This window comes from Streptomyces sp. NPDC037410 (genome assembly GCF_055602235.1).
The window spans coordinates 38,140-95,810 of sequence record NZ_JBVJWR010000005.1; the positions used below are offsets into that span (position 1 = coordinate 38,140).

At 74.2% G+C, this 57,671-nt stretch carries 33 protein-coding genes (1 of these 33 running past the window's edge); 22 read left to right on the forward strand and 11 right to left on the reverse strand.

Going from position 1 to position 57,671, the window contains the following annotated elements:
- The first annotated feature begins 100 nt into the window (after positions 1-100).
- Positions 101-1,192 (forward strand): glycosyltransferase family 4 protein, encoded by a 1,092-nt coding sequence (locus tag ACZ7HT_RS09790; RefSeq protein WP_471162267.1) that lies wholly within the window; start codon positions 101-103, stop codon positions 1,190-1,192.
- Here the strand turns inward: ACZ7HT_RS09790 and ACZ7HT_RS09795 are convergent.
- The 4 genes from ACZ7HT_RS09795 to ACZ7HT_RS09810 all read right to left on the reverse strand — a co-directional run bounded on the left by ACZ7HT_RS09795 (position 1,187) and on the right by ACZ7HT_RS09810 (position 8,094).
- Positions 1,187-1,966, reverse strand: a complete 780-nt coding sequence (locus ACZ7HT_RS09795; protein WP_471162270.1) for a class I SAM-dependent methyltransferase — start codon at positions 1,964-1,966, stop codon at positions 1,187-1,189. The two genes, ACZ7HT_RS09790 and ACZ7HT_RS09795, sit on opposite strands and share 6 nt — an antisense overlap.
- Positions 1,966-6,474 (reverse strand): aminotransferase class I/II-fold pyridoxal phosphate-dependent enzyme, encoded by a 4,509-nt coding sequence (locus ACZ7HT_RS09800; RefSeq protein WP_471162272.1) that lies wholly within the window; start codon positions 6,472-6,474, stop codon positions 1,966-1,968. Before ACZ7HT_RS09800 ends, ACZ7HT_RS09795 begins: the two co-directional genes overlap by 1 nt.
- Before the next feature lie 161 nt (positions 6,475-6,635).
- A complete protein-coding gene (locus ACZ7HT_RS09805) occupies positions 6,636-7,670 on the reverse strand; it encodes a LacI family DNA-binding transcriptional regulator (protein ID WP_471162275.1) in 1,035 nt (344 codons plus the stop codon).
- A gap of 94 nt (positions 7,671-7,764) precedes the next feature.
- Positions 7,765-8,094: a putative quinol monooxygenase gene (locus tag ACZ7HT_RS09810; protein WP_471162278.1), complete on the reverse strand. Its 330-nt coding sequence runs from the start codon at positions 8,092-8,094 to the stop codon at positions 7,765-7,767.
- Positions 8,095-8,500: 406 nt separating this feature from the next.
- On the opposite strand from ACZ7HT_RS09810, the gene ACZ7HT_RS09815 reads away from it, so the two are divergent.
- Entirely contained in the window at positions 8,501-10,279 is a 1,779-nt protein-coding gene (locus ACZ7HT_RS09815) for a VanW family protein (protein WP_471162281.1), read from the forward strand.
- Between the two features lie 104 nt (positions 10,280-10,383).
- Positions 10,384-11,427 carry a serine hydrolase domain-containing protein gene (locus ACZ7HT_RS09820; RefSeq protein ID WP_471162284.1) on the forward strand — a complete coding sequence of 348 codons (1,044 nt, stop codon included), beginning with the start codon at positions 10,384-10,386 and terminating at the stop codon, positions 11,425-11,427.
- A gap of 132 nt (positions 11,428-11,559) precedes the next feature.
- Here ACZ7HT_RS09820 and ACZ7HT_RS09825 read toward each other — a convergent pair whose 3' ends face one another.
- Positions 11,560-14,442, reverse strand: a complete 2,883-nt coding sequence (locus ACZ7HT_RS09825; RefSeq protein WP_471162287.1) for an AfsR/SARP family transcriptional regulator — start codon at positions 14,440-14,442, stop codon at positions 11,560-11,562.
- A 139-nt stretch (positions 14,443-14,581) separates the two neighbouring features.
- Here ACZ7HT_RS09825 and ACZ7HT_RS09830 point away from each other — a divergent pair, with 139 nt between their 5' ends.
- The 5 genes from ACZ7HT_RS09830 to ACZ7HT_RS09850 all read left to right on the forward strand — a co-directional run bounded on the left by ACZ7HT_RS09830 (position 14,582) and on the right by ACZ7HT_RS09850 (position 19,239).
- A complete protein-coding gene (locus ACZ7HT_RS09830; RefSeq protein WP_471162290.1) occupies positions 14,582-16,027 on the forward strand; it encodes a glyceraldehyde-3-phosphate dehydrogenase in 1,446 nt (481 codons plus the stop codon).
- A 133-nt stretch (positions 16,028-16,160) separates the two neighbouring features.
- Positions 16,161-16,976: a DUF817 domain-containing protein gene (locus tag ACZ7HT_RS09835; RefSeq protein ID WP_471162293.1), complete on the forward strand. Its 816-nt coding sequence runs from the start codon at positions 16,161-16,163 to the stop codon at positions 16,974-16,976.
- A 142-nt stretch (positions 16,977-17,118) separates the two neighbouring features.
- Entirely contained in the window at positions 17,119-17,322 is a 204-nt protein-coding gene (locus tag ACZ7HT_RS09840; protein ID WP_015031667.1) for a cold-shock protein, read from the forward strand.
- 94 nt (positions 17,323-17,416) lie between these two features.
- A complete protein-coding gene (locus tag ACZ7HT_RS09845; protein WP_471162296.1) occupies positions 17,417-18,793 on the forward strand; it encodes a DEAD/DEAH box helicase in 1,377 nt (458 codons plus the stop codon).
- Positions 18,794-18,897: 104 nt separating this feature from the next.
- Positions 18,898-19,239, forward strand: a complete 342-nt coding sequence (locus ACZ7HT_RS09850; RefSeq protein WP_471162299.1) for a MazG-like family protein — start codon at positions 18,898-18,900, stop codon at positions 19,237-19,239.
- Positions 19,240-19,285: 46 nt separating this feature from the next.
- On the opposite strand, the gene ACZ7HT_RS09855 is transcribed toward ACZ7HT_RS09850, so the two are convergent.
- A complete protein-coding gene (locus tag ACZ7HT_RS09855) occupies positions 19,286-21,754 on the reverse strand; it encodes an MFS transporter (RefSeq protein WP_471162302.1) in 2,469 nt (822 codons plus the stop codon).
- Positions 21,755-22,129: 375 nt separating this feature from the next.
- Between ACZ7HT_RS09855 and ACZ7HT_RS09860 the strand changes: the two genes are divergently transcribed.
- From ACZ7HT_RS09860 to ACZ7HT_RS09890, 7 genes are all read left to right on the forward strand, one after another.
- Entirely contained in the window at positions 22,130-25,249 is a 3,120-nt protein-coding gene (locus ACZ7HT_RS09860) for an AfsR/SARP family transcriptional regulator (protein WP_471162305.1), read from the forward strand.
- A 116-nt stretch (positions 25,250-25,365) separates the two neighbouring features.
- Positions 25,366-26,772: a hypothetical protein gene (locus ACZ7HT_RS09865; RefSeq protein WP_471162308.1), complete on the forward strand. Its 1,407-nt coding sequence runs from the start codon at positions 25,366-25,368 to the stop codon at positions 26,770-26,772.
- Positions 26,773-26,812: 40 nt separating this feature from the next.
- The gene (locus tag ACZ7HT_RS09870; protein ID WP_471162310.1) at positions 26,813-28,069 is read left to right on the forward strand and encodes an AAA family ATPase; all 1,257 of its coding nucleotides are present in this window, start codon (positions 26,813-26,815) and stop codon (positions 28,067-28,069) included.
- Complete coding sequence (locus tag ACZ7HT_RS09875; RefSeq protein WP_471162313.1) at positions 28,066-29,316, forward strand: vWA domain-containing protein; 1,251 nt, start codon at positions 28,066-28,068, stop codon at positions 29,314-29,316. The genes ACZ7HT_RS09870 and ACZ7HT_RS09875 overlap by 4 nt, the downstream gene beginning before the upstream one ends.
- Positions 29,317-29,432: 116 nt before the next feature.
- A complete protein-coding gene (locus tag ACZ7HT_RS09880) occupies positions 29,433-29,873 on the forward strand; it encodes a DUF3995 domain-containing protein (protein WP_471162316.1) in 441 nt (146 codons plus the stop codon).
- Positions 29,860-30,381 carry an RNA polymerase sigma factor gene (locus ACZ7HT_RS09885; protein WP_471162319.1) on the forward strand — a complete coding sequence of 174 codons (522 nt, stop codon included), beginning with the start codon at positions 29,860-29,862 and terminating at the stop codon, positions 30,379-30,381. Before ACZ7HT_RS09880 ends, ACZ7HT_RS09885 begins: the two co-directional genes overlap by 14 nt.
- Positions 30,378-30,839 (forward strand): hypothetical protein, encoded by a 462-nt coding sequence (locus tag ACZ7HT_RS09890; protein ID WP_471162322.1) that lies wholly within the window; start codon positions 30,378-30,380, stop codon positions 30,837-30,839. The genes ACZ7HT_RS09885 and ACZ7HT_RS09890 overlap by 4 nt, the downstream gene beginning before the upstream one ends.
- Here ACZ7HT_RS09890 and ACZ7HT_RS09895 read toward each other — a convergent pair.
- The 4 genes from ACZ7HT_RS09895 to ACZ7HT_RS09910 form a co-directional block, all read right to left on the reverse strand.
- Positions 30,836-31,261, reverse strand: coding sequence for a VOC family protein (locus ACZ7HT_RS09895; RefSeq protein WP_471162324.1), 426 nt, complete (start codon positions 31,259-31,261; stop codon positions 30,836-30,838). The genes ACZ7HT_RS09890 and ACZ7HT_RS09895 overlap by 4 nt on opposite strands.
- A gap of 125 nt (positions 31,262-31,386) precedes the next feature.
- The gene (locus ACZ7HT_RS09900; RefSeq protein ID WP_471162327.1) at positions 31,387-32,802 is read right to left on the reverse strand and encodes an amidase; all 1,416 of its coding nucleotides are present in this window, start codon (positions 32,800-32,802) and stop codon (positions 31,387-31,389) included.
- A 101-nt stretch (positions 32,803-32,903) separates the two neighbouring features.
- Complete coding sequence (locus tag ACZ7HT_RS09905; protein ID WP_471162330.1) at positions 32,904-33,992, reverse strand: chitinase; 1,089 nt, start codon at positions 33,990-33,992, stop codon at positions 32,904-32,906.
- 112 nt (positions 33,993-34,104) lie between these two features.
- A complete protein-coding gene (locus ACZ7HT_RS09910; RefSeq protein ID WP_471162333.1) occupies positions 34,105-35,016 on the reverse strand; it encodes a TIGR03620 family F420-dependent LLM class oxidoreductase in 912 nt (303 codons plus the stop codon).
- A 118-nt stretch (positions 35,017-35,134) separates the two neighbouring features.
- Between ACZ7HT_RS09910 and ACZ7HT_RS09915 the strand changes: the two genes are divergently transcribed.
- Entirely contained in the window at positions 35,135-35,722 is a 588-nt protein-coding gene (locus ACZ7HT_RS09915; protein WP_471162336.1) for a TetR/AcrR family transcriptional regulator, read from the forward strand.
- Between the two features lie 56 nt (positions 35,723-35,778).
- Positions 35,779-36,129 carry a PRC-barrel domain-containing protein gene (locus ACZ7HT_RS09920; protein WP_471162339.1) on the forward strand — a complete coding sequence of 117 codons (351 nt, stop codon included), beginning with the start codon at positions 35,779-35,781 and terminating at the stop codon, positions 36,127-36,129.
- 3 nt (positions 36,130-36,132) lie between these two features.
- Here ACZ7HT_RS09920 and ACZ7HT_RS09925 read toward each other — a convergent pair whose 3' ends face one another.
- Entirely contained in the window at positions 36,133-37,620 is a 1,488-nt protein-coding gene (locus tag ACZ7HT_RS09925) for an MFS transporter (protein WP_471163084.1), read from the reverse strand.
- A gap of 56 nt (positions 37,621-37,676) precedes the next feature.
- Here ACZ7HT_RS09925 and pdxR point away from each other — a divergent pair, with 56 nt between their 5' ends.
- The 5 genes from pdxR to ACZ7HT_RS09950 form a co-directional block, all read left to right on the forward strand.
- Positions 37,677-39,083 carry a MocR-like pyridoxine biosynthesis transcription factor PdxR gene (gene pdxR, locus ACZ7HT_RS09930; protein WP_471162341.1) on the forward strand — a complete coding sequence of 469 codons (1,407 nt, stop codon included), beginning with the start codon at positions 37,677-37,679 and terminating at the stop codon, positions 39,081-39,083.
- Positions 39,084-39,389: 306 nt separating this feature from the next.
- The gene (locus ACZ7HT_RS09935) at positions 39,390-39,986 is read left to right on the forward strand and encodes an RNA polymerase sigma factor (protein WP_471162344.1); all 597 of its coding nucleotides are present in this window, start codon (positions 39,390-39,392) and stop codon (positions 39,984-39,986) included.
- Positions 39,983-40,336 carry a hypothetical protein gene (locus tag ACZ7HT_RS09940; protein ID WP_471162346.1) on the forward strand — a complete coding sequence of 118 codons (354 nt, stop codon included), beginning with the start codon at positions 39,983-39,985 and terminating at the stop codon, positions 40,334-40,336. Before ACZ7HT_RS09935 ends, ACZ7HT_RS09940 begins: the two co-directional genes overlap by 4 nt.
- Positions 40,337-40,714: 378 nt before the next feature.
- Positions 40,715-50,089 (forward strand): type I polyketide synthase, encoded by a 9,375-nt coding sequence (locus ACZ7HT_RS09945; protein ID WP_471162349.1) that lies wholly within the window; start codon positions 40,715-40,717, stop codon positions 50,087-50,089.
- A 131-nt stretch (positions 50,090-50,220) separates the two neighbouring features.
- Positions 50,221-57,671, forward strand: partial view of an amino acid adenylation domain-containing protein gene (locus tag ACZ7HT_RS09950; protein WP_471163087.1) — the 5' portion only. 5,728 nt of this gene lie beyond the right edge of the window; only the first 7,451 of its 13,179 coding nucleotides appear in the window; it begins with the start codon at positions 50,221-50,223; the stop codon falls past the right edge of the window.

Here is a 57,671-nt window from a genome sequence, read left to right on the forward strand (position 1 = left end):
CCGCCCCCCCCCACAAACCCCCCCCCCCCAACCTCCTCCGCTTCCCCCCCCCCCCCCCCCCCCCCCCCCCCCCCGGGACCGGCCGCCGCGGAGGTGCCCGATGCGCCGCGGTGAGCGGCCCCGTGTCCTGCTCCTGACCGGCGGTCCGCTGGACGGGGCGGAGGGCGGTGCCGTACGCCTCGCCGGCGACGTCCTGGAGGCGCTGCCGAACGTGGACTTCGTGTGGTTCGCCCGGTGGCCGAACAGACACCGGGACGCTCCGGAGCGCGGGCGGCCGGTCCGCGTCCTGTCCCGGGAGGGGGTGCCGGGCGTCCCCGCGCGGGTGCAGTCCGCGCTCGCCGGGGCGCTGTTCGCCCGCCGGGTCGACCTCGTGCACGTCTTCCTGACCATCGGCCGCACCTTCCCGGTCCTGTCCCGGCTGCGCCCGCTGCTGCTCGGCGGGCGGCCCGTCGTGCACACCGTGCCCGGCGTGACGGACAACCGCTTTCTGGCCCACGGCCGTTCCCTGGGGACGACGGTCGCCCTGTCCGAGTCGATGGCCCGCCGGCTGCGGGCCGCCGACTTCGGCGACGTCCGGGTCGTCCCGCCCATGATCGGTCTCGACGCGTGGCCGTACCTGCCGCGGCCGGAGGGGTTCCCCCTGGTCCTCTTCGCCGGGCACCACGATCCGCACGGCGGGGCGGAGACCGCGATCGAGGCGGCGGCGGAGGCCCACCGGGAGGGGGCCAGGTTCCGTCTGGTGCTCGCGATGCGGGGACGACCGGGGCAGGACACCGCGACCCTCGACGAGGCACTGCGGGAGCGGGCCGGCGCGGCCGGGCTGCCGGACGTCGAGGTGCGCGGTTACGTGGAGGACATGCACGCCCTGCTCGCCTCGGTCCAGGTGCTGCTGTACCCGCCGGTCGTGCTCGGCGGGAGTCCGGACATCCCGTTCACGGTGCTCCAGGCGCTGGCCACGGGCCGGCCGTCGATCCTCAGTGACCTCCCCCAGTTCGCCGACTTCGGGCACGCCGTGCTGCGCGCCCCGGCGGGTGACGGGCGCCGCACCGGGCAGCAGCTGGCGTGGCTGCTGGACCAGCCGCGCTCCTGGGACATGCTCGCGGAGCGGGGACGGGCCCTCGTCGAGGACCACTTCGGCCCCGAGCGCTTCGCCGCCCGGTACGCGGCGCTCTACCGGGAGCTGCTGTCATGAGGGCGCGCGGGTCGGCACCTCGGCGGTGAGCAGGAGGATGCCCGTGTCCCCGTACTCGGGCAGGGTGAGGTCCTTCGGGACCCTGCCGATCCGCAGTCCGGTGGTGCGCGGGGCGAACACGGACCGCAGGGCGGTCTCGTCGACCGGGCAGGCGGGCCAGACCGGGCCGTCGCCGATGCGGTAGCTCGGCATGCGTTCCATGAAGGCGGCCAGGAGGGTGCCACCGGGGCGGACGGCGCGGACGTAGGCCTCACACAGGGCGGTGAACTCGTCGAAGTCCTCGGTGACGCTCTCGGCGACGAAGTTCATCGAGGCGAGGTCGTAGGTGCCGGGGACCAGGTCGTCGGCGGTGCCGCGGACGACCCGCACCCGGCGGAGCGCCTCCGCGCAGTCCTCGGGGAGGGCGGGGTCGAGGGAGCGGCAGAGGGCGTAGAAGGGCCGCCAGCTGTCGTCGATGCCGTGGGTGAGCTGTTCGCTCAGGTAGCGGACGCCGGCGGCGCTGGGTTCGAGGGCGTCGACGGCCCGTCCGGCGGCTCCGGCGAGCATCAGCGGGTACAGGTTGGGCCCGGCGCCGAGTTCGAGGACGCGGGCCAGGGCGCCGGGGGCGAAGCGCCGGTAGACGGCGGAGTGGTGGCGGATGACGCCGATGTCGCAGGGGTGGAGGCGGCGGTAGTTCTCGGCGAGGTAGTCGGCGACGGGCCAGTCGTCCCAGTCGGCGTCCCGGTTGCGGCGTACCCGGCCCGTCGCCGGGGGGCCCTGCGGGGTCCGGTCCATCACTGCTCCGCGGGCGGGCCGGCCGTGACGGGCCGGGGGGCCGCGGCGGGCTGCAGGGTGAACCGCCCGGCGAGCTCGGTGAGGGCGGCGCACAGCTGGTCGATCTCCTCGTCGGTGTTGGCGGCGGTGATCTGGATGCGGAAGCCGACCCGGTCGCGCGGGACGAGCGGGTAGGAGGCGAGGGTGACGTAGATGCCGCGCTCCCAGAGGAAGGTGGCGACGGCGTCGAGGTCCCCGGGGTCGCCGAGCGGGATCTCGATGATCGGCAGGCCGTCGGTGTTGGGGGTGGCGATGCCCAGGCTCCGTACGTGGGCGAGGGTGCGGGCCGTCCTGCGGTACAGGCGGCCCCTGATCTCGTCCCCGCGCTCGTCGTTGAGGTCGAGTCCGGCGAGGGCCGTGGCGAGCGAGGCGGTCGGCGAGGGCCCCGAGTACAGATAGGGGGCCGCCGCCACCTTGAGGTGGTCCTTGAGCCACCTGGGGACGGCGAGGAAGGCGAGCAGCGAGGAGAAGGCCTTGGAGAAGCCGCCGACCAGGACCAGGTTGTCGTACGTCTCTCCCAGGTGGCGCACGATGCTGTTGCCGCGCGAGCCGTACGGGCTGGTCTCGTCGGCGTGGCGCTCCCCGATGACGCCGAAGCCGTGGGCGTCGTCGATGTAGAGGAGGGCGCCGTTCTCCCGGCAGATCCGGGCCAGGACGGGCAGGTCGGGGAAGTTGCCGGTCATGCTGTTGACGCCGTCCATGCAGACGAGCCGCCCGGCGTCGGCGGGTGCGCCGCGCAGCAGGCTGGCCAGCTCGTCCGGGCGGTCGGCGTGGAAGCGGTGGATCTCGGCGCCCTGTCCCCGCGCGCCGACGCAGCCGTCGTACACGGTGCGGTGGGCCTGCGCCTCCACGAAGACCTGTCCGGTGCCGGCGAGGAGCGGGATGACGGACTGGTGGATGAGGGTGATGGTGGGCAGCAGGAGCGTGTCGGGGGCGCCGAGGAGTGCGGTGAGCCGCTCCTCGATGCGGGGGTAGATCCGGGGGCTGCCGATGAGCCGGGACCAGCTGGGGTGGGTGCCCCAGCGCCGGACCTCGGGCTCGATGGCCTCGATGATCTCGGGTTCGAGGTCGAAGCCGAGGTAGTTGCAGGAGGCGAAGTCGACGAGCCAGTCGTCGCCGACCCGGATGCGGCGGCCGTCGACCTCGTCGATGACGGCGTCGCACATGAGGCTGGTCCGCTGGAGGTGCTCCAGGTCCCGCCACCGGGATTCGCGCGGGGGCCCGGCGGCGCGGACGGCGGGGACGGTGGGGACGGCGGGGACGGGCCCCGGCGTGGGGGCGGTCTGACCGGCGGGGGGCCGGGCCGCCGGGCGGCTCGCGGCGGGCGGGGCGCGGTGCAGATAGGACTCGGCCTGGTGGGCGGTCATGGGGCGGGCGAAGAGGTAGCCCTGCCCGTACCGGCAGCCCATCCCGGCGAGCAGCGCCCGCTGTTCCTCGTGCTCGATGCCCTCGGCGACGACCTGGAGGCCGAGGACGTCGGCGATGCGCACGATGCCCTCCACCAGCGCCACCTGCTGGGGGTCGGTGGTGATGTCGTCGATGAACGACTTGTCGACCTTGAGGACGTCGATGGGGAACTCGCGGAGGTAGCTGAGCGAGGAGAATCCGGTGCCGAAGTCGTCGATGGCGATGGCGACGCCCAGTTCCTTGAGGGCGGCCATGGTGGTCCTGATCTGGACGTCCTTGCGCATGAGGACGCTCTCGGTGAGCTCCAGGACGAGCGAGCCGGGCGCGAGTCCGGAGGAGTGCAGGGCGCGCCGTACCTCTTCGAGGAAGCCGGGGTCGCGGAACTGCCGGGCGGAGACGTTCACATTGGCCCGCAGGGGCGCGCGGCCGGGGTGGGCGCGCTGCCAGCGGGCGATGTCGAGCGCCGCGTGTTCCAGGACCCAGGCGCCCAGCGGCATGATGTGGCCGCTCTCCTCGGCCAGGGTGATGAACTGGTCGGGCGGCACCATGCCCCGGCGGGCGTGCGGCCAGCGGATGAGCGCTTCGAGACCGGCGGGGGCGCCGCCGTCCACCTCGACGATCGGCTGGTAGCGCAGGGCGAAGGCGTGGTCGGCGATGGCCCGGTCCATGCCCGCCTGGAGTTCGTGGCGGGCGACGAGCCGGGAGTGGAGCTCGGGGCGGAAGAGCCGCCACCGCTTCTTGCCGGCGGCCTTGGCCGCGTACAGGGCGAGGTCGGCGTGGCCGAGGAGCTCCTCGGCGTGGGCGCTGTCGAGCACGGTCGCGATGCCGACGCTGGTCGACACGGAGACGGCGCCGTCGGTGAGGTGGAAGGGCTGGCTGAGGGTGTGCACGATCTCGGCCGCGAGGGCCTCGGCGTCGCGAGGCTCGCGCGCCCCCTCGATGAGCACGGCGAACTCGTCGCCGCCGAGCCGGGCGGCGGTGTCGGTGAGCCGCAGGACCGAGGTGAGGCGGCGGGCGACGGCGACGAGGAGCTCGTCGCCGACGGAGTGGCCCATCGTGTCGTTGACGACCTTGAAGTCGTCGAGGTCGACGAAGAGCATGCAGGTCAGGGTGGACTCGCGGCGGCCGCGGAGCAGCGCCCGCTCGATGCGTTCGAGGAGCAGGACCCGGTTGGGGAGGCCGGTGAGGGAGTCGTGGAACGCCCGGTGGGTCAGTTCGCGTTCCAGTTTCCGCTGCTCGGTCACGTCACGGAGGGTCAGGACGAGGCCGTGGACGGTGCGCTCGTCGCGCAGGTTGCTGCACCGTACCTCGGCCTCCAGCTCCCCGGAGCCGCCGCGCAGCAGCTTCCAGTCGTCCCGGGCGTCGGCGGCGCCGCGGGCACGCGCGTCGGCGACGAGGCGCAGCGCGGTGGTCGTGTCGGCGGGGACGAGGAGGTCGGACAGCGGGGTGCCGGGGAGCAGGGAGCGGCCGAACATGGACTCGGCCGAGGGGCTGGCGTACCGGATGGTGTCGTCGTCGTCGAGGATCAGGATGACGTCCGAGGTGTTGTGGACGAGGGTGCGGAAGTAGGCCTCGCTGGTGCGCCGGTTGACCTCCTCGCTGAGCCCGAAGCGTTCGAGGGCCAGGGCCGCCTGGGAGGCGAGGGACTGGGCGGGTCCCGATATCTCGGCGAGTTTGCGTTCGGAGCCCGCGAAGAGCAGCACGCCGAGCAGCGGTTCGCCTCCGGAGGGGGACTGGAGCTCCAGGGGGCAGAGCAGGACGTGGGTCTCGGGCGTGATCTCGGCGGCGATGGACGGGTCGAGCCGGGTCAGGGGGAGCAGCCGGGCGCCCTCGGCGACCAGCTCGGACCAGGAGGTGCCGCGGGGCCGGATCAGTTCGTCGGTGCGGCAGCTCCAGGGGTGCTCCGCGGTGGCCACGGCGGTGAGACCGCCGCGGCGGTCCCGGGTGAGGAGGAGGACCTGGTGGGACGTGGTGGGGCCGAAGAGGGTGGCGGCGGCCGTCTCGACCGCTCCGGCGACCTCGCGGGGGCTGAGGGCGGCGACGAGGGAGGCGGCGGCGAGCCGGAGGCTGCGCTCGCGGGCCTCGGCCTTGCCGTGGTCGCTCATCATGCCCCAGAGCCGGGCGAGGACCAGCAGGAACATGAGGGCCGAGAAGATCGCGATGACGGCGATGTCCTTGCTCTGGTTGTGGCGCAGCGACTGGAGGAGCAGCAGGGCGGGGGCGACGAGGGAGGCTCCGGCGAGCAGCGCGAGCCGCCGCTCGGCGACGCGTGGGGGCGGTTCGGGGGCGGGCTCGGTGAGGCCGGTCATGGAGGGGTGGAGGGCGGCGAGGCCCCAGGCGGTGAAGAAGACGACCCAGCCGAGGTCCAGGGGGGTGCCGACCTGCCAGGTGCCCCTGAGCTGGAGGATGCCGTAGATGACGTCGGAGGCGAGGATGCCGCAGGTGCCGAGGGTGAGGAGCTGGACGGATCTGGATCTCAGCCCGCCGGGGACGAGGAGCCGGGCGAGCATCGCGAGCATCAGGACGTCGCCGAGGGGGTACGCGATGGAGATGGCCTTCTCGGTCCAGGTCATGCCCTCGCTCCTGGCGAGCGGGGTGATGAGGTTGACCCAGCAGAGCAGCGCGAGCCCCGAGGTGAGGATCAGCGCGTCGAGGACGACGCCGAGGTCGCGGCCGACGGCCCGGTAGCGGATGAATCCGAAGAGGCCGATCGCGAAGAGCGGGTAGGTGGCCAGGTAGAGGGCGTCGGCGACGGACGGGAAGGGTCTGGTCTGGCCGAAGAAGGCCTCCAGGGCGTTGTACGCGGTGTCGCCGCTCACGAAGGTCAGGTTGGCCGCGGCGAGCACCAGCCAGGGCCAGCGCCGGGACGGCTTGTGCAGGTGGACGCCGACGAGGATCGCGATGACACCGCTGAGCCCGATGAGCGCCCACAGCGTGGTGTGGCGGGAGGGGACCTTCAGGTACGCGACGGTCAGCAGGGTCACGACGAGGACGTAGAGCAGGGTCCAGACGCGCAGCTTCCGGGATGCGATGGGCGGCCGGTTGAGCCGGCTCAGCGTCATCGTCCACCGCCCCCTTGCCGGGTCGGACGCCGCCGGGAGCGCCCTGTTCGCGGATACGGGCCCCGTGAGTGTCCATTCTCCGGGGCACCCGGGAGGGCTGCATCTCGGCGCCGGCGGGACCGGCGGGCCGCGGGCCGGTGCCGGGAGGAGGCGCGTCGGTGTCAGGAGGAGGCGCGGACCACGAGTTCGGTGGGCAGCATCCGGCGGGGCTGCTCGTCCGGGTCGCCGGGCGAGGCGATCTCCGCCAGGAGCATGCGTGCCATGGTGCGGCCCATCTCCTCGATGGGCTGGCGCACGCTGGTCAGCGGCGGGTCCATGTGCCGGGCGATCGCCGAGTCGTCGACGCCGACGAGGGCGACGTCCTCGGGGACGCGGCGGCCCGCCTCGCGCAGCACGCTCCGCGCGCCGGCCGCCATCACGTCGGAGGCGGCGAAGACGGCGTCCAGGTCGGGCCTGCGGTCCAGGAGCTCCCGCATGGCCCGGCGGCCGCCGTCCTCGGTGAAGTCGCCGTCGGCGACGAGGGTCTCGTCGGGGGTGAGCCCGGCCTCCGTCAGGCCCTCGCGGTAGCCGTCGAGGCGGCAGCGGGCCACGTACATGTCGAGGGGGCCGGTGACGGTGGCGATCCGCTGCCTGCCGCGGGCGGCGAGGTGGGCGACGGCGGCCCGGCCCGCGCCGGTGTTGTCGGAGTCGACGAAGGCGACGCGCTCGTCCTGGGTGCGCCGGCCGTTGAGGACGGCGGGCAGGCCGAGGGCACGGACCTGGTCGGGCAGGGGGTCGTCGGCGTGCACGGACACGAGGAGGACGCCGTCGACGCGCTGCGCGGCGAGGTACTGCTCGAAGCGCTGCCGCTCCTGTTCGCTGCGGATGAGGGTCAGCAGCAGCTGCTTGTCGGCGTCGGCGAGCTCGGCGCTGACCCCGCGGATGATGTCGAGGAAGTACGGCTCGGCGAAGAGCCGCGCCTCGGTCTCGGGGATCACCAGGGCGACGGCGTCGGTGCGGCTGCCGGCGAGCGCGCGGGCGGCCCGGTTGGGGACGTAGCCGAGTTCGGCGACGGCCCGTTCGACGGCGGCCTTGGCCTGTTCGCTCACCTTCGGGGAGCCGTTGATGACCCGGGAGACCGTGCCGCGCCCGACTCCGGCCAGGACCGCGACCTCCTCAAGGGTGGGCCTGCCGGTCTGCCGCCCGCTCACCGCCATGTGCCGCCTCTCCCCTCGGGGCGCCGCCCCCGCCTGCGTCTCACGCGAACCTATCAGGCGGGGCCGGGCGCGCCGGGGGCCGCGGCGGGGCGGTTCAGGCGCCGGCCGGCGCCAGCTCGGCCATGGCGCCCCAGCCCTGCTGCGGGACCTCGACGTTGATGATCTCGGGGGTGGCGGCGATGGCACCGGCCATGGCGGAGAGACCGGCCGAGAAGTGGTCGGAGGCGACGTGGACGGCGCCCGCGGCGGAGTCGGCGAAGGCCTCCAGGAGGACGAAGACGTTCGGGTCGTCGACGCTGCGGGACCAGTCGAAGAAGAGGTTGCCGGGTTCGGCGCGGGTGGCGCGGGTGAAGTCGTCGACGAGGTCGAGCCAGCGGTCGGCGTGGTCGGGGCGGACGGTGAAGCGGACGGCGATGAAGATCATGCGTCCACCCTCGCAGCGGGCGGGCGGGGTGGGCAAGCGGGACGGCGCCCCCTAGCGGCGCCTCCGCGTTCCGCGCCTCGACCCGCACCACCAGGGCGCCGTCACTCGCGGTGCGGGTCAGGGCGCGGAGCCTCTGGCGCCGGCATGGGCGCCGTCCGTTGTGCCCCCCTCCCCCACGCTCTCGGCTTCGCTCGAGCAGGGGGACCCCCATCGCCCTAGCGGAACACATGCCCGCAACGGAGGGGCGCGCGGGGCCGGCTCGCCCGCGGCTGTTCGGCCGCACACTACGCGTCCGTTTTGCACCACTCCGTAACCCTGTAGGAGATATCACCTTTATGCCAAAAAGACACTCTTTCGGCGTACGGTCGTGTGGTTGCCCCATTCCCTCGACGCCCCGGGAGAGCGTGTGCCCCGCTCCAGGACCGACCTTGACCCGACGCCCCGCGAGGGGCGCCGCCCGCGCCTTCGGACGGCGGCGATCGCGACGGGTGTGGTCGCCGTCGCCTTGGGCGGACTCTACGCGGCGGGTCTCGTCGCCACCGGGGACGACATTTCCGCCGGCACCCGGGTCGACGGCGTGGACATCGGCGGCATGAGCCGCTCCGAGGCCGAGGCCAGGCTGACGGACGCCGCCCCGGCCTCCTGGAAGGCGCCGATAGCCGTGCAGGTCGGCGACCGGGCCGCCACCGTGGACCCGGCCTCCGCCGGTCTGACCGTGGACGTCGCGAAGACCGCCGACCGGGCCGCCGACCCGTCCCGTGACCCCGTCACCGTCATCGGGCGGCTCTTCTCCTCCGGTGAGCGCGAGGTCCGGCCGGTGTACGCCTACGACGAGGCGAAGACCAGGACCGCCGTGGCCGAGCTGGCCAAGCAGAACGACCGCGCGGTGCGCGAGGGGTCCGTCGCCTTCCGCGACGGCAAGGCCGTCGCGACCCCGCCCGTCACGGGCAGCAAGTTGGACACCGGCCGCGCCGCCGAGTCCCTGCGCGCGGCCTACCCGGCCGCCACCGGCGCCGCCGCGGTGACGCTGCCCGTCCAGGTGACCGCGCCCCGGCTGCACGCCGCCGAGGTGTCCCGTTTCCTCGACACGTACGCGAAGCCCGCCGTCTCCGGCCCCGTGACGCTCACGGCGGGCGGCGAGCGGCTGCGGATCTCCGCCGCCACGCTCTCCGACCACCTCACCGTGCGGAACGACGGCGGCCGCCTCACCGCCTCCCTCGACGAGGACGCCCTGCTGCGCGACCCTGACGTGGCGCGTCCCCTCGCCGCTCTGACGGGCGCGCCCGTGGAGCCGTCCCTCGGGGTGCGGGACGGAAAGGTCGTCGTGGAGTCGGAGGGCCGGCCGGGCCACGAGGTGACCGCGAAGGCCCTGGGCGACGCCGTGCGCCCGCTGCTCACGAAGTCGGGCGACGCGGCCCGTACGGCCCCGGTGGCGACCAGGGTGACGGCGCCGGGCCTGACCTCCGCCTCGCTGGCCCGCCTGGGCATCACCGAGCAGATGTCGACGTTCACGGTGAACTTCCCCACCGCGCCGTACCGGACCACGAACATCGGCCGGGCGGCCGAGCTCATCAACGGTTCGCTGGTGCAGCCGGGCGAGGTGTGGAGCTTCAACAAGACGGTCGGCGAGCGGACCCCGGACAACGGCTTCGTCGACGGCACGATGATCCTCGACGGCTCGTACCGCTCCGCGCCCGGCGGCGGGGTGTCGGCGATGGCCACCACCGTCTACAACGCCATGTTCTTCGCGGGGGTGCAGCCCGTCGAGCACGGCGCCCACTCCTTCTACATCGAGCGCTACCCGGCCGGCCGGGAGGCGACCGTCGCCTGGGGCCAGCTCGACCTGAAGTTCCGCAACGACACGGGCAAGCCGATCTACATCAAGGCGGGCGCCACCGACCACTCGGTCACGGTGAGCTTCCTCGGCACGAAGAAGTACGACTCCGTGGAGGCGGTCGCCGGACCGCGCACCAACATCACGCAGCCCGTGAAGCGCGAGGGCACCGGTGAGGCCTGTGTGCCGCAGCCGCCCCTGGAGGGCTTCGACACCACGGTGGACCGCGTGTTCAAGAACGACGGCGTCGAGGTCAAGCGGGAGACGTACAAGACCCACTACACCCCGCGCGACGAGGTGACCTGCAAGCCCACCGCCGAGCAGGCCGAGAAGGGCGACGGCCACCGCTGACGGAAGGGTGTCTTCCCGTTCGGCCGGGGCATGTCTTCGGAGGGCGGTCCGCCGGCACGCGACGGTCCGCCCTCCGAACCTCCCCGGACCGTCGGAGGCACGCCTTGGCCCATCGCAGCGACCCCTTCGAGCGGCTCCTCGGCGAGGCCGCCCGCGCGGGCACGTACCCGGGCGCCGCATGGGCCGTGGGCGACGGCCGTACGACCCTCTCGTCCGGGGCGGTCGGGGTGCTCGACCCGGCGCGGCCGGGTGAACCGACGCTCCCCGACACGCTCTTCGACGTGGCGAGCCTCACCAAGATCCTCGTGGTCTGGGCGGTCGTCGGCACCCTCGTCGACGCCGGGAAGCTCGACCTGACCGCGCCCCTCGGCTCGTACTGGCCCGAGGCGGCGGGACGGCCGCTCGCCGACGCGACGGCGCACCACCTCCTCACCCACACCGCCGGCCTCCCGCTGCGCGCCAACCTCCGGCATCTGTACGGCTCCGACCCGCAGGACGTCCGCGACGGCGTCCTCGCCGAGCCGCTCCGGCACCGGCCCGGGGAGGCCGTCGCGTACACCGACCGGGCGTCGCTGATCCTCGGCTACCTCGCCGAACACCTCACCCGGCAGCCGCTCCGCCGGCTCGCCGCGGACCGGATCTGGACGCCCCTCGGCATGACGGAGACCCGCTACGGGCCGCTGCCCGCCGGAGTCGGGGAGCGGTGCGCGCCCACCGAGTACGACGAGGAGAGCGGTGCCCCGCTGCGGGGCACCGTCCACGACTTCTCGACCCGGCTCCTCGGCGGGGCCTGCGGGATCGCGGGGGTCTTCACCACCACCGCCGACACCGGCCGCTTCCTGCGCCGACTGCTCGTCCCGGAGCCGGGCGCCTTCTCCGCCGAGTGGACCGCCGCGTCGCTGCGCGTCCACACGGGCCCGCTCGTCCCGCCGCGCGGACTGTTCTGGCATCCGGCGCCGGGGACGCGACCGGCGGACGACGTCTGGGCGCACTTCGGCTTCACCGGGACGGCCCTGTGGGTGTCGCCCGCGCGCGGCCGCTGGGCCGTCCTGCTCACCAACCGGCTCCGCCTGACCCGGGATCCCGGCCCGCTCGCGCGGGTCAGGGACGTCTTCCGGACCCTCGCCTTCGACGGACCGCCGCCATGACCCCGTACCCGGTCATGAGCCGCCGGACGGGCGCCGGACAGGCGCCGGGTGACGGGACCTCAGGGCTTCGCCTCCCCCGGACCTCAGGGCTTCCCCTCCCCGGGACCTCAGGGCTCCGCCTCCGTCAGGACCTCAGGAATCCCCCTCCGTCAGGACCTCCGACGCCAGGGCCTTGAGGCCCTCCAGGCACTCGTCGATCCGCATGCCGAGGTTGTGCCGACGGGCGAGCTCCAGGCACGACTCCCAGGTGTCGCGGGCCGCCTCCCACTCCCCGAAGTGGTGGTGGGCCCGGGCCGTGAAGACGAGACAGTCGGCCGTGCCTCCCTGGTCGTTCATCCGGAGCCGGATGGACAGCGCCTCCGCGAGGACCTCGAAGGTCCTGTCCCGGTCGCCGAGGACGCGCAGCGTGTCCCCGTAGTTGGTGAGGGTCGTGGCGAGGAACACCCCGTGGCCGATCCCGCTGACCAGCTCGATGACCCGCCGGTAGTCCGCGGCCGCCAGTTCCGGTTCCCCGCGCGTCTTGTGGACGTCCGCGGTCCGGCTGAGGAGCAGCGCCTCGCCGCGGGGGTTCCCGGTCGCGCTGTAGAGGTCACGAGAGCGCTCCGCGTGGACGAGCGCCTGTTCGGAGTCCCCGATCTGCAGGTACAGCACCGACATGTTGCCGAGGATCGACGCCTGGGCGGCGAGGTCCGCGCGCTCCGTGAACAGGTCAAGGGCGATCCGGAGGTGCTCCAGGCAGGCCTCGTTGCGGTACGCCATGCCGTGGGCGACGGCCGTGCGCCGGTGCAGCCAGGCCTGCCCGAGCCGGTCGTCGTTCCTGCGGGCGATGTCCATGGCCTGCTCCAGGCAGGCGTCCCACTCCCCCGTCCACCAGTGCGTGCTCGCATGGCCGAAGAGGCCCACGGCGAGCCGCCAGGCGATGTCGGAGCGGCCCAGCTCCCCGGCGCGGGTGAGGGCGTCCTGGACGGCCGGCAGTTCCCGCGCGGTCCACCGGATCGCCTCGTCGTCGTCCGCGAACTCGGGCAGCGGCATGTTCTTCACGACGTCCCCGTCGAGCGGCGGCGGGGACTGCGTCTCGCGGGTGGCGGCCACCGTCGCGGCCGTGACGGCCGCGACGTACCAGGAGAGCAGCCGGAGCAGGGCGGCGGTCCGCTCCTCCTCGGTGTCCTCGTCGTCCCGCTGCGCCGCGAACTCGCCGAGCAGGTCGTGCAGCCGGTAGCGGTCGGGTTCGGGGTTGAGGAGGAGGTGGGCGTCGGCGAGGACGTCGAGGACGGCGGCGGCCCGGGCCTCGGTGACGTCGAGGAGCGCGGCGGCGGACTGCGGGGTGACGGCGTGGGCCGACCACACCCGGCCGAGGAGCCGGAAGGCCCGCGCCGCCTCGCGCTCCAGCGGCTGCTCGCTGTCCCGTATGGCCACGTAGCTCATGGCGAAGGTGCGGCGGACGTCGAAGTGCCCCATGGCGAGGGTGTCGAGGCGCCCTTGGTGCGGGGTGAGCCGCTTCGCCAGGAGAGCGAGGGGCCAGGAGGGCCGGGAGGCCAGCCGGCCACCGACGATCTGCAGGGCGAGCGGCAGGCCCCCGCAGGCGGCCATGATGTCGGCCAGGGCCTCGGGCTCGCTCCGTACGCGCTCGGCGCCGGCGAGCCGGGCGAGCAGCGCGTGCTGGTCGGACTCGGGCAGCGGGGACAGCGGGACCTTCGCGGAGCGCGGCAGGTCGGCGAGCAGCTGGCGGCTGGTGATCAGGGCGGCGCTGCGCCCGCCGGCCGGGAGCAGGGGGGCGACGTGGGCGGCGTTGCGCGCGTTGTCGAGGACCAGGAGCACGCGGCGCTCGGCGAGCGCGGAGCGGAAGAGGGTGGCGCGGTCGTCGGTGTCCTCGGGCAGGGCGTCCTGGTGGGTGCCCAGGTCGGACAGGAAGCGGGCGAGCAGTTCGTGGGCCGTGCGCGCCCCGCCGGAGCAGTAGCCGCGCAGATCGGCGTAGAGGGCGCCGTCGGGGAAGGCGTCGCGCACCCGGTGGGCGACGTGCATCGCGAGCGCGGTCTTCCCGACTCCGGCCATGCCGGAGATCACGACGGCCGGCGCGTGCCCGCTCCCGGGTGCCTCGTCGGGATCTCCTTCCGTTCCCGGGGCCTCGGGCGGCACCCCGAGCAGCGCCCGTACGGTCGCGGCCTCGGCCTCCCGGCCCGTGAAGGCCTCCCCCTCGCAGGGCAGCTGGAAGGGCGCGCGGGCCGAGGCGGCGCGGGGGGTCTGGCCGGGCGCGGGTTCTCCGGCGAGCACCTCCGCGTAGGCCTCCTGGACGGCGGCGCCGGGTTCCGTGCCGAGTTCGTCGACCAGGGCCCGCCGCAGCCGGTGGAAGACGGCGAAGGCCTCGGCCTGGCGGCCGGAGCGGTGCAGGGCGAGCATGAGGCGCCGGTGGAAGCCCTCGCGCAGCGGGTGCTCCCCCGCCAGGGCGGTGAGCGGGGCGACGGCCTCGTGGTGACGGCCCAGGCCCAGCTCGGCGTCGAAGTTCCATTCCATGGCCTGGAGGCGGGCCTCCGCGAGCTGGTGGACGCGGAGTGCGGGCGCCTCGGTCTCCGAGAAGGGAGCGAGGTCCACGAGGGGCGTGCCGCGCCACAGGACCCTGGCGAGGTCGGTCTCCCGGCGGACCGCCTCCCAGTCCGCGCGCCGGTGCGCCTCCTGGACGGCCCGGACCCGGGCCTCGAAGACGTCGGCGTCGAGTTCGCCCTCGTGGACGGTGAGCTGGTAGCCGGGGGCGACGGTGCGCAGCCGCTCCTCGGTCCCGCCGTCGGCGGCGGCGAGGACGCGGCGGAGCCGGGTGAGGTGGTTGGCGAGGGAGGCGTCGGCGCTGGCGGGGACCGAGGCGCCCCAGAGGGCTTCCTTGAGGGTGTCCCGGGACACCGTGCGGTTGGCCCGGAGCAGCAGTGCGGCGAGGAGGACGCGGACCTTGGGGCCGGTCACCGGCCGCAGTTCCGTCCCGTCGTGGACGACGAGCGGTCCGATCAGCCCGAACTTCACCACCATGCCCCCCGGCTCAAGGTAGGCGGGCCCGCCCGACTACGGCGGATCCCGACGTGACCCATCGTACGGTTCGGGACCCCTTGATTGATCAAACCGGCCGGGGGTTACCATATGAGCGCCGCCTAGCTCGAAAGATAATCTTGTGACTGTCAATGACGACTCGTTCACCAGTTGGAAGAACCGCGAGGAGATCGCGGAGTCGATGATCCCGATCATCGGGAAGCTGCACCGGGAGCAGGACGTCACCGTCCTGGTCCACAGCCGCTCCCTGGTGAACAAGTCGGTGGTCAGCATCCTCAAGACCCACCGCTTCGCCCGGCAGATCGACGGCGAGGAGCTCTCGGTCACCGAGACCCTGCCGTTCCTCGAGACGCTCACCACCCTCGACCTGGGCCCCTGCCAGATCGACATCGGTGTGCTGGCCGCGGACTACAAGACCGACGACCGCGGTCTGTCGGTGGCGGAGTTCACCGCCCAGGCCGTCGCCGGCGCCACCGGTGAGAACAAGATCGAGCGCCGTGACGGACGCGACGTCGTCCTCTACGGCTTCGGCCGCATCGGCCGCCTCGTCGCCCGCCTCCTCATCGAGAAGGCCGGTTCGGGCAACGGTCTGCGCCTGCGCGCGATCGTCGTCCGCGGCGGCGGCGACCAGGACCTCGTGAAGCGCGCCTCGCTGCTGCGCCGCGACTCCATCCACGGCCAGTTCCAGGGCACGATCACGGTCGACGAGGCGAACAGCACCATCGTCGCCAACGGCAACACGATCAAGGTGATCTACGCCAACGACCCCTCCGAGGTCGACTACACGGCGTACGGCATCAACGACGCCATCCTGATCGACAACACCGGCAAGTGGCGGGACCGCGAGGGCCTCTCCAAGCACCTGCGCCCCGGCATCGACAAGGTCGTCCTGACCGCGCCCGGCAAGGGTGACGTGCCGAACATCGTGCACGGCGTCAACCACGACACGGTGAAGCCGGACGAGCAGATCCTGTCCTGCGCCTCCTGCACCACCAACGCCATCGTCCCGCCGCTCAAGGCCATGGACGACGAGTACGGCGTGCTGCGCGGTCACGTCGAGACGGTCCACTCGTTCACGAACGACCAGAACCTCCTCGACAACTACCACAAGGCCGACCGCCGCGGCCGTTCCGCGCCGCTCAACATGGTCATCACGGAGACGGGCGCCGCCTCCGCCGTGGCCAAGGCGCTGCCCGACCTGAAGGCCCCGATCACCGGCAGCTCGATCCGCGTCCCCGTCCCGGACGTCTCGATCGCCATCCTGAGCCTGCGCCTGGGCCGCGAGACCACCCGCGACGAAGTCCTCGAGTACCTCCGCGACGTCTCGCTGCACTCGCCGCTGAAGCGCCAGATCGACTTCACCACGGCCCCCGACGCCGTCTCGATGGACTTCGTCGGCTCGCGCCACGCGTCCATCGTCGACGCCGGCGCGACCAAGGTCGACGGCGACAACGCGATCCTGTACCTGTGGTACGACAACGAGTTCGGCTACTCGTGCCAGGTCATCCGGGTCGTCCAGCACGTCTCCGGTGTGGAGTACCCGACCTTCCCGGTTCCGGCGGTCTGATCCTCCCGCTTCTCCCGCGAGCAGCGACAGCACGGCGGAGCGCCGCATTCCCCGCACGGGGAGTGCGGCGCTCCGCCGTTCGCCGTGGACGCGGCCCGCGAACCGCACACGTCCCTGCGGCGTCCCTCCCGCCATGGACACGCTCACCCACGGGATACGCCAGCTGCTGCGCTTCGCGGTCCTGGAGGCGCGCTGCTGCGCCTTCGCGGTCGCGCTCGTCGGCGGCATCGCCGCCTCGGCCCTCCTGCCCGACCTGCCGGTCGCCCGCTACGACCTGCTGCTCCTGTACGGCGTCGGGCTCACGGTCCTGGCGTGGCGGCTCGGCTGGGACACCGGCCGGGACGTCGCCGTGATCGCCGGATGCCATGCCATCGGCCTCCTCTTCGAGCTGGTCAAGGTGCGGATGGGCTCGTGGAGCTATCCGGAGGACGCCCTGACGAAGGTCGGCGGCGTGCCGCTGTACGGCGGATTCATGTACGCGGCGGTCGGCAGCTACATCTGCCGGGCCTGGCACCTGTTCGACCTGCGGCTCACCGGCTATCGGCCCCGGATCACGGCGGTCCTCGCAGCGGCGGTCTACGTGAACTTCCTCAGCCACCACTGGCTGCCCGACGCCCGCTGGGCGCTCGCCGCGCTGCTGCTCGCCGCGACGGCGGGGACCTGGGTGCGCTTCCGGGTCGGCGAGAGCGACCTGCGGATGCCGCTGGCCCTCTCCTTCGTCCTGATCGGCTTCTTCCTCTGGGTCGCCGAGAACGCCGCCACGTACGTCGGCGCCTGGAGCTATCCGGACCAGCTGAACGGCTGGCAGCCGGTCTCCCTGACGAAGTTCGGCGCCTGGGCGCTGCTGATCACAGTCCTGTTCACCTTGACGGCAAATCGGACATTCTTCGTGCACGTCCGGCGGCGTCGTGCTACAGTCGATCTCAGTTGCAGTCGTGGTTCCCAATGAACTAACAAGTGCCTTCGGCGATTCGACATCGCCAGGCACTTGATGTGTTTTCGGTGCGGTTTTCCGGACGGGGCAATCATCACGGCGACGCCGGGGGTCGCACAGTGCGGCTCCCAGGGCTACGCCCCGAAGGAGATATGTCATGGCTAACGGCACCGTGAAGTGGTTCAACTCGGAAAAGGGCTTCGGCTTCATCGAGCAGGAGGGTGGCGGCCCGGACGTGTTCGCCCACTACTCCAACATCGCGACCTCCGGCTTCCGTGAGCTCCAGGAAGGCCAGAAGGTCACCTTCGACGTCACGCAGGGCCAGAAGGGCCCGCAGGCGGAGAACATCCTCCCCGCCTGACGTTGACACGTCCGACGCGGCCGGTGTCCCCACCCGTGTGGTGGGGGCCCCGGCCCGTCGCTTTTTCCAGACTTCTCCACGGACCAGGTGCCGCATGACCACCACGCCCCCCAAGGACGCTGCCGCCGAGGCCGTGACCTTCGCCGGATTCGCCCTGCCCGCCGAGGTGCTCGCGGAGCTCACCCGCCAGGGTGTCGAGACCCCCTTCCCGATCCAGGCCGCGACGCTGCCGGACGCCCTCGCGGGCCGTGACGTCCTCGGCCGCGGGCAGACCGGATCCGGCAAGACGCTCGCGTTCGGCCTGCCGCTCCTCGCGCGCACCGCCGGGCGCCGGGCCGAAGCGCGCAAGCCGCTCGCCCTGGTCCTGGTCCCCACCCGCGAGCTGGCCCAGCAGGTCACCGACGCCCTCGCCCCGTACGCCGAGGCTCTGAGGCTGCGCCTGGCGACCGTGGTCGGCGGCATGTCGATCGGACGGCAGGCGACCGCGCTGCGCGACGGGGCCGAGGTCCTGATCGCCACCCCGGGCCGGCTCATGGACCTCGTCGAGCGCAAGGACTGCCGTCTCGACCGGGTGGCCGTCACCGTCCTCGACGAGGCCGACCGGATGGCCGACATGGGCTTCCTGCCGCAGGTCACGGAGCTCCTCGACCTGGTGCCGCAGGGCGGCCAGCGGATGCTGTTCTCGGCCACGCTCGACCGTGACGTCGACGCCCTGGTCGAGCGCTACCTCCAGGACCCGGCCGCGCACTCCGTCGATCCCCCGGCCGCCGCCGTGTCCACGATGGAGCACCACGTGCTGCACGTGCACGGGCCGGACAAGTTCGCCACCGCCACGGAGATCGCGGCCCGCGACGGGCGCGTGATCATGTTCCTGCACACGAAGGCCTCCGTGGACCGCTTCACCAAGCACCTCCTCGGCAGTGGCGTGCACGCGGCGGCGCTGCACGGCGGCAAGTCGCAGCCGCTGCGGACCCGGACCCTGGACCGGTTCAGGACCGGCGAGATCAATGTCCTGGTCGCCACGGACGTGGCGGCGCGCGGCATCCACGTCGACGAGCTCGACCTCGTCGTCAACGTCGACCCGCCCGCCGACGGCAAGGACTACCTGCACCGCGGCGGCCGCACCGCGCGCGCCGGCGAGTCGGGCGTCGTCGTCACGCTGGTCACGCCGGACGAGCGCCAGGACGTGGCCCGCCTCATGACGGAGGCGGGCATCAGGCCCCGCGTCACCCGGGTCCGCTCCGGCGAGGCCGAGCTGACCCGTATCACGGGCGCCCGCAAGCCCTCGGGCGTGCCGGTCGCCGGCAGCGCGCCGAGCCAGGAGGGCACCAAGCGCGGAGGTGCGGCCTTCCGGGGCATGGGCACCGTCCCGGGACGGCCGGGACGCGCGAAGAACGAGTCCCGGCGCGCCGCCGAGGCCCGCCAGACCGCAGAGGCCCGCCGGGCGGCGAAGGTGCGCCGCGGCGGCTGATCCGTCTCGAAAACGTGGGCCCTGGCGCGGCGCCCCGTCGTTGAGCCCGGTGACGGGCGGGCAGGCTGTCCGTCGTCACCTTCACCTTCATCCGAGGAGGGCTCATGCAGGCCGACACCCCGTGGGACACGATCGGTTCGCTCGCCGCGCTGTTCACCCGCCTGGACTCCGAGCGCGGTTTGGCGTCGGAGGAGCAGTGGACCCTTCAGGTCCTCAAGCTCTCCGAGGAGGTCGGCGAGGCCGCGCAGGCCGTCATCGGCGTCCGGGCGACGAACCCGCGGAAGGGTCGCAGCCACACCTGGGAGCACGTCCAGGAGGAGGTCGCCGACGCGGTGATCACCGGCATGGTCTCGCTGGCCCGGATGCGGCCGGACGACGCCGCCGAGTTCCTGGCGGGCGTGCTCGCCGAGAAGTCGGCGAGGTTCCTCCCGGGGCCGGGCCGCTGACCCGGCGAGGTCGCGGTGTACGACCTCGCCGACGACGACCTCACCCTCAGCGGTCCCGCTGCGGGGCGCCCGTCCTGACCATCAGACCCGCCACGAGGCTCGCGAGGAGCAGGAAGCCGGCGACGGTCCAGAGGACGGCGGCGTAGCCGCCCAGGGGCGCGATGCCGGTGAAGAGCGGGAAGGCCGGCCAGCCGCCGAAGCCCTGGGCCGCGAGCACGGTCGCCGCCGTGCCGCCGGAGCCCTGGAAGCCGCTCGTTCCGGTCGCGGTGGCAAGCAGCGGCCCGAGGGCCGTGCCGATACCGAGGCCGAGGAGGACGAGGCCGGGCAGGACGGCGGAGGCGTACGAGCTGTCGAGCCCCAGGCCGGCCAGGAGTCCCAGGCCGGCGGCGGCGAGGACGAGACCCGGGACGGCGAGGAGCCGGGGCGCGATCCGGCCCTGGAGGCGGCCGGCGACCTGGGTGGCGACGAGGACGGCGCCGCCCAGGGGGAGCAGGGCCACGCCCAGGTCGTACGGGGTGTAGTCGAGGTCGCTCTGGAGGTAGAGGGACAGGGTCAGGAACAGGGTGGGCGTGCCCACGCCGGCGAGCAGGAGCGCGAGGAGGGAGCCCGCGCGGTCACGGTCCCGGAAGAGCCCGGGATCGACCAGGGGGCTGCTCGTCCGGGTCTGCCGCCACACGAAGGCCGCCAGGAGGGCAGCGCCGGCGAGCAGGAGCAGCAGGGTCAGGGGTGAGATCCAGCCGCCGCCGGCCAGGCCGAAGACGCCGGGGGTGTCCTCGGCTTGACGGAAGCCGAGGGAGAGGGCGGCCAGCGCGCCGGTGCCGAGCAGCAGGCCCGGTACGTCGGGGCGGGCGGGGGTACGGGCCGACCGGTCGTCCTCGACGAGGGCGGCGGGGACCACGGCCATCAGGGCGAGCGGTACCGCGGCGTACAGGCTCCAGTGCCAGCTCACGTAGGAGGCCAGCCAGCTGCCCACGAACCCGCCGACGGCGAGGCCGCCGCCCGCGAACACGGCGTAGACGCCGAAGGCCGTACCACGCGCCTTGGGGTCGGTGAAGCCGTCGGCCACCAGGGCGAGGGCTGCCGAGGAGAGCAGTGCGGCGAACACGCCCTGGAGGGCGTGCGCCGCGATGAGCACTCCGCCCGACGGGGCGGCTCCACCGACCGCGGAGGCCACGGCGAAGCCCACCGATCCGATGATCACCATCCGTTTGCGGCCCAGGCGAGAGGCGAGGTGTCCGCAGAGCAGCAGCACGGCACCGAAGGCGATGTCATAGGAGTACGACACAAGACCGAGGTCGTCGAACGAGAGTCCCAGGTCGGCCTGGATGATCGGCAACGTGACGTTCGTGCTCATCGCCCCGACGAGGACCAGGAACTGCGCGAGGACGGCGGCGACCAGGCCCCACCACCGCCGGGGCGACGGGCCCGGCAGGCCGGCCGGGGCGGTGGGCGCCCCCCAGGCGCCGGGCACGGTGCCGAGGGCCGGCCCGAAGCCCGGCGGCACCGGGGCCTGGCCCACCGGCGCGGTCGGGCTGTACGCGGGCTGCGGAGGGACCGGCCGGGGACCGGCGGTGTGCTGGGCCGGGATCCGCGGGTCCTGCGGTGCGGCCCGGGTCTCGGGCGCGAAGTCGAGCAACCGGGCGGCGTGACGGCCGAGTTGGGCGAGTACGGTGCCGGGCAGCCACTCCTCGGAGAGGTCCGCCGCCGTGCGTGCCGCCACGTCCGCGGGTGTCGGCCGCCGGGCGGGATCCTTGTGCAGGCAGGACCGTACGAGATCGATCAGCGAGTCCGGCACGCCCGTCAGGTCCGGCTCGTCCTCCGCGATCCGGAAGAGGTGCGCGCTGAGCCCGGTGTCGGTGGCGCCGAAGAGGAGCCGGCCGGTGGAGGCGTACACGAGGACCGCGCCCAGGCAGAACACGTCGCTGGCCGGGGTGAGTTCGAGGCCGCGCACCTGCTCGGGCGACATGAAGCCGGGGGAGCCGATCAGCATGCCCGTACGGGTGTGCAGGCTGTCCCCGCCGAGGCCGTCCATGGCCCGCGCGATGCCGAAGTCGATCACGCGCGGCCCGTCCACGGTCACGAGCACGTTGGACGGCTTCAGATCGCGGTGGATCAGTCCCGCCGCGTGCACGGACTGCAGCGCGACGGCGAGCCGGTTGGCGAGGACGCGGACCGAGTGCTCGGGCAGCGGGCCGAAGTCCTTCGCGACGACGGTCGTCAGGTCGGGCCCGGGGATGTACTGCGTCGCCACCCACGGCACCGGCGCCTCGGTGTCGGCGTCGAGCACGGCCGCCGTCCACTCCCCGCCCACCCGCCGGGCGGCCTCCACCTCGCGCGCGAAGCGCCGGCGGAACTCGGGGTGCTGCGCGTGCTCGGCCTGCACCACCTTCACGGCGACCGTGCGCCCGGCCTCGGACCGGCCGAGGTACACAAGGCCCATCCCTCCGGCGCCCAGACGGGCGATGAGACGGTAGGGGCCGATGCGGGTCGGATCTTCGGTGATCAACTGGTCCACGTCAGTAACATAGTTGAGGCGGTCGGGGTCCCGCGCGGGATCACCCGAACCACGGTCGTCAGGGCTGTCGTTCACGAGCGGATCAGGCACCCCACCGATCCGCGCGGTCCCGCGCGGAGAACGGGTGTGTCACCCGGTAGCGCTCCCCTCGGCCCGCGCGGCGGGTGGGCCGCGCGCCGGGCGTGCTGCCGGCCTGTGACATGACCTTGTCTCCTCACTGTGCGACGACGCGGGCCGGCTGCCGCCCCCACGGCGGCAGCCGGCCCGACGAGCCACCCTGGCGCGGCCCGCTGGAAGGCCGATGAAATGCTGCTGAAGCGAAGGTCATGGGCAGCGGTGCGGGCACCGGACGTACGGGGACGTGGGGGCGGGGACGTGAGTGTGCAGCCGACGGGCCGGAGCGGGCCCTTGCGGATCGACCTGCTCGGCCCCGTCCGGGCCCTGCGCGGCGACGTCCCGGTCGCCCTCGGCCCGATCCGACGGCAGGCGGTGCTCGCCGCCCTGGTCCTGCGCGCCCCGGGCTTCGTCACGTACCGGCAGCTCCTCGACGACGTCTGGGGCGCCGAACCGCCCGGCACGGGCCACCGCGTGCTGCCCAGCTACGTGTACGCGCTCCGCAGGGCGCTGGACGCGCCGGACACCGGTCCCGGCAGGTCGGTGATCGGCGGCGGGCGCGGCGGCTACCGCTTCGAGCCCGCCGGGACCCGCACCGACCTCGCCGAGCTCGCCGAGCAGGCGGCCCGCGCCCGGCGGGCGAAGGCCTCGGGCGACCTCGCCGCCGCGCTCGACGCGGGCGGCCGGGCCCTGGCGCTGCTCCGCGGCGAGCCCCTGCCCGGCCTGCCGGGGCCGCTCGCCGACACCGAGCGGCAGCGGCTCACGCGGCTGCGGCGGGCCCTGCACCAGGAGCACGCGGAGTGCCTCGTCCTGCTCGGACGCCACCCGGAGGCCCTCGACGCCCTCATGGCGGCGCCGCTGGCCCTGCCGTACGACGAACCGCTCGCCGCGCTCCGCATGCGCGCGCTCTACGGCAGCGGCCGGCAGGCCGAGGCGCTCGCCGTCTACCACGAGACCCGCGACCGGCTCCTCGACGAACTGGGCGTGGAACCCGGCGAGGACCTCCGCCGCGTCCACCAGGCCGTCCTGCGCCGGGACGACGCGCTGCTCCTCGGCCGGGGGGCGGTGCGGGCGGCGGAGCCCGAGCACGTCGGTGAGGGTGCGGGGCCGGTGCGCCCCGGCGGGGGCGGTGACGTCGACGTGGACGGACCCGTTCGCCCAGGTGCCGACACGCCGCTCCCCCGGCACAACGAACTCCCCGGTGACACCGCCTGTCTGGTCGGGCGCGAAGCCGAACTCGCCGTCCTCACCGGTCCCGTCCACCCCGGAGCGGTGTCCGTGATGACCGTGGACGGCACGGCGGGGGTCGGCAAGACCGCTCTCGTCGTGCGCGCCGCCTGGGCGCTCGCCGGCGACCATCCCGACGGCTGCCTGTTCGTGGACCTGGAGGCGTACGGCGCCGCCGGCCCGCACCGGGCGCTGCGCCGGCTGCTCCGCACGGTGCGGGGCGGCAGCGACGAGGAACTACCCACAGAGGCCGACGAGTTGACCGACCTCGTCACGGCCTGGCGCGCGGCCACGAGCGGGCTGCGGCTGCTGCTCGTCGTGGACGGCGCCCGGAGCGCCGAGCAGGTCCGTCCGCTGCTGCCGGCGGGCCCGGGCAGCCGCGTCCTGGTGGCGGGCCGGCAGCGGCTGCCCGGCCTCGACGCCGAGGCGCGGCTCACCGTGGAGCCGCTGGACACCGGCGAGGCGGTCCGCCTGCTCCGCACGCTCCTCGGGGCCTCCCGGGCGGACCGTGAGCCGGAGGCCGCCCTGGAGCTCGCGCGGCGGTGCGCCGGTCTGCCGCTCGCGCTGCGGATCGCGAGCGCGCGGTTGCAGAACCGCCCGTCCTGGACCCTCGCGTTCCTGGCCGGCCGGATGTCCGACGACGTGCGGGGCCTCGGCGAGCTGCGGGTGGAGGACCGCAGCGTGGAGGCCGCCTTCCGGCTCTCGTACGACCGCCTCGAACCGGAACTGAGGCGCGGGTTCCGGGTGTTGGGAGTCGTCCCGACCGTCCGTTTCGACGGCCTCGGACTGGCTGCCGCCCTCGGCCGCTCCCGCGCGGAGGCCGATGCGGTCCTGGAGGACCTGGTCGACGCGAGCCTGCTCCAGGAGCCGCATCCCGGCCGGTACAGGCTGCACGATCTCGTCCGGGCCCATGCGCGGCAGCTCGCCGCCGCCGCACCCGAGGAGGCGGCCGCGGACCGGGTGGCCCTCCTGCGGCTTTACACGGCGGCGGGCCGGATGGCGGGCGACTGGGGCCCGGAGACCATCCCGACCGGCACAGACACAGACACCGCCACCGGCACCGGCACAGACACAGACACAGACACCGCCACCGGCACCGCCACCGCCACCGGCACCGGCACCGGCACCGGCACCGGCACCGGCTCAGCCCACGGCACCGCGGGGTCTCCCTTCGGGGGCCAGCGGGAGGCCTCGGAGTGGCTGGACGCCGCGGGCGGAGAGCTGCTCGACGTGGTGGCCTCCGCGGTCGCCTCGGGCGCGTACGACCACGCCTGCCTGCTCGCCGAGGCCCTGGTGGACCACCAGCTCCGCCGGGGACTCCACCACGAGGCCCGCGCGGCGCTCGAACTCGCGCTGCCGTGCGCTGACTTGGCCGACGATCGGCGCCTCCCCTCGGCGCTGCGCGCGTCCATGGGGATCGTCGACATCCACCGGGGACGGTTCCGGCAGGCGCACGCCTGGTTCGCGGAGGCGCTGCGGCACGCCCGTGACCAGGGGGACCCGCGGAACGAGGCCCGCGCGATCGCGGGGACGGGCGTCGCGCTGTGGCCGCTGGGCCGGGTCGAGGAGGCCGTCGGCCAGCTGAGCCGGGCCCTGGAGCTGGCCGCCGGGCTCGGCGACGACTGGCTGACCGGGGTCTCGACCTGCAACCTCGGCGCCATCCACGCCCTGCGCGGACGGCACGAGGAGGCGCTCGACCAGTACGGCGCCGCCCTCGCCCTGGCCGAGAAGAACGGCCGGCCCCGGACGATCGCCCAGTCCCTGTGCTTCGTCGCCTGCGCCCACCTCGCGCTCGGCCGCCCCGCGGAGAGCGCCCGCCTGTTGCGGCGGGCCGTCGAACTCGCCGGCCAGGCGGGGGACATGCCGCTGCGCGCGGCGGCGCTGTCCCAGCTGGCCGCCGCCGAGCACGGGCAGGGGCGGCTGGGCGCCGCCGTCGAGACCCACCACGAGGCCCTGTCCACGCTCACCGAACACACCAGCACCTGGCTGGAGATGGAGATCCGCGTCCGTCTCGGCAGCACCTACGCGGCGGCGGGCCGCCGGGACGAGGCCCACGAGGAGTTCCGGACCGCGTTGTCCCTGCCCGGCGCCGCGGACCATCCCGAGCCGTACGCACGGGCGCGCGACGGACTGGACGGCACGGGTGCCCTCTGAACACCGCCCGTGAGGAAAAGAGCGTGGCCACACCCGCGGAAAGGCCGTATGGTGATCGTGATGACGACTTACTCCTCTCTCAGATCGGGGGTCCCGTCCGCAACAGGTGAGTGCTGATGGCCACTCCCCTTGCGTACGAGGATTCCCACCTCTCCCGCTGGCTGCGCGTGCGCGAGTTCGCCGTGCCGCCCTCCATGATCGAGACCGCGACCGCCCGCCGTGAGGCCGGGGACTGGGCGGGGGCCTGCGCCGCCGCGCACGTCGACGTCGATCTCGACCTCCGCGCCCTGGCTCGCGGTCACGGCACGGAACTCGCGTCCCGCGTGCGGGCCGATCTGCGCCGCCTGGCCCCGGACCTGCTGCGCTGGCACCTGCCGAGGATCGCCCCGGACGGGCTGCTGCGCCCGGGCCTCACCGTCGCCCTCGCCCGGTACGACACCGGGGGACGCGACGGTACGGGGCCCGTGCACCTGGTGGCCCGGACCGCGCCCGCCTGGGCGGATGCCGGACAGCGCATCAGCCTCGCGCTCCGGGACCCGGGCGCGCCCGGCACCGGCCCGGCGCCCGCCCACCCGCATCCCCATCCGCACCCGCGGTTCCGGCTCGACCTGCACCGGCACCTCTGGGACGCGAGCCGGGCCGCCGAACTGCGCACCCGTTCCGGGGCCGACGGACCGTCCTCGCACCTCCCGCGGCCGGGTCTGCCGCGCGGCGGACTCCACTGCGCGGTGGACCGGTGGGCGGCCGAGGCGGCGATCCTGCTGCGCGCCGAGGGCCGGCCGGCGGGCCCGGTGGCCGTACGCCTCGGCAGGGGGCGGCGGTTCCTCCTGGACGCCGATCCGTCGGGGGCCCGCGTCGGGGACGCACCCGCCCGGCGGGCGTTCGACCCGGTGCCCGTCCTGCCGGACGCGGCCACCTGGCTGCCGCCCGATCTGGAGCTGCTGCGCGCCGGTCTCGTCGAGGCCGGGCAACTGCACCCGCTGGTCGCCGCCGCGCTCGTACCCGGTCATGCACCGAACGGCCCGCCCCGGCCACCCGACCGGGCGGGCGCGCCGCGCCTCGTCGACTGCCGGGGCGCCCGGCACCGGATCGGCCTGGTCGACGGCGTGCTGACACCGCTCGACCACGATCCGGCCGAGCTGCGGCGCGAGGAGCTCCTCGTCGCCCTGACCGGCACGGCGCTCCCCTGCGTACGGGCCGTCGACGAGGCGCACCGGCGTCCGGACCGTCTCACCGGTGTCCGCGAGCGGCTCGACCACGGCGACATCGCCGGTGCGCTGGCCGTCGTCGAAGGCCTCCTCGGGCCCGCCGCGCTGCTGCGCGACGGCGCGCTCCGGGACGCGCTGGACGCGGCGGCGCGGCGGCGCGTCACGTACGGGCTCTACCGGGCCGGGCTCGCGGGCCCCGCGCCCGGCCGGGAGCTCGCGCCCCCTTCCGTATCCACCCGCCGGACGCGTCCGGACAGCCGCCGCACGCTCACGCGCGGCCCTCGCCCGCGCCAGGCCACCTCCGCATCCCGCTGACGAAACCCTCGTCTCCCCTCTCTTCCCCAGGTGATCTCCCATGCCCACAGCCCTGCCCTCCTGCCCTGCCCCGGCCACCGAACTCGACGTCGCCGGTGCCCTGTTGTCCCTCCTGCGCGACACCGACACCGAGCCCCGACCCGACCCCCAGCTGGAGGCGCTGACCCTGGCGGTCGCCGCCGACCTTCCGGTGCTCCTGTGGGGTGAGCCGGGCATCGGCAAGACCGCAGCCCTGACGCAGCTCGCCGCCTCGCTCGACCTGCCGCTCACCACCGTCATCGCGAGCGTGCACGAGCCCACCGACTTCTCCGGCCTGCCCGTCGTCGGCGACGACCCCGCGGAACAGGGCGTGCCGATGGCGCCGCCCGAGTGGGCCGTGCGGCTGGTACGGGCCGGCCGGGGCCTGCTGTTCCTGGACGAGCTGTCCACCGCTCCCCCGGCCGTCCAGGCGGCCCTGCTCCGGCTCGTCCTTGAGCGGCGGGTCGGGACGCTCGTCCTTCCCCCCGACGTACGGATCGTGGCCGCCGCCAATCCGCGGTCCTCGGCCGCCGACGGCTGGGAGCTGAGCCCGCCGCTCGCGAACCGTTTCGTCCATCTGCGGTGGACGCACGACGCCGAGGTCGTGGTCCGCGGCCTAGGGGGTGTCTGGCCGCGCGCCACGCTCCCCCGCCTCGACCCGGCGAAGCTGACGGAGGCCGTGGACGTGGCCCGGCGGGCGGTCTGCGGTCTGCTGACGGCCCGTCCGGCGCTCGTGCACCGGCTGCCCGGCGGTGAGACGCTGCGGGGCGGCGCCTGGCCCTCGCCGCGGAGCTGGGAGATGGCGCTGCGGCTCGTCGCCTTCGCGACCGCAGCGGGGGTGTCCCGGGACGTGCTCTCGGAGCTGGTGCGCGGGGTCGTCGGGGACGGGCCGGGGCTCGAACTCCTCGCCTGGCTCGACCGGATGGACCTCCCCGATCCCGAACTGCTCCTCGCCGACCCCGAGGGCGCCGGGCTGCCCGAGCGCGGCGACCGCCGCCTGGCCGCGCTGGAGGGGGTCGTCGCAGCGGTCGCCCGGCGTCCGGAGAAGTCCCGCTGGGACGCGGCGTGGGCGCTGCTCGCCCGCGCCCTCGCGTCAGGGGCTCCGGATCTGGTGGTCGTGCCGGCGACGACGCTCGCGGGGCTGCGCCGGGAGGACTGGGACGTTCCGGAGTCGATCGAGCGGCTGGCCGGCGTCGTGTCCCTGTCCCGGCGCGCGGACCGGGCGGGCGACCGCGTCGGGGCCGGCGCGGGCGCGGGTTCGGCGGGTGTGGGGCGATGAGTCCGGACACACAGGACGCCTCGGCGCTCGATCGGGAGAAGCTGTACGCGGCCCGGCTGCACGCCGTGCGGGTCCGGCCGTATCTGGCGACCGCGCTGTTCGCCCTGCACACCGTGGAGTCGCGGGAGGTGCCGACGATGGCGGTGGACCGTCACTGGCGCTGCTACGTCTCGCCGGGCTTCGTCGACCGCACCCCGGTGGAGGAGCTCGCCGGGGTGTGGGTGCACGAGGTGACGCATCTGCTCCGCGACCACCACGGGCGCAGCGACCGGGTGGCGCGGGAGCGGGGTCTGACGGGTGCGGGCGAGCGGCTGCGGATGAACATCGCCGCGGACTGCGAGATCAACGACGACGTGTTCGGCGACGGCCTCCCCAGGCCGGAGGGGGCCGTGCATCCCCAGCTCCTCGGCCTTCCCGAGGGGGAGCTGATGGAGGACTACCTGCGGCAGTTCCAGCTCGGCTCGCGGACCAGGGACGTGGGCTGGCTGGACTGCGGCAGCGGCGCCGACGGCCTCGACCGGGCCTGGGACCTCGGCGCGGACGGCGCCGACGGGCTGAGCGCCCAGGAGCAGGACGCCGTGCGGTTCCGGGTGGCCCAGGCCATCACCGGACGGCCGGGCAGCACCCCGGCGGGGTGGCGGCGCTGGGCGGAGGAGGCGTTCCATCCGCCGCAGGCGTGGCGGGAGTTGCTCGGGGCGGCGGTCAGGTCGGCGGCGTACGGTTCCGGTGCCGGGGACGACTACTCGTACGGGCGGCCTTCGCGGCGTTCGGCGTCGGTGCCGGGGGCGGTGCTGCCGAGTCTGCGGCGCAGCCCGCCCCGGGTCTCGGTCGTCATCGACACCTCGGGCTCGGTGAGCGACGCCGAGCTGGGCAGCGCGCTCCTGGAGGTGGCGGCGATCTCCCGGGTGCTGGGCGGCCGGCGCGATCTGGTGACCGTCCTGCCGTGCGACGCGGCGGCGCGGATCGTCCACCCCCTGTGCAGGGCGGAGGGCATCCCGCTGATGGGCGGCGGCGGTACGGATCTGCGCACGGGTTTCGCCGCGGCGCTGCGGGCGCGCCCGCGCCCGGACGTGCTGGTGGTCCTGACCGACGGTCAGACGCCGTGGCCGGCCACGCGCCCCGCCTGCCGGACGGTGGTGGGTCTCTTCCCCCGCGCGCGGAGGTGGCGTTCGTGGAGCGAGGACGATCCCGACCATGTGCCGGCCGGGCCGCCGGAGTGGGCCCGCGCGGTCGAGATCGGTGACTAGCCCACCAGGCGCATGTGACCCGGATCACAGGGAACCCCTGCCCGGTCCGGGTCCTCCTCAAGGTGTCGGCGCCCCTCGGCGGCGGCTTTACCGAACCCCGATACGGAGGGGACCTCATGGCGGTCATCGACATCGAGCGGACTCGTACGGCCGGCGGCGGGCGGGCGGTCGCCGCGCTGCTCGCCGTCCTCGCGCTCGTGCACGTCTACTGGGCGACCGGTCTGACCTGGCCCGCCGCCGACGAGCGGAGCCTCTCGCTCGCCGTCCTCGGCAGTGTCGTCTCCTTCGGTCCCGCGGTGGTGCTGCCGCTGGCCGTCCTCGAAGGGTGCGCCGCGGTCGCCGTGGCGGCCCACGCGCGGGGTGTCCGCGGCCGCCGGATCCCGCGCCTCGTCACGTACGCCGTGGCCGGCGGGATGCTGCTGCGCGGGGCGGCCGGTCTGGTGTGGATCGTGGTCGGCCGGGACGGATCCGGGGCGGCCTTCCCCTGGCTGAACGCGCTGCTCTACACGCCGCTGTCGCTGGTCTTCGGCTGGACGGCCCTGCGTGCCGCCCGCTGAGGCCACCGGTCCCGTGGACCGGGGCGTCGCGCTCGTCCGGGCCGCGCGGCGCGGCGACACCCTGGCCCTGCACGACCTGCTCGACCACCTCACCCCGTACATCGCCCGGATCTGTGGACCCATCGCCCTCGACGACGGGCCGGACGCCACCCAGGAGGCGCTGGTCGCCGTCTTCACCTCGCTCAGGTCGCTGCGGGAGCCCGAGGCGCTGTACGGGTGGGTGCGGGCGATCTCCGTACGGGAGGCGGTACGGGTCGCCAAGCGGGCGGCGCGGGCGCGGCCCGCGGAGCTCCCGGACGTGCCGGAGCGGGGCGATCCACAGCTGGCCGCCGACGTCGGCGACGTCCTGGCCCGGCTGTCGCCCGCGCACCGGGCGGTGCTGGTGCTGCGGGACGTCGAGGGGATGGACGAGGAGGCCGCGGCGGCGCTCCTCGGGGTGCCGGCCGGCACGGCGAAGTCCCGGTTGCACCGGGCACGGCAGAGCTTCCGAAAGGCGTGGTCCGCGTGAACGGCGAAGAGGCGATGATCGACGACGTGCGGCGGCTCCGGGTCATGGGCGCCGCTGTCCCGGGCGCGCGGATCGTGGAGCGGGTGCTGCCCGCGTCGCTGGACGCGGTGTGGGCCGTCATGGGCGATCTGGAGGGCGGTTTCGGGGAGTTCCAGCCGGACATGCGGTCGGTGCGGATCGTGCGCAGGGACGGCGACCGGGTGGAGGCCCTCGCCCGCAGCCGTTACGGTCTCCGGGCCCGGCTCCACGGCGTGCTGCGGCCGGGCTGGTGCTGGCTGCAGAGCCGGTTCCTGGTCATCGGGATGGCGGCGGTGGACGAGGGCGGCCGGACCAGGGTGGCGCTCACCGGCGGCGTCCGCGTCCCGGGGCGCGCCGCGATCGTCCCGTTCGGGGCGCGCCGTGAACTGGAACGGGCCATGGCACGCCTCGCCGAACGGGTCGACGGTGTCGTGCGCTAGGAGGCGTGCTCCGGGGAGACGATGTTGACCATCCAGGTGATGCCGAAGCGGTCCGTGCACATGCCGAAGACGTCGCCCCACATCTGCTTCTCCAGCGGGACGGCGACCGTGCCGGTGCCGGACAGCTTGTCCCAGTAGCCGCGCAGCTCGCCGGCGTCCTCGCCGCTCACGCTGACCGAGATGTTGTTGCCGGGCTCGTGCGGCATGTTCGGGGGGACGTCCGCGCCCATGAGGGTGAAGCCGCTGTCGGTCTCCAGCATGCCGTGCATGATCTTGTCGGCGTTGTCTCCGGCCTCCTTGCCGCCGAAGGACTGGCCGTAGGTGTTGAGCGCGAGGGTGCCGCCGAAGACCTCCTTGTAGAACTCCATGGCGGGTCGGGCGTCGCCGTCGAAGCTGATGTACGGGTTGAGCCGAGAGGGCATGTTCTTCCCTTTTCGTGGCGGGTCGTGGTTCCGGCCGAGGCTAGACGAGCCGCCGCCGTCGGCCGGGGCGGCTCCCCGGCCGACGTGCCGGAATTCGACCTGTTGCCCTATCCCCCGTGAGGCGCTCAGAGGTCCTGGATCCGGCGGAACGGGCGGTCCGCCTCCAGGGTGAACGCCACGTCCAGGAGGGTCCGTTCGCTGCCGGGCCGGCCGGAGAACATGACGCCGATGGGCAGCCCGTCGTCCGTGGCCCGGGTGCTGGGCAGCGAGAGCGACGGGGTGCCGACGACGTTGTCGACCGGGGTGAACGCGACGTACGCGAGGATCCTTTCGACGAGCTCCGGGTAGGGGACGGTCGGCGCCAGGTGGCCGATCGGCGGCGCGGGGTGGGCCAGGACGGGGGTGAGGAGGAGGTCGAGTCCGCGGAACGCCGCCGCGTACGCCACCTTCGTGCGCTTCAGCCGGCGCAGGACGCCCGGGGTGCGCCGCCAGTTCTCCCGGTAGGTCGCGCGCAGCCCCCGGCTGAGGCCGTCCATGCGGTGCCGGTCGAAGTCCGGGCCGAGGGTCCGGCCGGTGGCGCCGAGGAGGAAGGACAGCATCCCCCAGTACGTGAGGAAGTCCTCGGTGAAGCGCGGGTCGATGGTCATCTCGACCGGCTCGACGGTGTGGCCGAGCCGTTCGAGCCGCGTCGCGGTCTCCGTGACGGCCTCGCGGGTGGCGGTGTCGGAGGCGACGCCGTTCGGCGAGTCGAGGAGGAGGCCGATGCGGAGCCGCTTCCCGGAGGGGCCTTCGACCAGGCCGAGGGGCGGCAGTTTCGGGTTGCGCCAGTACGTCTCGGCGGAGGCGAGGAACGCGGCGGTGTCCCGTACGGAGCGGCTCACGATGCCGTCGGCGACGAGGTCCAGGGGCAGTTGGCGGCTCTGGGCGTTCGGCACGACCCTGCCCCGGGTCGGCTTGAGGCCGACGAGGCCGCAGCAGGCGGCGGGGATCCGTATGGAGCCGCCGCCGTCGTTGGCGTGGGCGATCGGCACGGCTCCGGCGGCGACGAGCGCCGCGCTGCCGCCCGAGGAACCACCTGCGGAGTGGCCGGTGTTCCAGGGGTTGCGGACGGGCTCGGCGTGCTCGTACTCCGTGGAGGGGCTGAAGCCGAACTCGGGCAGGCGGGTCTTGCCGAGCACCGTGACGCCGCTGCTCAGGAACTGCCGGGCGAAGGGCGCGTGCCGTCGCGCCGGCCTCGGGGTGAAGGCCGCGCTGCCGTGGCCGGTGGGCAGACCCTGGTGGTCGGTGTTGTCCTTGACGAAGCTCGGGACGCCCGCGAAGGCGCCGCCGGTCGCGGCGCCGGGCACGGGGGCGTCGACGTGCGTCTGGACGGCGTGGAGCCGCTCCTCGACGGCCCGCACCCGCTCGGCCGCGTCCCGGGCCGCCTCCGCGGCGCCGACCTCGCCGCGCCGGATCGCCTCGGCGAGCCCGACGGCGTCGTGCTCTCCCAGGGCGTCGTCCCGGAAGACGTGCACCCTGGTCCGTTCGTCGAAAGTCTTCACCGTTGCCTCAGCCCCCGGCCGTGTGGATGGTCACCCCATCATTGCCTACCGACAAGTAACAGGCGAGGGGTCCGAGGCTGCCGGTGTGACGACCCGGGTGACTAGCGTCCTTGAAGGGCCTTGACGTTGTTGCCGAAGGTCCAGTTCTTCGAGCCGTCCCAGTTGGCCGACCAGGTCATCAGGCCCTTGAGCGAGCCGCCGTAGTGGTTCCAGGCCTGGGCGACGGCCGACGGCGCCATGTATCCGCCGCCGGCGCCGGGCTGGGCCGGGAGGCCGGGGACCTGCTTGTCGTACGGGACCTTGATCGTGGCGCCCTGGACGACGAGCCCGCGGTTCAGGCAGTCGGTCTGGGCGACGAACCCGGCGACCGTGCCGGCGGAGTAGGAGTCACCGGAGCAGCCGTACATGCTGCCGTTGTAGTACTGCATGTTCAGCCACCACAGCCGCCCGTTGTCCGCGTACTTCTTGACGATCGGCAGGTACGCGCCCCAGATCGACCCGTAGGCCACGCTGCCGCCGGTGACGTACGCGGTCTCCGGCGCCATCGTCAGCCCGAACCCCGCGGGCATGCGCGCCAGGACTCCGTCGACGATGCGGACCAGGTTGGCCTGCGAGGCGGACAGGGTGCCGATGCTGCCGCTGCCGACGAGGCCGGTCTCGATGTCGATGTCGATCCCGTCGAAGTTGTACGCGGTCAGGATCGGCACGATGGTCTCGACGAAGCGGTCGGCGACGGCGCGGGAGCTCAGGTCGATCCCGGCGGCGGCGCCCCCGATCGACATCAGGATCGTCGCCCCGGCCGCCTTGGCGCGGCACATCTCGGCAGGGGTGGCGACGCGGACGCCGCTGTCCATGCCGTCCTCCCAGAGCACGGTCCCGTCCGAACGGATCACGGGGAACGCGGCGTTGATGACGTTGTAGCCGTGGGCGGCGAAACGCGGGTCGTCGATGGGCGCCCAGCCGAACGGCGGGTGGACGCCGTTGGCCGAGCCGTCCCAGTTCTCCCAGTACCCCTGGAGCACCTTCCCGGCGGGCTTCGGCTTGAGGGCGCAGGTGTCCGCGGTCGCGGACGACGGGGACGGGGCGGCGGGCCTGGCGCCTTCGGCGGCGGCGGGGCCGGCGAGGACGGCGGCGGCGAGCAGGGTGACGAGCCCCGCTCCGAGGACACGGGTGATCCGAGGGCCTGGCATGCGTGTGCTCCTGGGGACGTGGGGGATCCTGGGCATGGCGCGCGCTCCAGGAGACCGTAGGTTGGTCCAGACCTTTCGTCAACCACCCTCGCCTACAGGCGAGTTGGTGGCGTCAGAGCAGCGCCGGGGCGAGCTCGCGCCACTCCCGGTCCGGCAGCGCGAGCGGATCGGCGGTCAGCACCTGGAGGCAGACGTGGTCGGCACCCGCGTCCAGGTGCCGCACGACGCGCCGACGGATCGCGTCCACGTCCCCGTACGCGACGATCGCGTCGACGAGGCGGCGACTCGGGCCGCCCACGAGGTCCTCGTCGCCGAAGCCGAGCCTGCGGAGGTTCGCCACCTGGTGCGCCGCGGCGGCGACGTATCCGGCGACGTGCGCGGTGGCGACCTCCCGGGCCCTGCCGAGGTCGGTGTCGAGGACGACGGCCTGCTCCACCCCGAGGAAGGCGTGCGGCCCGAGGATCCTGCGCGCCCGCTCGGTGTGCTCGACGGGGACGAAATAGGGGTGCGCGCCCCAGGTGCGCTCGGCGGCCAGCTCCAGCATCTTCGGGCCGAGCGCGGCCAGGACGCGGCGCGGCGCCGGGTCCGGCACGGGCCCGTGGACGGGCGCCGCGTCCATCGCGTCCAGATAGGCGCGCATCGTGTGCAGCGCCCTGCCCCGGGTCGGCACGGGGTAGCCGTCCACTTCACGGACGGTGTCGTCGACCCGGTGACCGCCCAGGCCCAGGAGGTACCGCCCGGGGAAGGCCTCGCCGAGCGTGCGGGTCGCGCCGGCGGTGGCGATCGGCTCACGGAAGGCGATGTTGGCGATGCCGGACGCGACGGTGATCCGGCGGGTCGCCGAGAGCAGCAGCCAGGCCTGGCCGAAGGTGTCGCGACCGTAGGCCTCGCCGAACCAGATGGCCCCGTACCCCGACTCCTCCAGCTCGGCGGCCGATTCCCGTACGCGCCCGGCGGGCTGCCCTTCGTAGGCGAAGGTCCAGATCCCGACCCGGCCGAGCCCGGTCCGCGCTTCGACAGTCATCCGTACTCCTCAGGCAGCACAACGGAAAGACGAAACGGAGAGGTTCTCCGCTTCGACGCCGCTACGATACGGAGAGGTTCTCCGCTTGGCTACCCCGGAGATCACGAAGGACAGGACGATGACCGACACTCAAGGCCCCGCCGGGCACCCCCGGCGCACCGACGCACGCGCCAACCGGGAGCGCCTCCTCGCGGCGGCGGCGGACGTGTTCGCCGAGACCGGGCCCGGCGCCTCCCTCAACGAGATCGCCCGCCGGGCCGGGGTCGGACCCGGGACCCTCTACCGCCACTTCCCGAACCGCCCGGCCCTGCTGTCCGCACTGCTCAGGGACCGCATCGAGACGCTGTGCGCGCGGGCGGAGGCGCTGCGCGCGGCGGACTCCCCCGACGAAGCCCTCGCCGAGTGGCTGGGCGCGTTCCTCACGCATGCCCGGGTCAACCAGGGCATGGGCAGCGCCCTCCTCGTCGAGGAGGCCGCGGGGCCCGGACTCGACTGCCACCGGCTGATCCTGGACGCGGGGACCGGCCTGCTCACCCGGGCCCAGCGGCACGGGTCGGCGCGCGCCGACCTCAGCGCCGACGACCTGCTCCAGCTGGTCGTCGGGATCGCCCTGTCCACGGCCCGCGACGAGCACTCGGGGCAGCCCGACCGGCTGCTCGCCCTGGTCGTCGACGCCGTGCACGCCGGTCCGGGTCACCGCGGGTGACGACGTGCGCGCGCCGGTCGGCCACGGGAGGATGGGGAGGGAGGAGAGGTGCCGCCATGAGTGACTTCGACATCTGGAACTACCGCCCGAGCACCGGACACCGGCAGGGCGCCGATCTCATCGGCTACAAGGTCGAGGCCACCGACGGCACCATCGGGAAGATCGACAAGCACTCCGAGGACGTCGACTCGGCCCACCTCGTCGTCGACGTCGGAGTCTGGATCTTCGGCAGGCGGGTACTCCTCCCCGCCGGGACGATCGAGCTGATCGACACCGCCGAGGAGAAGGTCTACGTGGACCGCACGAAGGACCAGATCAAGGACGCACCCGACTTCGACGAGGCGAAGTACGGGGAGCCCGGCTATCTGGAGCAGTTCGCCCGGTACTACGGCCAGCCGCACATGTGACCGTCACGCACGGCCACCCTCCGCCCGGCGGTCGCGCCAGGCCGGGGGGAGGGCCGTGAGCATCAGGACGGCCGTGAGGGCGAAGGCCCACGGATAGCCGGTCCGGGCCGCGAGGATCCCGAAGCCGACGGCCCCGACGCCCATGCCCGCGTCGAAGGCGAAGTTCCACAGGGCGCTGACCGTGCCGTAACCGGAGGCGGGGACGCGCGCGTACATCAGCGTCAGGGTGGCGTTCTGGGTGATGCCGAAGCCCGCCCCGAACAGCGCCGTGCCGAGGACGACGGCGACAGGACTGTGGGCGAGGGAGATGAGCAGCACTCCGCCGGCCGCGACGGCGAGGCCGGGCAGGAGGAGCGCGGCCGGTCCGTGCCGGTCGCCGTGCCGGCCGGCGACCCAGCGGGCCGCGGTCGCCGCCGCCGTCTGGGCGAACAGGGCCGTGGCGACGACGCCGGCAGAGGCCGACGGCACGGCGAGCGGGAGGAAGGTGACGAGGATTCCGGCGGCGAGCGCGGTGGCCGCGAAGACGAGGGTGGGCCGGGCCAACGCGGGCGTGCGGAAACCGGCGGTCACCCCGATCGGCCGTTCCGAGCCCGCGTCGTGGTCCGGCGGGCCTGCGTCGCGGCGGTCCGCCGAGCCCGCGTCGTGGTCCGCCGAGCCCGCATCGCGGTGGTCCGTCAGGCCCGCATCGCGGTGGTCCGTCAGGCCCGCATCGCGGTGGTCCGTCAGGCCCGCATCGTGGTCCGTCGGGCCGGTATCGCGATCCGCCGAGCCCGTATCGCGGTCCGTCGGGCGCTTATCGCGGTCCGTCGGGCGCGTATCGCGGTCCACCGAGCCCGTATCGCGGTCCGCCGGGCCGCAATCGCCGTCCGGCACGCCCGCGTCGCGATTCTCCGAGTCCGCCTCGCGGTCCGGCAGGCCCGGTATCGAGGCGATGGCGGCCAGCGCGGCCACGGCCCCCGCGGCGAACACCGGCCCGTACCCCACCTGGGACACCAGCCACACCCCCAGCGGCAGCGCCACCAGCGACGGGATCCCCGTCACGATGCCGACGAGCGCGAGGCCCTCGCCGCGGCGCTCGGCCGGGATGAGCGAGGCCGTCAGGGCGCCGCCCGCGACGACCGTGAACGCGAAGCCCAGGCCGCGCAGCACACAGACCGCCGCGATCCAGACCGCGCTCCCGGATGCGGCGAGCGCGAACGCGGGCGCGCCGAGGAGGAACAGCCCCGCCACCAGCGTCACGCGGTAGCCGAACCGGTCGACGAGCCGGGGCGTCGCGAGCTCGCCGCCGACCGTGGCCGCCATCAGGGTGCCCGTGGCGAGGCCGGCGGCGTCGCCGTGGCCGCCTCCGGTCACCTCGGCGTAGAGGGGGACGACCGACAGGAGCAGATAGAAGCTCGTCGAGGCGCCGATGATCGAGACGAAGCGCAGCAGCAGGGGCCGCGTCACCAGGGGCGTCCGTGAACCGGCGCCCTCCGCTTGGGAGTTGAGCATCTTGGTCACGCGGACGACGCTAGGGGGCCGGGCGGTCGCCGGTAAGATCCGATTCCATGCCTCTGGAGTGGTCCGGTCTGTCGCCCGAGCTGCTCCTCGTCGTCGACCGGGACAGCGGCGAGACGCTGCGGTCCCAGGTGGAGCTGGGGCTGCGGGACGCGATCCGGACCGGGCGCCTGCGGGTGGGCGAACGACTGCCGTCCTCCCGCGAGTTCGCCCGGATGCTCGGAGTGTCGCGCGGGCTCGTGCAGGAGTGCTACGCCCAGCTCCAGGCCGAGGGGTACCTCGTCACGCGCGCCGGCTCCGCGACCCGGGTCGCCACCGGCGCGGTGCCACCGCCGGCGGCCGCCGCACCGCTCCGGGAATCACCGCGTCTCGTCGCCGACTTCGCCTGGGGCGTCCCGGACTTGAGCGGGTTCCCCCTCGCCGACTGGCTGTGGGCCACCCGAGAGGCGGCGCGCGCCATGCCGTCGTCGGCGCTCGGATACGGGGATCCACGCGGCAGTGCGGAGCTCCGCGAGGTCCTCGCCGGATATCTGCGGCGCGTGCGCGCCGCCGCGGCCGATCCGGAGCGGACCGTCGTCTGCTCCGGCTACGCGCAGGGCCTCGGCCTGGCCCTGCGCGCCCTGGCGGGGACGGGTGTCCGCACGGTGGCGTACGAGGATCCGGGCTCACCGGCCACGGTGTCCGCGGCCGCGTCCCGGGCGGGCATGTCGGCGGTCCCCGTACGGGTCGACGAGCACGGCATCGACGTGCGGGCCCTCGCCGCGACCGGCGCCCGCGCCGTCGTCGTGACCCCCGCGCACCAGTGGCCCACCGGTGTCCCCCTGGCACCCGAGCGGCGGCTCGCACTGATCGAGTGGGCCCGCGGCCGGGACGCGATGATCATCGAGGACGACTACGACGCCGAGTTCCGCTACGACCGCGAGCCGGTGGGTGCCCTGCAGGGGCTCGCCGCCGACCGTGTGATCTCCCTGGGCACCGTGAGCAAGTCCCTCGCGCCGGCGCTGCGCATCGGCTGGATGCTCTGTCCGGCCGCGCTCACCGGGGCGGTCGTCGAGCAGAAGCGGCTGAGCGACCGCGGCTCGCCCACGCTCGACCAGCTCGCCCTCGCCACGCTGATCGAGTCCGGTCGTTTCGACCGGCACCTGCGACGGATGCGGACGGTCTACTCGGCGCGGCGCTCGGCGCTGGTGGCCGCGCTCGCCGAGCACGCCCCCGAGGCCGGGGTGACCGGTCTCGCGGCGGGTTTCCACGCGGTGGCGCACCTCGCCGGACCGGCCGACGAGCGGGCCCTGGTCGCCGCCGCCCGCGCCCGGTCCGTCGGGCTCTACGGCTTGAGCGCCTGTCGCACCTCACCCGCGCCCGAGCCGGTGCGGCTGGTCCTGGGCTTCGGGAACGTCGGCGAGCGGGCGATCTCCGAGGGCATCGCGGCGGTCGGCGATCTGCTCAGGGGGCGCTGACCTGCTCAGGACCGGCTCCTGACCTGCTCCCGACCAGCTCCTGACCTGCTCCCGACCGGCCCCGGAGCAGGTTCCGAAAAAAACTTCTGAGAACCGCGAATCCTCTCGGCACCTCCCCGTCTCTTATGTGTGTACCGGCCGAACGGGCCGGAGGAACACGGAGGGAAGAGGAACTATGTGGACTGCCATCATCGTGGTCGGCGTCGTGCTCGTGGGTATGTGCAGCTGGCACCTGATGCGTCGCTTCAACAAGAGCCGCACCTGACCAGCGCCTGCGCGCGGGGCGCCTTCCGGTATGAGTAGCACATGAACCAACGCTTCCCCTGGCCTGACGAGCGGCTGATCAAGGCCGCTCAGGACGGCGACGTCACGTCGCTCACCACCGTCGTCATGGAATCGCAGCCGCATGTGCGCAAGTTCGCCATCTCGCTGTGCGCCTCGCCGCAGGACGCGGAGGACGCCGCACAGGAGGCGCTGATCATCCTGTACCGGAAGATCGGCACCTTGCGGGCCACCGGCGCGCTTGCCTCATGGATGTTCCGGATCGTGCGCAACGAATGCCTCCGGCAGGTGCGGCTGCTCATCGCCATGCGCGACGAGGGGTCGGCCGAGCCGGAGGCGTGTGCGGAACCTTCCGCCGAGGAGGCCGTGCTGTACCGGCTGGAGGTGGAGCGGATCGCGGCCGCGGTCAGCGCCCTTCCCCGTGACCAGCGGCAGGTCCTGATCATGCGGGACGTGCAGGGCCTGCCGGGCAGGACAGTCGCCCAGACGCTCGGCCTGAGCACCGCCGCGATGAAGTCACGGCTGCACAGAGCACGCGCGTCGCTGCGTCATGCGCTGGAAGCGACCGACCAGGCATCAGATCAAGCCATCGACCAGCCAGTCGAAGGAGACTCACCATGAAAACCGTGAACATCGTGAAGCCCCCTCAGGGCGCGAAGTCCCCGGTCATCGCACCGACGGAGGTCAAGACCCCGCCCGCGGCGCCGAACTTCGCCAGCAAGTCCGTCCCGCGCCACCTGGCGCGCGGCCTCATCGGCTTCGGGCTGATCATCGGCGCGATCGCGACGGTGCCCGTCTACGGCCCGGCCACCCTGCTCGCGGCCCCGCTGGCCCTGATCGCCTTCCGCGGCTGCCCCACCTGCTGGATGGTCGGCCTCGTGCAGACCATCTCCCGGGGCCGTCTGGAGCGCCAGTGCGTGGACGGCGTCTGCACCCTGACCAAGGCCGACCCGGCGGCGAAGGGCAAGTAATCCCCGCCGCCTCCGCCTTCCGCCCGGCCTGACGCCACCCTCCTGTCGGGGGTGGTGTCACCGGGCCGGAAGGCTTCGGCCGTCCTGCGACATGGCGTGAAACAGATCCCCCGCTGTAGCACACGCAAGTGTCGTACAGATTATCCGTCACATTCGTTTTCCCTGCCAACTCGCCACTCTGGCCATTGGTTTACGGAGCGCCGCCTCGGTGCTAGGGTCCGAATCGAGATTGAGATGGCAGGGCTGCTGAGTCAGCGACGCCGTTGATCGTGCTTCTACGGGGGGAGCAGAACACCCATGATCCGCCATGCCCAGATTGAGGCGGCAGCATCACAGGTCGATACGGAATGTCCATCTGGCGGCACAGTGCCCCCTGAGATGGACGACCGGACCGTCGCCGTCGTCGGCGTTTCCTGCCGCTTTCCCGGCGGGTCGAACCCCGCCGAATTCTGGAATCTCCTCAGGAGTGGCCGCGACGCCATAGCGGAACCGCCCGCGGATCGCGCACACCTCGGCGTCCGGGACGACGGCTCACCGCGCCCCGGTGGTTTCCTGCCCCGTGTCGACGCCTTCGATGCCGAGTTCTTCGGCATTTCTCCGCGCGAAGCCGCGGCGATGGACCCGCAGCAGCGGCTCGTCCTGGAGCTCGCCTGGGAGGCCCTCGAGGACGCCGGCATCGTCCCGGCCGCGCTCGCGGGCTCCGCCACCGGCGTCTTCGTCGGCGCGATCACCGACGACTACACGACCCTCACCCACGCGGCCGGCCCCGAGGCCACCTCCGCGCACACGGTGACCGGCCTGCACCGCGGCATCATCGCCAACCGCGTCTCGTACGCCCTCGGGCTCCAGGGACCGAGCATGGTGATCGACAGCGCGCAGTCATCGTCGCTGGTCGCGGTGCATCTGGCCTGCGAGAGCCTGCGGCGCGGCGAGTCCGTGACGGCGCTGGCCGGCGGGGTCAACCTCAACCTCGCGCCGGAGAGCACCCAGGCCCTCGCGGCCTTCGGCAGCCTCTCGCCCGACGGCCGATGTCATAGCCTCGACGCACGGGCGAACGGCTATGTCCGCGGTGAGGGCGGCGGCGTGGTGGCGCTCAAACTCCTCAGCCGGGCCCTCGCCGACGGGGACCGCATCCACTGTCTGCTGCACGGCGGAGCCGTGGGCAGCGACGGCGCGAGCGCCACCCTCCCCACCCCCGACGAAAAGGCCCAGGAACGCGTCATACGCGACGCCTGGCAGAATTCTGGTATACCGCTGGAACAGGCGCAGTACGTCGAAATACACGGGTCAGGCACCCGGGTCGGCGATCCCATCGAAGCCTCCGCTCTGGGCGCCGTATTCGCCTCCTCCCGCACGCCGGATAATCCCCTCCGGCTCGGATCCGTCAAGACGAACATCGGCCACCTCGAAGGCGCCGCCGGCATAGCGGGTCTCGTCAAGACGATTCTCTGCCTCAAGGAACGGGAACTCGTTCCAACGCTCAACTATCAAACCCCTAATCCGGAGATCCCGTTCGAGGAACTGCGGATCGCCGCCTCCACCGAAACCGGTCCGTGGCCGAATCCCGACGTTCCGCTCGTCGCGGGTGTCACATCGGTGGGAATGGGCGGTACGAACTGCCATCTGGTCCTCGGCGAATGGCGGGGCGAGCCGTCCCCGACCGTCGAGAACAAGCCTGAGGCAAAGACGTCCGACGCCGTCGCGTGGGTGCTTTCCGGACGCGGCGACAAGGCGCTCCGCGCCCAGGCCGCCCGGCTCCGCGCACACCTCGCCGAACGGCCGGAATGCGACGTCGCCGAGGTCGCCCGGGCCCTCGCCCACGACCGCACCGCCTTCACCCACCGCGCCGTGCTCACCGGCTCCGGCCGCGACGACCTGCTGTCCGCCCTGGACGCGGTCGCCGACGCCCGGGTCACCCCGTCCGCGGTCGAGGGCAGCAGCAGCCGGCCCGTCCGCGAGGCCGTGTTCGTCTTCCCCGGTCAGGGTTCGCAGTGGGCCGGCATGGCCGCCGAACTCCTGGACAGCTCCCCCGTGTTCGCCGAGGTCGTGGCGGACTGCGAGCGCGCCCTTCGGCCGTACCGCGACTGGTCGCTGACCGACGTCCTGCGCGGACGCGACGGCGCGCCCGCCCTCGACCGCGACGACGTCGTACAGCCCGCCCTGTGGGCCGTGATGGTCGGCCTCGCCGCGCTGTGGCGGGCCGCGGGCGTCGAACCGGCCGCGGTCGTCGGCCACTCGCAGGGCGAGATCGCCGCCGCCACCGTCAGCGGCGCCCTCACCGTGGACGACGCGGCCCGCCTGATCGCCGTCCGCAGCACCGCCCTCGGCGCGCTCGCCGGGCGCGGCGGCGGGATGCTCACCGTGGGACTGCCCGCCGACCGGGTCCGCGAGGACCTGGCCGGATTCCCGCGCCTGAGCGTGGCCGCCGTCAACTCGCCCGGCATGACCGTGGTCGCCGGTGACGGTGACGCCCTGGACGCGCTGGCCGCGCGGTACGGCGAGGACGTCCGTACCCGCCGCATCCCGGTCGCGTACGCCTCGCACAGCCCGCACGTCGACGCCGTGCGCGAGACGCTGCCCGCCGAGCTCGCCGGGATCGCGCCGCGCGCCGGGAGCGTGCCGCTCCACTCCACCGTCACGGGCACGGCCCTCGACGGCTCCGAACTGGACGTCGACTACTGGTACCGCAACCTGCGGGAGCCGGTGGGCTTCGAGCCCGCCGTGCGCGCGCTCCTCGACGCGGGCCACGAGCTGTTCATCGAGATGAGCCCGCACCCCGTCCTGGCGCTCGCCGTCCAGCAGACGGCGGAGGCCGCCGATCTGCCGGTCGCCGCGCTCGGCACCCTGCGCCGCGGCGAGGGCGGACCGCAGCGGCTGCTGCTCGCGTTCGGCGAGGCGTTCTGCCACGGCGCGGAGGTGGACTGGTCCGCCGTCCTGCCCGTCGGCACCGCCCGCGCCGAACTGCCCACGTACGCCTTCCAGCGCCGCCGTCACTGGATCTCCGGGCAGCCCCACGCCGCCCGGGCCCTGACGCCGGCGCCGCGGGCAGCGGTGCTGCCGGAGGACACCGACGACGCCTCCGAGGCCGAGCCGAACCGCTCGCTGACCGGACCGGCCGCCCTGGAGCTCGTGCGGGCGCACACCGCCGCCGTCCTCGGCTACGACTCGGTCGGAGAGATCGAGCCCCGGCGGACGTTCAAGGAGTTGGGCATCGACTCGGCGATGGTCGTCGAGCTGCGCAACCGGCTCGTCACCGCCACCGGGCGCAAGCTCCCCACCACCGTCGTCTACGACCACCCGAGCCCGGCCGCGCTCGCCGCGCGGCTCGCGGACGCGGAGCAGCAGGCCGCAGCCCCCGAGGCCCCGCAGGATCGGGACCGGGACCAGGACGACCCCGTGGTGATCGTGGGCATCGGCTGCCGCTTCCCGGGCGGGGTGGACTCCCCCGAGGCGCTGTGGCGGGTCGTCGCCGAACGGCGCGACGTGATCTCGGGCTTCCCGGCCGACCGCGGCTGGGACCTCGACGGCCTGTACCACCCGGACCCGGCCCACGTCGGCACGACGTACGTCCGCAACGGCGGCTTCCTCGACGGCGCGGCGGAGTTCGACGCCGAGCTGTTCGGGATCTCGCCGCGCGAGGCACTGGCGATGGACCCGCAGCAGCGCGCCTACCTGGAGGTGTGCTGGGAGGCCCTGGAGCGGGCCGGGATCGCCCCGGACTCCCTGCGCGGCACGCAGACGGGCGTGTTCGCCGGTGTCATGGCCCAGGAGTACGGTCCGCGGCTGGGCGAGGCGGGCGCGGGTGCCGCCGGGTTCGGTCTGACGGGCACGACGTCGAGCGTGGCCTCGGGCCGCGTCGCGTACACCCTCGGCCTCCAGGGCCCGGCCCTGACCGTGGACACGGCGTGCTCGTCGTCGCTGGTCGCGCTGCACCTGGCGGTGCGCGCCGTCCGCTCGGGCGAGTGCTCGCTCGCCCTCGCCGGCGGTGTGGCGATCATGTCGACGCCCGGCATCTTCGTCGAGTTCTCGCGTCAGCGGGGCCTCGCGACCGACGGCCGCTGCAAGAGCTTCTCGGCGGACGCGGACGGCACGGCCTGGGCCGAGGGCGTCGGTGTCCTCGTCGTGGAGCGCCTGTCGGACGCCCGGCGGCTCGGGCACGAGGTGCTCGCCGTCGTGGCGGGCACGGCCGTGAACCAGGACGGCGCCTCCAACGGCCTCACCGCGCCCAGCGGCCCGGCCCAGGAGCGGGTCATCCGCGCCGCCGTCCAGGACGCCGGTGTCGCACTCTCCGGTGTCGACGCGGTCGAGGCGCACGGTACGGGCACGGTGCTCGGCGACCCGATCGAGGCGCAGGCCCTCCTCGCCACGTACGGCAACGAGCGCGACGGCCGACCCCTGATGCTCGGCTCCCTCAAGTCCAACCTGGGTCACGCCCAGGCGGCCGCGGGTGTCGGCGGCGTCATCAAGATGGTCATGGCGATGCGTCACGGGGAACTGCCCGCCTCCCTCAACGTCGGCACGCCCAGCAAGCTCGTCGACTGGGACAACGGCGGCATCGAGCTCCTGACCGAGCCGCGCCCCTGGCCCGCCACCGACGGCAGGACCCGCCGCGCCGGCGTCTCCTCCTTCGGCATCAGCGGCACCAACGCGCACATCGTCCTCGCGGAAGCCCCCGCCGCCCCCCTCCCGGCCGGGACCGAGCCCGGGGACGGCGGCACCGCACCGCTGTGGGTGCTGTCCGGACGGACCGAACCGGCGCTGCGCGCCCAGGCCACCGCGCTCGCCGACGCCCTCGACACCCGCGGCACCCTCGGCGAGGTGTCGGACCGTGACCTCGGCCGCGCCCTGGCCACCACCCGTACCGCCCTCGACCACCGCGCGGTCGTCGCCGCCGAGGACCGTACGGAGGCCGTCGCCGCCCTGACCGCCCTTGGCCGCGGCGAGCCGCACTCGGCGCTGACCCTGGGCACGGCGCGCACCGACGAGGGTCTCGCGTACCTCTTCACCGGGCAGGGCAGCCAGCGGGTCGGCATGGGCCGTGAGCTGTACGAGTCGGAGCCGGTCTTCGCCGCCGCCCTCGACGCGGTCTGCGCCGAACTCGACGCCTGCCGCTCCTCCGTGCCCGGCACGCCGCCGATCCGCGAGGTGATGTTCCACGACGGCGAGGCGCTCGACCGCACCGAGAACACCCAGTGCGCCCTCTTCGCCCTCCAGGTGGCGCTGTTCCGTCTCCTGGAGCACCGGGGCCTGACCCCCGACGCCGTACTCGGCCACTCCATCGGCGAGTTCGCGGCCGCGCACGTCGCCGGGATCCTCAGCCTGCCCGACGCCTGCGCCCTGGTCTCCGCGCGAGGCCGGCTCATGCAGGCCCTGCCGTCCGGCGGCGCGATGACGGCCGTCCAGGCCTCGCAGGAGGAGGTCGCCCCGCTTCTCGCCGGCCGTGAGCACGAGGTGAGCATCGCCGCCGTCAACGGCCCGCTGGCCGTCGTCGTCTCCGGCGACGTCGAGGCCGTCGAGGAGATCGCCGCCGCGTTCGCCGCCGAAGGCCGCAAGACCCGTCGGCTCGTCGTCAGCCACGCCTTCCACTCACACCGCATGGACGGGATGCTCGACGCGTTCGCCGCCGTTACCGCGACGGCCCGGTACGCGGAGCCGCGCGTCCCGATGGTGTCCACCGTCACCGGCGGAACCGTCGAGATCACCGCCGACTACTGGGTGCGTCAGGTCCGCCGGGAAGTGCGGATGTCCGACGGTCTCGCCGCGCTCCACGAGCTCGGGATGCGGACCTACCTCGAACTCGGCCCCGACGGCGTGCTGTCGGCCCTGGGCCAGGACTGTCTGGACGACGAGGGGCTCGCGTTCGTGCCGGTGCTGCGCCGCGGCCGGTCCGAGCGGCGCACCCTGGCGTCCGCGCTCGGCGCCCTGCACGTCCGGGGCAGCAGCCCCGACTGGCAGGCCGTGTTCGGTCCGGGTCGGACGCCCGCCCTGCCGACGTACGCCTTCCAGCGGGAGCGGTACTGGCTGACGGCGAGCGGCACCGAGGGGGCGGCGGGCCATCCGCTGCTCGGCCCGGCCGTCGAGCTCGCCGAATCCGGGCAGACCGTCCTGACCGCCCGGCTCGGCCGCCGTACCCACCCCTGGCTCGCCGACCACGCCGTCCTCGGCTCGGTCCTGCTGCCGGGCACCGCCTCCCTCGAACTGGCCGCCCGCGCCGGTTCGCAGACGGGCACGCCCCGGGTCGCCGAGCTCACGCTCCTCGCCCCGCTGGTGATCCCGGACGAGGGCCGCACCGAGGTGCAGGTCGTCGTGGCCGCGCCCGGCGAGGACGGTCAGCGCGCGGTGACCGTGCACGCCCGCACCGAGACGCCGGACGGCGCCGTCGAGCCGTGGACACTGCACGCCACCGGCGCGCTCGCCCCGCACGACGCGGCCGCCGCGCCCGCCGCGGCCCGGCCCGCCGGAGGGGGCGAACCGCTGCCCGTCGACGGCTGCTACGCCGAACTGGCCGCCTCGGGCTACGCCTACGGCCCGGTCTTCCAGGGCCTGCGCGCCGCGTGGCGCCACGGCACCGACCTGGTCGCCGAGGTCGCCCTGCCGGCGTCCGTCACCGACGCCGCCTCCTACGGGCTGCACCCGGCGCTGCTCGATGCGGCCCTGCACCCGATCGTCATCACGGAGCTCGACGACGGCGGCCGCCGTCTGCTGCCCTTCTCCTGGCGCGGCGTGACCGTCCACCAGCCGGGCGCCCGCTCCACCCGCGTGCTGATCCGCGCCACCGGTCCTGACGCGGTGTCGCTGACCCTGGTCGACGAGGCCCACGCGGTGGTCGCCGAGGTCGAGGAGCTCGTCCTGCGCCCGGTGAGCGACGCCGTGGCCGTCCCGCGCTCGCTCCACCGCCTGGACTGGAAGCCGGCCGCGGCGGAGGCGGAGGAGTCCCCGCGCGCGGTGTCGCTCGGCTCGGTCGACCTGGGCGTCGGCCCGCTGTACGGCGACCTGGCGGCGCTGGGCGAGGCCGTCGACTCGGGCCTCCTTGCCCCCGACGTGGTCTTCGCACCGCTCGCGGAGCCCGCCGAGAGCACCGGACCGGCCGTGCACCGCGCGCTCGCCCTGCTCCAGGGCTGGCTGGCCGACGACCGGTTCGCCGACTCGCGCCTGGTGCTCGTCACCCGGCAGGCCGTGGCCACGACGCCGGACGCCGACGCGGATCCGGACACCGCGGCCGTATGGGGGCTGGCACGCTCGGCGCAGACCGAGAACCCCGGCCGCGTCGGACTCCTCGACGTGGAGACGGCGGAGGACTGTCGTACCGCGCTGCCGCTGATCGTCGCCGAGCCGCAGCTCGCCGTACGGGACGGAGCCCTGCTCGTGCCCCGGCTCGGCCCGGTGACGGCCGGCGGTGCCCTGGTTCCCCCGGCCGGCGCGGCCGCCTGGCGGATGGTGGTGCGCGAGCGCGGGACCCTGGACCACCTGGCTCTCGAACCCTTCGCGGAGGCCCTGGCCCCGCTGGGCGACGGCGAGGTGCGCGTCGCCGTGCGCGCCGCGGGCGTCAACTTCCGCGACGTCCTGGGCACCCTTGGTCTCTACCCCGGCGATCCCGGTCCGCTCGGCCTCGAAGGGGCCGGTGTGGTCACCGAGGTCGGTCCCGGTGTCACGGAACTCGCCGTCGGCGACCGGGTCATGGGCCTGTTCTCCGGGGCGTTCGGGCCGATGGCCGTCACCGACCACCGTCGGATCGCCGTCATGCCCGCCGACTGGACGTTCGCCGAGGCGGCGTCCGCGCCGATCGTGTTCCTCACCGCCTACCACGCCCTGGTCGACCTCGCGGGTCTGACCTCGGGCGAGCGCGTCCTGATCCACGCCGCCGCCGGCGGTGTCGGCATGGCGGCCGTGCAGCTGGCCCGGCACCTGGGTGCCGAGGTGTACGGCACGGCGGGCCCCGGCAAGTGGGACGCCCTGCACGCCCTCGGCCTGGAGGGGAAGCACCTGGCGTCGTCCCGCACGCTGGACTTCGAGGACGCGTTCGGCGCGGCCACCGAGTCCGCCGGCATGGACGTCGTCCTGAACTCCCTCGCCGGTGAGTACGTGGACGCCTCCCTGCGGCTGCTGCCGCACGGCGGCCGCTTCGTGGAGATGGGCAAGACCGATCTGCGCGACCCTGCGCTCGTCGCGGCCGAACACCCCGGCGTCGACTACCGCTTCTTCGACCTGCTCCAGGAGCCGACCGAGCGGATCGGCGAACTCCTCACGGCGGTCATGGCCCTGCTGTCGTCGGGGGCACTCACGCCGCTGCCGGTGAGCACCTGGGACGTCCGCCGGGCACCGGAGGCCTTCCGGTACGTCAGCCAGGCGCGCCACATCGGCAAGGTCGTCCTCACGCTCCCCGCGGCTGTCGACCCGGAGGGCACGGTCCTGGTCACCGGCGCCACCGGTGCACTCGGCGGGCTTGTCGCGCGGCACCTGGTCACCGAGCACGGCGCCCGCCGTCTGCTCCTGGTCAGCCGCCGCGGCGCGGACGCGCCGGGCTCGGAGGAACTCGCCGCCGAGCTCGCCGAGGCGGGCGCCGAGGTCACCCTCGCGGCCTGTGACACCGGCGACCGGGACGCGCTCGCGAAGCTGCTTTCCGGCGTACGGCTCACGGCCGTCGTGCACGCGGCGGGGGTGCTCGACGACGGCGTGATCACGGCGCTCACGCCCGAGCGTCTCGACACGGTGCTCGCCGCCAAGGCCACCGCGGCCCGGAACCTGCACGAGCTGACCATGGACCAGGACCTCTCGGCCTTCGTCCTCTTCTCCTCCGTCATGGGCGTCATCGGCGGCGCCGGCCAGGGCAACTACGCCGCGGCCAACGCCTCCCTGGACGCCCTGGCCCAGCACCGCTCGGCCCAGGGGCTGCCCGCGGTCTCCCTGGCCTGGGGCATGTGGGCGGACACCGCGGGCAGGCCCGGCGCCGCCGGCATGGCGGGCTCCCTGTCCGAAGCCGACCGGGTGCGCCTCGCCCGCACCGGCCTCGCGCCCATCGACCGGGCCGAAGGCCTGGCCCTGCTCGACGCGGCACTGCGCGTGGGCTCCCCCGCGCTCGTACCCGCCCCCCTCGACCGTGCCGCGCTCGGCGCGCTCGGCGACCGGCTGCCCACCGTGCTGCGGGACCTGGCCCCGGCCGCCCCGCGCCCGGCGGAGGCCTCGCCGGCCGCGGCGGCGCCGCGGGCGACCGAGACCCTGCGCGACCGGCTCGCGGTGCTGAGCCCGGCCGAGCGGGAGGAACTGCTCCTCGACCTCGTCCGGGTGCAGACGGCCGCCGTGCTCGGCCGGTCCTCCGCGGCCGGCATCCCCGCCGACCGGCCCTTCAAGGACATGGGCTGCGACTCGCTCACCCTCGTGGAACTGCGCAACCGGCTCCAGACCGCTTCCGGTCTGCGGCTGCCCGCCACGTTCCTCTTCAACTGCCCGACCGCGCAGGCGGTCGTGGCGCACCTGCACACCGAACTGGCCCCGGCCGAAGAGGAGTCCGCAGGGGACTCCGGCGACCAGACGGTCACGACGGCCCTGGCCGAACTCGACCGTCTGGAGGCGGCGCTCACGGAAATGCCGGACGACACCCGGGACGAGGTCCGGGCCGAGATCGTCCAGCGACTCCAGGCACTCGCGGCCCGGGTGCCCGCCCAGCGGGCCACGGCCGACACCGACGACCTGTCCGCACGCGTCGAGTCGGCCTCGGTCGACGAACTCCTCGCGTTCATCGACTCCGAACTCTGATCCCGGGTCCGGCCGCCGGACCCCCACTCCGCACCACCTGTTCGACGCGCGCGGCGTGCTGCGGCACGCCGCCCGGGCAGCCATGCCCGCGCCGCGCGCAGGCACGGCTCGACGACGCCTACGGGGGCAACATCACCATGACAACAACGGACAACGACAAACTCGTCGAATACCTGAAGCGCCTCACCGTCGACCTCCACCAGTCCCGTCAGCGGGTCCGTGAACTGGAGGCGGGCACCAACGATCCGATCGTGATCGTCGGCATGGGATGCCGCTACCCGGGCGGGGTCGACTCGCCCGAGGCGCTGTGGCGGGTCGTCGCCGACGGGCGCGACGTGATCTCCGGTCTGCCGACCGACCGTGGCTGGGACCTCGACGGCCTCTACCACCCCGACCCGGAGCACTCCGGCACCTCGTACGTCCGCGACGGCGGCTTCGTGAACGCGGCGGCCGACTTCGACCCCGCCTTCTTCGGGATCTCGCCGCGCGAGGCGCTGGCGATGGACCCGCAGCAGCGGCTGCTGCTCGAAGTGTCGTGGGAGGCCCTGGAGCGGGCCGGCATCACGCCCGGGTCGCTGCACGGCACGCCGACGGGTGTGTTCCTCGGAGCCATCACCCAGGAGTACGGCCCCCGCCTCGGTGAGGCGGGGGCGGGCGGCACCGGGTTCGCCCTGACGGGTACGACGTCCAGCGTGGCCTCGGGCCGCGTCGCGTACACCCTCGGCCTCCAGGGCCCGGCCCTGACGGTGGACACGGCGTGCTCGTCGTCGCTGGTCGCCCTGCACCTCGCCGTCAACGCGCTGCGCTCCGGCGAGTGCTCGCTCGCGCTCGCCGGCGGTGTGACGATCATGTCGACGCCCGGCATCTTCGTGGAGTTCTCGCAGCAGAAGGGCCTCGCGCCGGACGGCCGCTGCAAGTCCTTCTCGGCGGACGCGGACGGCACGTCCTGGTCCGAAGGCGTCGGCGTGCTGGTCGTGGAGCGGCTCTCGGACGCCCGCCGCCTGGGCCACAAGATCCTTGCCGTGGTGGCCGGTTCGGCCGTCAACCAGGACGGCGCCTCCAACGGCCTTTCCGCGCCCAGCGGTCCGGCGCAGGAGCGGGTCATCCGGGCCGCCGTGCAGGACGCCGGCGTGCCCCTCTCGGGTGTCGACGCGGTCGAGGCGCACGGTACGGGCACGGTGCTCGGCGACCCGATCGAGGCGCAGGCCCTGCTCGCCACGTACGGCAAGGCGCGCGAGGACCGGCCGCTGATGCTGGGCTCCCTCAAGTCCAACCTGGGGCACTCCCAGGCGGCCGCGGGTGTCGGCGGCGTCATCAAGATGGTCATGGCGCTGCGCCACGGCGAGCTGCCCGCCTCCCTCAACGTCGGCACGCCCAGCAAGCTCGTCGACTGGGACAACGGCGGCGTCGAGGTGCTCGCCGAGCCCCGCCCGTGGCCGGTCGAGGAGGGCAGGGTCCGGCGCGCCGGTGTGTCGTCCTTCGGCATCAGCGGCACCAACGCCCACGTCATCCTGGCCGAGGCCCCGGCCGAGCAGCCCGCCGACGACGCGGCTCCGGCCGACGTGGCCGGCCTGGAGGGCGCGGGCCTGCCGTGGCTGGTGTCGGCGCGTTCCGCGGACGCGCTGGCCGAGGCCGCCGGGCAGTTGGCCGCGTTCGTACGGGCGCGTCCCGAGCTCGGCCCCGCCGATGTGGCGCTCTCCCTGGCCACCGGGCGCTCCGCCTTCGAGTCCCGGGCCGCGCTGCCCGGCGGCGAAGGGCGGGACGGGCTGCTCGCGGGCCTGGACGCCCTGGCCTCCCGTGAGATCGACGGCGAGAACGGTGTGTCCCCCTCACGCGCCGTCTTCGTCTTCCCGGGGCAGGGCTCGCAGTGGGTGGGCATGGCCACGGCCCTGCTCGACTCCTCACCGGAGTTCGCCCGCGTGATCGCCGACTGCGAGACGGCCCTGACGCCGTTCGTCGACTGGTCCCTCACCGCCGTCCTGCGCGGCGACGAGGACGCGCCCGGCCTCGACCGGGTCGACGTCGTCCAGCCCGCCTCCTGGGCCATGATGGTCGGCCTCGCAGCCCTCTGGCGCGCCGCCGGCGTCCACCCGACCGCGGTCGTGGGCCACTCCCAGGGCGAGATCGCCGCCGCCGTCGTGGCCGGTGGCCTGTCCCTGGAGGACGGCGCCCGCGTCGTCGCCCTGCGCTCCAAGGCCCTGCGCGTCCTCTCCGGCGGCGGAGGCATGGCCTCGCTCAAGGTCCCGGAGGCGCAGGCCGAGGAACTCCTCGCCGCGTGGGACGGACGCATCTCCGTCGCGGCGGTCAACGGCCCCTCCTCGACCGTCGTCGCCGGCCGGCCCGACGCCCTCGACGAACTGCTCGCCCAGTGCGAGACCAACGGGGTCTGGGCGCGCCGCATCCCCGTGGACTACGCCTCCCACTCCGCCCACGTCGACGAGATCCGCGACACCCTCGCCGACGAACTGAAGGACGTCGCCCCGCAGTCGGGGCGCATCGCCTTCCACTCGACCGTCACCGGCGCCGTCCTCGACACCGCCGAGCTCGACGGGGCCTACTGGTTCCGCAACCTCCGCAGCAAGGTGCGGCTCGCGGACGTCGTGGGCCGGCTCGCCGCCCCCGACGTCGTCTTCGTCGAGGTCAGCGCGCACCCGGTCCTCGTCTCCGGCATCACGGAGACCCTGGACGACACCGGCGCCGTCGTCGGCACACTGCGCCGCGACTCCGGCAGCCTGGAGCGCTTCGCCGAATCCGCCGCCGAGGCCTGGTCCCACGGCGTCACCGTCGACTGGCCGGCCCTCCTCCAGCCCTACCGGGCCCAGAGCGTCGAGCTGCCGTCCTACCCCTTCCAGCGCCAGCGGTACTGGCTGGAGCCGGAGCCCGCGTCGACCGACGCCCGCGGGCTCGGTCTGGCCTCGGCCGGGCACCCGCTGCTCGGCGCCGTGGTCGAGCTGGTCGAGGAGGACCGGCTGGTGTACACCGGGCGGCTCGCCCTCGACACGCAGCCGTGGCTGGCCGACCACGCCGTGCAGGGCACCGTCCTGCTGCCCGGCACCGCGTTCCTGGAGCTCACGATGGCCGTGGGCGCGCGGGCGGGCTGGCGACGGCTCACCGAGCTGACCCTCCAGGCGCCGCTCGTCCTCCCGCCCGGCGAAGCCGTACAGCTGAGGATCACCGTCGAGCCGCCGGCCGGGAACGGGCAGCGGGAGCTGGCCGTGCACTCCCGGCCGCAGGACGCCGACGCGGGCGTCCCGTGGACGCGGCACGCCGCGGCGGTGCTCGACCTCGACGACGAGGCCGCGGACTTCGACCTCACCGAGTGGCCGCCGCCCGGCGCCCAGGAGATCGACGTCGAGGGCCGTTACGACACGCTCACGGAGGCGGGCTACGACTACGGCCCCGCCTTCCAGGGCCTGCGCGCCGCCTGGCGCTCGGGACGTGACGTCTTCGCCGAGGTCGGCCTGCCCGCCGAGCTGGACGCCACGACCTTCGGGGTGCACCCCGCGGTCCTCGACGCGGCCCTGCACGCGGTCGGCCTGCTCCGTGAGGACACCCGTACCGTCCTGCCCTTCTCCTGGTCCGGCGTCACCCACTACTCGGACGGCGCGGACGCGCTCCGGGTGTGGCTGAGCCCGCGCGGCGAGGACGGCGTGGTTCTGCGCGTCACCGACGGTTCGGGGAAGCCCGTGCTGTCCGCCGAGTCGGTCACGATGCGGCCGTTCACGGCCGACCTGACCGCCGGCCGGGGCACGGACTCGCTGTTCCGTGTCGACTGGCAGCCGGTCGCCGCCGCGGCCGACATCGACGTGTGCCCGGTCGCCGAGCTCGCCGACGTCCCGGACGTGGTGCCGCAGGTCGTCGCCGTACGATGTCCGGTCACCGCGCGATGTCCGGGCACGCCGCAGGACTCCGACCGCGACTCCGAGAGCACGGGCAGCGACCTCGCCGAGACCGCCCACCGGGCGGCCCGCTGGGCGCTGGGCCTGGTCCAGGAATGGCTGGCCGAGGCCCGTTTCGCCGGCTCCCGTCTCCTCGTACTGACCGAGGGCGCCGCGGGCCCCGAGGTCGACGACCCCGCCCAGGCCACCGTGTGGGGCCTGATCAGGACCGCCCAGTCCGAACACCCGGACCGTTTCGCCCTGCTTGACACGGACGAGGCCCACGACGCCGGCACCGTGACCGGCGCCGTGCTCACCGAGCCGCAGCTCGCCCTGCGTGCGGGTGCGCTCCTCGCCCCCCGCCTGGTCCGGCACACCACCTCCGCCGACCCGCTCGGCGGCACCTCGCTCGACCCGGACGCCACCGTGCTCGTCACCGGCGGCACCGGCGTGCTCGGCGCGTCGGTCGCGCGGCACCTGGTCACCGGGCACGGCGCCCGCCGTCTGCTCCTGGTCAGCCGTCGCGGCGCCGACGCCCCCGGCGCCCGGGAACTCTCCGCCGAGCTCACCGCGCTGGGCGCCGAGGTCACCCTCGCGGCCTGTGACACCGCCGACCGGGACGCGCTCGCGGAGCTGCTGACCGGCGTGCGGCTCACCGCCGTCGTCCACACCGCCGGTCTGCTCGACGACGGCGTGGTCGAGCAGCTCACCGAGGACCGGCTCACGGCCGTCCTGCGGCCCAAGGTGGACGCCGCAGCGCTCCTCGACGAACTGACCGCCGGGCAGGACCTCGCGGCCTTCGTCCTGTTCTCCTCGGTCGCCGGTGTGCTCGGCAACCCGGGCCAGGCCAACTACGCCGCGGGCAACGTCTTCCTCGACGCGCTCGCCGCCCGCCGCCGCGCCGCCGGCCGCCCCGCGACCTCGCTCGCCTGGGGCCTGTGGGCCGAACGCACCGGTCTCACCGGTCACTTGGACGACGACACCCTCTCGGCCCGGGGCATCGCCCCGCTCTCCACCGAGCAGGGCCTCGCCCTCCTCGACCGGGCGCTCGCCGACGACAGCCCGCTCCTCGTCCCGGCCCGCCTCGACCCGGCCGGACTGCGCTCCGACGCGCTCGCCGGGACGCTGTCCCCGGTGCTGCGCTCCCTGGTGCGGGTCCCGCAGCGGCGCGCCGGCGAGTCCGGTCTGCGCCGGAAGCTCGGCCGGATGTCCGAGGAGGAGGGCCGCCGTCTGTTGCTCGACCTCGTCCGCACCCAGCTCGCCTCGGTCATCGGCAGCGAGTCGGGGGACGGGATCGACCCGGACCAGCCGTTCAAGAGCTTCGGCATCGACTCGCTGCTCGCGGTCCAGCTGCGCAACCGCCTCAACTCCGCGACCGGCCTGCGCCTTCCGGCCACGCTGGTCTTCGACCACCCCACGCCGACCGCCGTCGTCGAGTTCACGCTCGCGCTCGCGCGGGAGCGTGCCGAGAGCGCCCCGGCGCAGCCCGCCGCCCCCGTCGTCCCGCGTACGGACGACGATCCGGTCGTGATCGTCGGCATGGGCTGCCGCTTCCCTGGCGGGGTGGACTCGCCCGAGGCGCTGTGGCGGCTCGTGGCCGAACAGCGCGATGTCGTCTCGGGGTTCCCCGTCGATCGCGGCTGGGACCTCGACAACCTGTACCACCCCGACCCGGACCACTCCGGCACGTCGTACGTCCGGCACGGCTCGTTCCTGCACGAGGCCGGCGAGTTCGACCCCGCCTTCTTCGGGATCTCGCCGCGCGAGGCGCTGGCGATGGACCCGCAGCAGCGGATGCTGCTCGAAGTGTCGTGGGAGGCCCTGGAGCGGGCCGGCATCGCGCCCGGATCGCTGCACGGCAGTGACACCGGTGTGTTCGCCGGTGTGATGTACCACGACTACGGCGTCGGCGGCCGGCTTCCGGAGGAGGCCGAGGGCCACTTCCTGACCGGCACCGCCGGCAGTGTCGCCACCGGCCGGGTGGCCTACACCCTGGGTCTCCAGGGCCCGGCCCTGACGGTGGACACGGCGTGCTCGTCGTCGCTGGTCGCCCTGCACCTGGCGGTCCGCGCCCTACGGTCGGGCGAGTGCTCGCTGGCGCTCGCCGGCGGCGCCGCGGTGATGTCCACCCCGAACACCTTCATCGAGTTCTCGCGTCAGCGGGGTCTCGCGCCGGACGGCCGCTGCAAGAGCTTCTCGGCGGACGCGGACGGCACGGCCTGGGCCGAGGGTGTCGGTGTCCTGGTGGTGGAGCGGCTCTCGGACGCCCGCCGCCTGGGCCACCAGGTCCTCGCCGTGGTGGCCGGTTCGGCCGTGAACCAGGACGGAGCCTCCAACGGCCTCACCGCGCCCAGCGGCCCGGCCCAGGAGCGGGTCATCCGCGCAGCCGTCCAGGACGCCGGTGTCACCTTCTCCGGTGTGGACGCGGTCGAGGCGCACGGTACGGGCACGGTGCTCGGCGACCCGATCGAGGCCCAGGCCCTGCTCGCCACGTACGGTACCCAGCGCGACGGCCGGCCGCTGATGCTGGGGTCCCTCAAGTCCAACCTGGGTCACGCCCAGGCGGCCGCCGGTGTCGGCGGCATCATCAAGATGGTCATGGCCCTGCGCCACGGCGAACTCCCCGCCTCCCTCAACGTCGGCACGCCCAGCAAGCTCGTCGACTGGGACAACGGCGGCGTCGAACTGCTCACCGAGCCGCGCCCCTGGCCCGCCACCGACGGCAGGACCCGCCGCGCCGGCGTCTCCTCCTTCGGCATCAGCGGCACCAACGCGCACATCATCCTGGCCGAGGCCCCGACCGACGTGCCCGCCGAGGACACGACGCCGGGCGACGAGGTGCGCCTTGACGGCGCGGCGCTGCCGTGGCTGGTGTCGGCGCGTACGTCCGAGGCACTGTCCCAGGCCGCGGAGCGGCTTGCGGAGTACGTACGGGCGCGTCCTGAGCTCGGCCCGGCCGATGTGGCGCTCTCCCTGGCCACCGGGCGCTCCGCCTTCGAGTCGCGGGCCGTGCTGCGCGGCGGTGACGGACGGGACGGGCTGCTCGCGGGCCTGGACGCGCTGGCCTCCGGTGAGCTGGAGGCCGTGACCGCGGCCGCGTCCGGTGCGAAGCCGGGCCGTACGTCCGGTGCTCCTGTCGTGTTCGTGTTCCCGGGGCAGGGCTCGCAGTGGGTGGGCATGGCCACGGCCCTGCTCGACTCCTCGCCGGAGTTCGCCCGTGTGATCGCCGACTGCGAGACGGCCCTGACGCCGTTCGTCGACTGGTCCCTCACCGCCGTCCTGCGCGGGGACGAGGACGCGCCCGGCTTCGACCGGGTGGACGTCGTCCAGCCGGCCTCCTGGGCCATGATGGTCGGCCTCGCAGCCCTCTGGCGCGCCGCCGGCGTCCACCCGACGGCGGTCGTGGGCCACTCCCAGGGCGAGATCGCCGCCGCCGTCGTGGCCGGTGGCCTGTCTCTGGAGGACGGCGCCCGCGTCGTCGCCCTGCGCTCCAAGGCCCTGCGCGTCCTCTCCGGCGGCGGAGGCATGGCCTCACTGAGCGTTCCGGAGGCGCAGGCGGAAGAGCTGCTCTCCGCGTGGGACGGCCGCATCTCCATCGCGGCGGTCAACGGCCCGACCTCGACCGTCGTCGCCGGGCAGCCCCAGGCGCTGGACGAGCTGCTCGCCCGGTGCGAGGCGTCCGGAGTGTGGGCGCGCCGCATCCC

What these genes read in the sequence shown, in the direction of transcription:
- ACZ7HT_RS09790 (WP_471162267.1), top strand. Translation starts at nt 101, where the DNA reads ATGCGCCGCGGTGAGCGGCCCCGTGTCCTGCTCCTGACCGGCGGTCCG.
- ACZ7HT_RS09795 (WP_471162270.1), bottom strand. Translation starts at nt 1,966, where the DNA reads ATGGACCGGACCCCGCAGGGCCCCCCGGCGACGGGCCGGGTACGCCGC.
- ACZ7HT_RS09800 (WP_471162272.1), bottom strand. Translation starts at nt 6,474, where the DNA reads ATGACGCTGAGCCGGCTCAACCGGCCGCCCATCGCATCCCGGAAGCTG.
- ACZ7HT_RS09805 (WP_471162275.1), bottom strand. Translation starts at nt 7,670, where the DNA reads ATGGCGGTGAGCGGGCGGCAGACCGGCAGGCCCACCCTTGAGGAGGTC.
- ACZ7HT_RS09810 (WP_471162278.1), bottom strand. Translation starts at nt 8,094, where the DNA reads ATGATCTTCATCGCCGTCCGCTTCACCGTCCGCCCCGACCACGCCGAC.
- ACZ7HT_RS09825 (WP_471162287.1), bottom strand. Translation starts at nt 14,442, where the DNA reads ATGGTGGTGAAGTTCGGGCTGATCGGACCGCTCGTCGTCCACGACGGG.
- ACZ7HT_RS09835 (WP_471162293.1), top strand. Translation starts at nt 16,161, where the DNA reads ATGGACACGCTCACCCACGGGATACGCCAGCTGCTGCGCTTCGCGGTC.
- ACZ7HT_RS09840 (WP_015031667.1), top strand. Translation starts at nt 17,119, where the DNA reads ATGGCTAACGGCACCGTGAAGTGGTTCAACTCGGAAAAGGGCTTCGGC.
- ACZ7HT_RS09845 (WP_471162296.1), top strand. Translation starts at nt 17,417, where the DNA reads ATGACCACCACGCCCCCCAAGGACGCTGCCGCCGAGGCCGTGACCTTC.
- ACZ7HT_RS09850 (WP_471162299.1), top strand. Translation starts at nt 18,898, where the DNA reads ATGCAGGCCGACACCCCGTGGGACACGATCGGTTCGCTCGCCGCGCTG.
- ACZ7HT_RS09865 (WP_471162308.1), top strand. Translation starts at nt 25,366, where the DNA reads ATGGCCACTCCCCTTGCGTACGAGGATTCCCACCTCTCCCGCTGGCTG.
- ACZ7HT_RS09870 (WP_471162310.1), top strand. Translation starts at nt 26,813, where the DNA reads ATGCCCACAGCCCTGCCCTCCTGCCCTGCCCCGGCCACCGAACTCGAC.
- ACZ7HT_RS09875 (WP_471162313.1), top strand. Translation starts at nt 28,066, where the DNA reads ATGAGTCCGGACACACAGGACGCCTCGGCGCTCGATCGGGAGAAGCTG.
- ACZ7HT_RS09880 (WP_471162316.1), top strand. Translation starts at nt 29,433, where the DNA reads ATGGCGGTCATCGACATCGAGCGGACTCGTACGGCCGGCGGCGGGCGG.
- ACZ7HT_RS09895 (WP_471162324.1), bottom strand. Translation starts at nt 31,261, where the DNA reads ATGCCCTCTCGGCTCAACCCGTACATCAGCTTCGACGGCGACGCCCGA.
- ACZ7HT_RS09905 (WP_471162330.1), bottom strand. Translation starts at nt 33,992, where the DNA reads ATGCCAGGCCCTCGGATCACCCGTGTCCTCGGAGCGGGGCTCGTCACC.
- ACZ7HT_RS09910 (WP_471162333.1), bottom strand. Translation starts at nt 35,016, where the DNA reads ATGACTGTCGAAGCGCGGACCGGGCTCGGCCGGGTCGGGATCTGGACC.
- ACZ7HT_RS09915 (WP_471162336.1), top strand. Translation starts at nt 35,135, where the DNA reads ATGACCGACACTCAAGGCCCCGCCGGGCACCCCCGGCGCACCGACGCA.
- ACZ7HT_RS09920 (WP_471162339.1), top strand. Translation starts at nt 35,779, where the DNA reads ATGAGTGACTTCGACATCTGGAACTACCGCCCGAGCACCGGACACCGG.
- ACZ7HT_RS09925 (WP_471163084.1), bottom strand. Translation starts at nt 37,620, where the DNA reads ATGCTCAACTCCCAAGCGGAGGGCGCCGGTTCACGGACGCCCCTGGTG.
- pdxR (WP_471162341.1), top strand. Translation starts at nt 37,677, where the DNA reads ATGCCTCTGGAGTGGTCCGGTCTGTCGCCCGAGCTGCTCCTCGTCGTC.
- ACZ7HT_RS09935 (WP_471162344.1), top strand. Translation starts at nt 39,390, where the DNA reads ATGAACCAACGCTTCCCCTGGCCTGACGAGCGGCTGATCAAGGCCGCT.
- ACZ7HT_RS09940 (WP_471162346.1), top strand. Translation starts at nt 39,983, where the DNA reads ATGAAAACCGTGAACATCGTGAAGCCCCCTCAGGGCGCGAAGTCCCCG.
- ACZ7HT_RS09945 (WP_471162349.1), top strand. Translation starts at nt 40,715, where the DNA reads ATGGACGACCGGACCGTCGCCGTCGTCGGCGTTTCCTGCCGCTTTCCC.